General features: G+C 33.1%; 58 protein-coding genes (2 of these 58 cut by a window edge). 42 read left to right on the plus strand and 16 right to left on the minus strand.

The window, feature by feature from the left end; all coding sequences use genetic code 11:
* On the minus strand, positions 1-1,514 hold the 5' portion of the coding sequence (locus QLQ94_RS14365; protein ID WP_271337744.1) for a choice-of-anchor I family protein. The gene continues 10 nt to the left of window position 1, outside the view; only the first 1,514 of its 1,524 coding nucleotides appear in the window; it begins with the start codon at positions 1,512-1,514; the stop codon falls past the left edge of the window.
* Positions 1,515-1,700: 186 nt separating this feature from the next.
* Between QLQ94_RS14365 and QLQ94_RS14370 the strand changes: the two genes are divergently transcribed.
* Positions 1,701-2,741: an agmatine deiminase family protein gene (locus tag QLQ94_RS14370; RefSeq protein WP_427402286.1), complete on the plus strand. Its 1,041-nt coding sequence runs from the start codon at positions 1,701-1,703 to the stop codon at positions 2,739-2,741.
* 384 nt (positions 2,742-3,125) lie between these two features.
* Here QLQ94_RS14370 and fahA read toward each other — a convergent pair whose 3' ends face one another.
* The gene (gene fahA / locus QLQ94_RS14375) at positions 3,126-4,409 is read right to left on the minus strand and encodes a fumarylacetoacetase (protein WP_271337746.1); all 1,284 of its coding nucleotides are present in this window, start codon (positions 4,407-4,409) and stop codon (positions 3,126-3,128) included.
* 108 nt (positions 4,410-4,517) lie between these two features.
* Between fahA and glyA the strand changes: the two genes are divergently transcribed.
* The 4 genes from glyA to QLQ94_RS14395 all read left to right on the plus strand — a co-directional run bounded on the left by glyA (position 4,518) and on the right by QLQ94_RS14395 (position 8,402).
* Entirely contained in the window at positions 4,518-5,792 is a 1,275-nt protein-coding gene (gene glyA, locus QLQ94_RS14380; RefSeq protein ID WP_271337747.1) for a serine hydroxymethyltransferase, read from the plus strand.
* Between the two features lie 160 nt (positions 5,793-5,952).
* Entirely contained in the window at positions 5,953-6,546 is a 594-nt protein-coding gene (locus QLQ94_RS14385; RefSeq protein ID WP_271337748.1) for a MiaE family protein, read from the plus strand.
* A gap of 297 nt (positions 6,547-6,843) precedes the next feature.
* Positions 6,844-7,884 carry a GMP reductase gene (locus QLQ94_RS14390; protein ID WP_482497571.1) on the plus strand — a complete coding sequence of 347 codons (1,041 nt, stop codon included), beginning with the start codon at positions 6,844-6,846 and terminating at the stop codon, positions 7,882-7,884.
* Positions 7,885-7,904: 20 nt separating this feature from the next.
* Positions 7,905-8,402, plus strand: a complete 498-nt coding sequence (locus QLQ94_RS14395) for a GNAT family N-acetyltransferase (protein WP_271337750.1) — start codon at positions 7,905-7,907, stop codon at positions 8,400-8,402.
* A gap of 149 nt (positions 8,403-8,551) precedes the next feature.
* Here QLQ94_RS14395 and QLQ94_RS14400 read toward each other — a convergent pair whose 3' ends face one another.
* On the minus strand, positions 8,552-9,130 hold the full coding sequence (locus QLQ94_RS14400; RefSeq protein WP_271337751.1) for a pentapeptide repeat-containing protein: 579 nt from the start codon (positions 9,128-9,130) through the stop codon (positions 8,552-8,554).
* 331 nt (positions 9,131-9,461) lie between these two features.
* On the opposite strand from QLQ94_RS14400, the gene aspA reads away from it, so the two are divergent.
* The 6 genes from aspA to QLQ94_RS14430 all read left to right on the plus strand — a co-directional run bounded on the left by aspA (position 9,462) and on the right by QLQ94_RS14430 (position 16,335).
* Positions 9,462-10,871 (plus strand): aspartate ammonia-lyase, encoded by a 1,410-nt coding sequence (gene aspA / locus QLQ94_RS14405; protein WP_271337752.1) that lies wholly within the window; start codon positions 9,462-9,464, stop codon positions 10,869-10,871.
* Between the two features lie 156 nt (positions 10,872-11,027).
* Entirely contained in the window at positions 11,028-12,293 is a 1,266-nt protein-coding gene (locus QLQ94_RS14410; RefSeq protein WP_271337753.1) for a BamA/TamA family outer membrane protein, read from the plus strand.
* 164 nt (positions 12,294-12,457) lie between these two features.
* Positions 12,458-13,132: a response regulator transcription factor gene (locus tag QLQ94_RS14415; protein ID WP_271337755.1), complete on the plus strand. Its 675-nt coding sequence runs from the start codon at positions 12,458-12,460 to the stop codon at positions 13,130-13,132.
* A 1-nt stretch (position 13,133) separates the two neighbouring features.
* Positions 13,134-14,537: a sensor histidine kinase gene (locus QLQ94_RS14420; RefSeq protein ID WP_271337757.1), complete on the plus strand. Its 1,404-nt coding sequence runs from the start codon at positions 13,134-13,136 to the stop codon at positions 14,535-14,537.
* Between the two features lie 77 nt (positions 14,538-14,614).
* On the plus strand, positions 14,615-15,337 hold the full coding sequence (locus QLQ94_RS14425; protein WP_271337758.1) for a hypothetical protein: 723 nt from the start codon (positions 14,615-14,617) through the stop codon (positions 15,335-15,337).
* Between the two features lie 50 nt (positions 15,338-15,387).
* Positions 15,388-16,335, plus strand: a complete 948-nt coding sequence (locus QLQ94_RS14430; RefSeq protein ID WP_338083396.1) for a bestrophin family protein — start codon at positions 15,388-15,390, stop codon at positions 16,333-16,335.
* Positions 16,336-16,541: 206 nt separating this feature from the next.
* On the opposite strand, the gene QLQ94_RS14435 is transcribed toward QLQ94_RS14430, so the two are convergent.
* On the minus strand, positions 16,542-17,960 hold the full coding sequence (locus tag QLQ94_RS14435; RefSeq protein ID WP_427402290.1) for an aminotransferase-like domain-containing protein: 1,419 nt from the start codon (positions 17,958-17,960) through the stop codon (positions 16,542-16,544).
* Positions 17,961-18,136: 176 nt separating this feature from the next.
* On the opposite strand from QLQ94_RS14435, the gene QLQ94_RS14440 reads away from it, so the two are divergent.
* On the plus strand, positions 18,137-19,054 hold the full coding sequence (locus QLQ94_RS14440) for an EamA family transporter (protein WP_271337761.1): 918 nt from the start codon (positions 18,137-18,139) through the stop codon (positions 19,052-19,054).
* Between the two features lie 417 nt (positions 19,055-19,471).
* On the plus strand, positions 19,472-21,733 hold the full coding sequence (locus QLQ94_RS14445; RefSeq protein WP_427402291.1) for an acyl-CoA dehydrogenase family protein: 2,262 nt from the start codon (positions 19,472-19,474) through the stop codon (positions 21,731-21,733).
* Between the two features lie 389 nt (positions 21,734-22,122).
* On the opposite strand, the gene QLQ94_RS14450 is transcribed toward QLQ94_RS14445, so the two are convergent.
* Positions 22,123-22,467: a 5-carboxymethyl-2-hydroxymuconate Delta-isomerase gene (locus QLQ94_RS14450; RefSeq protein WP_271337763.1), complete on the minus strand. Its 345-nt coding sequence runs from the start codon at positions 22,465-22,467 to the stop codon at positions 22,123-22,125.
* Between the two features lie 203 nt (positions 22,468-22,670).
* Here QLQ94_RS14450 and QLQ94_RS14455 point away from each other — a divergent pair, with 203 nt between their 5' ends.
* The 6 genes from QLQ94_RS14455 to QLQ94_RS14480 all read left to right on the plus strand — a co-directional run bounded on the left by QLQ94_RS14455 (position 22,671) and on the right by QLQ94_RS14480 (position 29,776).
* Entirely contained in the window at positions 22,671-24,314 is a 1,644-nt protein-coding gene (locus QLQ94_RS14455) for a DUF6377 domain-containing protein (protein ID WP_482497575.1), read from the plus strand.
* A gap of 211 nt (positions 24,315-24,525) precedes the next feature.
* Complete coding sequence (locus tag QLQ94_RS14460; RefSeq protein ID WP_482497577.1) at positions 24,526-26,742, plus strand: glycoside hydrolase family 3 C-terminal domain-containing protein; 2,217 nt, start codon at positions 24,526-24,528, stop codon at positions 26,740-26,742.
* 277 nt (positions 26,743-27,019) lie between these two features.
* Positions 27,020-27,667, plus strand: a complete 648-nt coding sequence (locus tag QLQ94_RS14465; RefSeq protein WP_271337766.1) for a DUF1349 domain-containing protein — start codon at positions 27,020-27,022, stop codon at positions 27,665-27,667.
* A 180-nt stretch (positions 27,668-27,847) separates the two neighbouring features.
* Positions 27,848-28,981, plus strand: coding sequence for an acyltransferase family protein (locus QLQ94_RS14470; protein ID WP_271337768.1), 1,134 nt, complete (start codon positions 27,848-27,850; stop codon positions 28,979-28,981).
* Positions 28,982-29,380: 399 nt separating this feature from the next.
* The gene (locus tag QLQ94_RS14475; protein WP_482497579.1) at positions 29,381-29,575 is read left to right on the plus strand and encodes a hypothetical protein; all 195 of its coding nucleotides are present in this window, start codon (positions 29,381-29,383) and stop codon (positions 29,573-29,575) included.
* A gap of 9 nt (positions 29,576-29,584) precedes the next feature.
* Entirely contained in the window at positions 29,585-29,776 is a 192-nt protein-coding gene (locus QLQ94_RS14480) for a hypothetical protein (protein WP_482497580.1), read from the plus strand.
* 302 nt (positions 29,777-30,078) lie between these two features.
* On the opposite strand, the gene QLQ94_RS14485 is transcribed toward QLQ94_RS14480, so the two are convergent.
* Both QLQ94_RS14485 and QLQ94_RS14490 read right to left on the minus strand, forming a co-directional pair.
* Positions 30,079-31,185, minus strand: coding sequence for an NADH:flavin oxidoreductase (locus QLQ94_RS14485; RefSeq protein WP_271337772.1), 1,107 nt, complete (start codon positions 31,183-31,185; stop codon positions 30,079-30,081).
* Between the two features lie 6 nt (positions 31,186-31,191).
* On the minus strand, positions 31,192-31,494 hold the full coding sequence (locus QLQ94_RS14490; RefSeq protein WP_271337773.1) for an ArsR/SmtB family transcription factor: 303 nt from the start codon (positions 31,492-31,494) through the stop codon (positions 31,192-31,194).
* Between the two features lie 211 nt (positions 31,495-31,705).
* On the opposite strand from QLQ94_RS14490, the gene QLQ94_RS14495 reads away from it, so the two are divergent.
* The 4 genes from QLQ94_RS14495 (at position 31,706) to QLQ94_RS14510 (ending at position 34,330) form a co-directional block, all read left to right on the plus strand.
* A complete protein-coding gene (locus QLQ94_RS14495; RefSeq protein WP_271337774.1) occupies positions 31,706-32,200 on the plus strand; it encodes a TlpA family protein disulfide reductase in 495 nt (164 codons plus the stop codon).
* A gap of 63 nt (positions 32,201-32,263) precedes the next feature.
* Positions 32,264-33,358: a hypothetical protein gene (locus tag QLQ94_RS14500; protein WP_271337775.1), complete on the plus strand. Its 1,095-nt coding sequence runs from the start codon at positions 32,264-32,266 to the stop codon at positions 33,356-33,358.
* Positions 33,359-33,422: 64 nt separating this feature from the next.
* On the plus strand, positions 33,423-33,827 hold the full coding sequence (locus tag QLQ94_RS14505) for a lysozyme inhibitor LprI family protein (RefSeq protein ID WP_427402294.1): 405 nt from the start codon (positions 33,423-33,425) through the stop codon (positions 33,825-33,827).
* Positions 33,828-33,853: 26 nt separating this feature from the next.
* Positions 33,854-34,330, plus strand: coding sequence for a hypothetical protein (locus QLQ94_RS14510; RefSeq protein WP_271337780.1), 477 nt, complete (start codon positions 33,854-33,856; stop codon positions 34,328-34,330).
* Between the two features lie 76 nt (positions 34,331-34,406).
* Here QLQ94_RS14510 and QLQ94_RS14515 read toward each other — a convergent pair whose 3' ends face one another.
* Complete coding sequence (locus QLQ94_RS14515) at positions 34,407-34,790, minus strand: hypothetical protein (RefSeq protein WP_271337782.1); 384 nt, start codon at positions 34,788-34,790, stop codon at positions 34,407-34,409.
* A gap of 296 nt (positions 34,791-35,086) precedes the next feature.
* On the opposite strand from QLQ94_RS14515, the gene QLQ94_RS14520 reads away from it, so the two are divergent.
* Entirely contained in the window at positions 35,087-35,257 is a 171-nt protein-coding gene (locus QLQ94_RS14520; protein ID WP_427402295.1) for a hypothetical protein, read from the plus strand.
* 675 nt (positions 35,258-35,932) lie between these two features.
* On the opposite strand, the gene QLQ94_RS14525 is transcribed toward QLQ94_RS14520, so the two are convergent.
* The 4 genes from QLQ94_RS14525 to QLQ94_RS14540 form a co-directional block, all read right to left on the minus strand.
* Positions 35,933-36,160, minus strand: coding sequence for a hypothetical protein (locus tag QLQ94_RS14525; protein ID WP_271337785.1), 228 nt, complete (start codon positions 36,158-36,160; stop codon positions 35,933-35,935).
* Between the two features lie 130 nt (positions 36,161-36,290).
* Positions 36,291-37,841 carry a DHA2 family efflux MFS transporter permease subunit gene (locus QLQ94_RS14530; RefSeq protein ID WP_427402296.1) on the minus strand — a complete coding sequence of 517 codons (1,551 nt, stop codon included), beginning with the start codon at positions 37,839-37,841 and terminating at the stop codon, positions 36,291-36,293.
* A gap of 316 nt (positions 37,842-38,157) precedes the next feature.
* On the minus strand, positions 38,158-38,607 hold the full coding sequence (locus tag QLQ94_RS14535; RefSeq protein WP_271337787.1) for a PaaI family thioesterase: 450 nt from the start codon (positions 38,605-38,607) through the stop codon (positions 38,158-38,160).
* Positions 38,608-38,670: 63 nt separating this feature from the next.
* A complete protein-coding gene (locus QLQ94_RS14540) occupies positions 38,671-39,261 on the minus strand; it encodes a TetR/AcrR family transcriptional regulator (RefSeq protein ID WP_427402297.1) in 591 nt (196 codons plus the stop codon).
* A gap of 385 nt (positions 39,262-39,646) precedes the next feature.
* Between QLQ94_RS14540 and QLQ94_RS14545 the strand changes: the two genes are divergently transcribed.
* From QLQ94_RS14545 to QLQ94_RS14570, 6 genes are all read left to right on the plus strand, one after another.
* Positions 39,647-40,519, plus strand: a complete 873-nt coding sequence (locus QLQ94_RS14545; RefSeq protein WP_271337791.1) for a helix-turn-helix domain-containing protein — start codon at positions 39,647-39,649, stop codon at positions 40,517-40,519.
* 188 nt (positions 40,520-40,707) lie between these two features.
* Positions 40,708-41,124: a (R)-mandelonitrile lyase gene (locus QLQ94_RS14550; RefSeq protein ID WP_427402298.1), complete on the plus strand. Its 417-nt coding sequence runs from the start codon at positions 40,708-40,710 to the stop codon at positions 41,122-41,124.
* Between the two features lie 96 nt (positions 41,125-41,220).
* A complete protein-coding gene (locus tag QLQ94_RS14555; protein WP_271337793.1) occupies positions 41,221-41,625 on the plus strand; it encodes a cupin domain-containing protein in 405 nt (134 codons plus the stop codon).
* Positions 41,626-41,922: 297 nt separating this feature from the next.
* Positions 41,923-42,975: an NAD(P)-dependent alcohol dehydrogenase gene (locus QLQ94_RS14560; RefSeq protein WP_427402299.1), complete on the plus strand. Its 1,053-nt coding sequence runs from the start codon at positions 41,923-41,925 to the stop codon at positions 42,973-42,975.
* A 160-nt stretch (positions 42,976-43,135) separates the two neighbouring features.
* A complete protein-coding gene (locus QLQ94_RS14565) occupies positions 43,136-44,008 on the plus strand; it encodes a helix-turn-helix domain-containing protein (RefSeq protein WP_427402300.1) in 873 nt (290 codons plus the stop codon).
* 137 nt (positions 44,009-44,145) lie between these two features.
* Positions 44,146-45,504 (plus strand): amidohydrolase, encoded by a 1,359-nt coding sequence (locus QLQ94_RS14570; RefSeq protein WP_427402301.1) that lies wholly within the window; start codon positions 44,146-44,148, stop codon positions 45,502-45,504.
* Positions 45,505-45,772: 268 nt separating this feature from the next.
* Here the strand turns inward: QLQ94_RS14570 and QLQ94_RS14575 are convergent, their stop codons facing one another.
* A complete protein-coding gene (locus tag QLQ94_RS14575; protein WP_427402302.1) occupies positions 45,773-46,363 on the minus strand; it encodes a DUF4142 domain-containing protein in 591 nt (196 codons plus the stop codon).
* A gap of 177 nt (positions 46,364-46,540) precedes the next feature.
* Here QLQ94_RS14575 and QLQ94_RS14580 point away from each other — a divergent pair, with 177 nt between their 5' ends.
* The 4 genes from QLQ94_RS14580 (at position 46,541) to QLQ94_RS14595 (ending at position 49,429) form a co-directional block, all read left to right on the plus strand.
* Positions 46,541-47,434: an XAC2610-related protein gene (locus QLQ94_RS14580; RefSeq protein WP_427402303.1), complete on the plus strand. Its 894-nt coding sequence runs from the start codon at positions 46,541-46,543 to the stop codon at positions 47,432-47,434.
* A gap of 16 nt (positions 47,435-47,450) precedes the next feature.
* Positions 47,451-47,918 carry a hypothetical protein gene (locus QLQ94_RS14585; RefSeq protein ID WP_427402304.1) on the plus strand — a complete coding sequence of 156 codons (468 nt, stop codon included), beginning with the start codon at positions 47,451-47,453 and terminating at the stop codon, positions 47,916-47,918.
* A 77-nt stretch (positions 47,919-47,995) separates the two neighbouring features.
* Positions 47,996-48,655: a hypothetical protein gene (locus tag QLQ94_RS14590; protein WP_427402305.1), complete on the plus strand. Its 660-nt coding sequence runs from the start codon at positions 47,996-47,998 to the stop codon at positions 48,653-48,655.
* Between the two features lie 378 nt (positions 48,656-49,033).
* Entirely contained in the window at positions 49,034-49,429 is a 396-nt protein-coding gene (locus QLQ94_RS14595; protein WP_427402306.1) for a hypothetical protein, read from the plus strand.
* Positions 49,430-49,844: 415 nt separating this feature from the next.
* On the opposite strand, the gene istB is transcribed toward QLQ94_RS14595, so the two are convergent.
* Both istB and istA read right to left on the minus strand, forming a co-directional pair.
* Complete coding sequence (gene istB / locus QLQ94_RS14600; protein ID WP_056251131.1) at positions 49,845-50,582, minus strand: IS21-like element helper ATPase IstB; 738 nt, start codon at positions 50,580-50,582, stop codon at positions 49,845-49,847.
* Positions 50,583-50,597: 15 nt separating this feature from the next.
* On the minus strand, positions 50,598-52,145 hold the full coding sequence (istA, locus tag QLQ94_RS14605; protein ID WP_482497588.1) for an IS21 family transposase: 1,548 nt from the start codon (positions 52,143-52,145) through the stop codon (positions 50,598-50,600).
* Between the two features lie 221 nt (positions 52,146-52,366).
* On the opposite strand from istA, the gene QLQ94_RS14610 reads away from it, so the two are divergent.
* The 8 genes from QLQ94_RS14610 (at position 52,367) to QLQ94_RS14645 (ending at position 57,541) form a co-directional block, all read left to right on the plus strand.
* The gene (locus QLQ94_RS14610) at positions 52,367-52,681 is read left to right on the plus strand and encodes a hypothetical protein (RefSeq protein WP_482497590.1); all 315 of its coding nucleotides are present in this window, start codon (positions 52,367-52,369) and stop codon (positions 52,679-52,681) included.
* A gap of 109 nt (positions 52,682-52,790) precedes the next feature.
* Positions 52,791-53,243, plus strand: coding sequence for a hypothetical protein (locus QLQ94_RS14615; RefSeq protein ID WP_427402308.1), 453 nt, complete (start codon positions 52,791-52,793; stop codon positions 53,241-53,243).
* 36 nt (positions 53,244-53,279) lie between these two features.
* Positions 53,280-53,732 (plus strand): guanylate kinase, encoded by a 453-nt coding sequence (locus QLQ94_RS14620; protein WP_427402309.1) that lies wholly within the window; start codon positions 53,280-53,282, stop codon positions 53,730-53,732.
* Between the two features lie 464 nt (positions 53,733-54,196).
* Positions 54,197-54,514, plus strand: a complete 318-nt coding sequence (locus QLQ94_RS14625; RefSeq protein WP_427402310.1) for a hypothetical protein — start codon at positions 54,197-54,199, stop codon at positions 54,512-54,514.
* Between the two features lie 512 nt (positions 54,515-55,026).
* On the plus strand, positions 55,027-55,266 hold the full coding sequence (locus tag QLQ94_RS14630; RefSeq protein ID WP_271338107.1) for a DUF7218 family protein: 240 nt from the start codon (positions 55,027-55,029) through the stop codon (positions 55,264-55,266).
* A gap of 192 nt (positions 55,267-55,458) precedes the next feature.
* Entirely contained in the window at positions 55,459-56,544 is a 1,086-nt protein-coding gene (locus tag QLQ94_RS14635) for a DNA topoisomerase IB (RefSeq protein ID WP_482497592.1), read from the plus strand.
* A 110-nt stretch (positions 56,545-56,654) separates the two neighbouring features.
* Positions 56,655-56,816: a DUF1328 family protein gene (locus tag QLQ94_RS14640; RefSeq protein ID WP_271338103.1), complete on the plus strand. Its 162-nt coding sequence runs from the start codon at positions 56,655-56,657 to the stop codon at positions 56,814-56,816.
* Between the two features lie 77 nt (positions 56,817-56,893).
* Entirely contained in the window at positions 56,894-57,541 is a 648-nt protein-coding gene (locus QLQ94_RS14645; RefSeq protein ID WP_271338101.1) for a DUF5661 family protein, read from the plus strand.
* Positions 57,542-57,653: 112 nt separating this feature from the next.
* On the opposite strand, the gene QLQ94_RS14650 is transcribed toward QLQ94_RS14645, so the two are convergent.
* On the minus strand, positions 57,654-57,671 hold the end of the coding sequence (locus QLQ94_RS14650) for a hypothetical protein (RefSeq protein ID WP_427403110.1). The gene runs 483 nt beyond the window's last position; 18 of the gene's 501 nt are visible here — the last part of the coding sequence; the start codon falls outside the window, past its right edge; its stop codon occupies positions 57,654-57,656.

A 57,671-nucleotide genomic window follows, 5' to 3' on the forward strand; every position in this document is an offset into this window, starting at 1 on the left:
TCTGGTTGGTATATTTTTATTGTGCCATCTCCCTCACTACTAACAACTAACAAACTTCTTTTTGTTGGACTTTTAGAAGCTGGGATGAATAAAATCCCTTCAGGGGCATCTCCGGTTTTTACAGTTTGCAAATATTGTGGCGAATTTGGATTGGTTACATCATAAGTCATAAAAGCATCTGATCTTTCCAGGCCAACAAACAGAATATTCTGACTTCCCATCTTAACAGCTACCACAGCTTCCGGTTCTGAGCCTTTATCATCGCTGCGTTTGTCATCATAAGTACCAAGTTCATTCGTTTTTTTGTCAACATCATTTTTGCTGTCGTAAACAATTTTTCCGGTATTTCCGTTCCAGATTGAGAAAGAACGAGCTCCAAAAGCAACTAGTTCGTCAAGGTCTCCATCTCCATCAGTATCTCCCATATCCGCAATAAGATTTAATCTTCCCAGATTTGTTTCTAGTTTTAAAGTTGCGGCATCAGGAAAAGCAGTTGCATCAAGTTTCATGTCTTTCATTCTTTTAATATCAGAATAAGCGGTATATTCTCTTGCATCACCTTCGTTTGCCGTTACAAAATAAGGAACGTTATTAGCAGAAAAGTGGCTAATACCATCAGGCATATACATCCCTTTTACTTTCCAGGGATTAAAAGCTATTTTATCATCCTTGTCGCTAACATCAATAGCATTTTCTGCAGTATTGAAATTTTTAAATCCTAACGGGTAAATTGCGGTAATAGTTTTAGAAGTCAAATCTACTTTTGCAACACCATTATTTTCTTGTAATGTTACCCAGGCCGTTTTCGAATCATCAGAAATTGTAACATATTCTGGTTCGATATCCTGTGCGAAACTTTTTGCGAACTTCGAAATTCTGAAACCTTCTTTCTGCAAAGCAGCCGCCTGACTGCTGAAAGAACTAAAATCTAAAGTCGTAACGGCATAATTGTTAGCAACCTCAATGATAGAAATAGTACCGTTTGGATCTTGCGAATAATCAGTATTTGGTTCTCCTTCGTTAGCTGTCATAATATATTTTCCGTCAGGCGAGAAAGTAACCATATCCGGCAATGCGCCTACAGTAATTTGTTTGATTAGGCTATAATCAGTAGTATTAAAGATTACCACCTTTCCATTTCCTTGTTTGTTTACAGTTGATTCTAAGGCAACGGCTAATTTTCCGTCATAAACAGCAACACTATTAGATGCTCCTTCATATGGAGTCAGGTCTATTTTACCAATTTTGACTGGTTTTGTCGGATCAGTTAAATCAATTACATCAATTTGGTTTGTTCCGCTATTATTTACTGCAAAAAGTTTCTTTGTTTTTTCGTCGTAAGCCGTTATTTCTGCTGCGCCTTCGCCACCTATTGTGATAGAGCCTATTTCTTTAAAAGTTCCCGGGTTTTCATTGACAACAACTTCAGGTACTCCGTTGTTTGAATTTTCGTCATTATTACAGCTTATCATAATCGATAAAGCTGCTAATAAGGACATACTTAGTTTTTTCATTTTTTGTGTTTTTAGTTTTGCCAAATGTAATTAGGAGATCCTGAGTGTATATTAAGGCTGTATTATTTAATCTTTAACTTAATTTTTATCAGATAATTTATATAAATACGATATGATTTTAGTTGTACTATTTTATAATCCTTTTGAATGATTATCTTTGTACTCTTTCAAATTTAGAACCTCTTTATGTCAACAAATAATAGAAGATTTCCAGCAGAATGGGAAAAACAACAAGGAATCGTATTGTGTTTTCCGCATAATGGCAACGACTGGCCAGGTAAATACGAGGCTGTTCAATGGGCTTTTGTAGAATTTATTAAAAAAGTAGCCACTTTTGAAACTGTTTTTTTGGTCGTAGCCGATGAAAAACTAAAAGAAAAAGTAGCCGAAATGTTAGAAAGAGCCCATGTAAATGTTGCAAACGTCTCTTTTATCATTCATAAAACCAACAGAAGCTGGATGCGTGATTCAGGACCAATTATTGTAAAAAATGGTTCGAAAAGAGAAGCATTAAACTTCAATTTTAATGGTTGGGCAAAATATAAAAATTATCAGTTAGACAAATTTGTTCCGTCTAAAATTGCTGAATTTATTGATGTTCCCTTAACACAAGTGGTATATAAAGGAAAGCCGGTAATTGTAGAAGGTGGTGCGATTGATGTAAACGGACTAGGAACTTTATTGACTTCTGAAGAATGTTTGATGCATCCATCTATACAGGTTCGAAATAAGAATTTTACGAAGGAAGATTACGAAGCTGTTTTCAAGGAATACTTAGGGGTTACAAATGTAATTTGGTTAGGAGATGGAATAGAAGGGGATGATACGCACGGTCATATCGACGATTTATGCCGATTCGTAAACGAAGATACGATTGTAACAATTGTAGAAACAGATAAAAATGATGCCAATTACAAACCATTACAGGATAATTTGAAGCGTTTGCAAAATGCAAAATTAGAAGATGGAAAATTTCCAATTATTGTAGCATTGCCAATGCCAAAACGAGTAGATTTTGAAGATTTAAGATTACCGGCAAGTTATGCCAACTTCTTAATTTTGAATAATTGTGTTTTGGTTCCTACCTTTAATGATAGCAATGACAGAGTTGCGCTAAATATATTAGCAGAATGTTTCCCTGACAGAGAAGTAATCGGAATAAGTTGTGTTGATTTTATCTGGGGATTTGGGACATTGCATTGCTTGAGCCAACAGATTCCGGTTTAGGTTTAACCACGAAGGCACGAAGTTGCTACGTTTTTTTTTGTATGCTTGTGAAGCTGATCGATCCCAAAGTTTTTGGAGAAACCTCACAAAGTTTTGTATAATAATTTTAGTCTCACAAACCCGACAGGTTTTAAAAACCTCTGGGGTATAACGCCAGAATTTGTCAATTTCGACCAAAGGGAGAAATCACACAAGGAACTCCGCAAAGGAAGTTAATCTTTGTCGATTCATGAATGTGATTTCTCCCTTTGGTCGAAATGACATAAAATGAGAAAAAATCATTTTAATCCTTTAATCTGTGGTGAAAGAATAAACAAAAAGCCTCGGAAAATCACTTTCGAGGCTTTATATTTTTTATATCTCTTCAGATAATTTATCTGCTCTTCATGGCCTGATAAATGGAGGTAAAAGCTGGCTCGCAACTTCTCCAAAACCAAGACGTACTTCAGCATTTTCGCAGAAACCTCTAATAATTACTGTATCATTATCTTCGATAAATTTACGCTCGCTGCCATCTTTTAATTTGATCGGATTTTGTCCTCCCCAAGTCAATTCTAACATAGAACCAAAACTATCAGGAGTTGGGCCTGAAATAGTTCCTGAACCCATCATATCACCAGAATTTACACGACAACCGTTTGAGGTATGATGTGCTAATTGCTGACTCATTGACCAATATAAATATTTAAAATTTGATTTAGAAACGATAGTTTCTTCAGCTTCTTCAGGTTTGATTGAAACTTCTAAATGAATATCAAAAGCTTTTTTACCTTTAGTTTGTAAGTAAGGAAGCGGCGACGGATCTTGTTTAGGACCTTTAGTTCTAAAAGGTTCAAGAGCATCCATAGTCACAATCCATGGAGAAATTGATGTAGCAAAGTTTTTGGCTAAGAATGGTCCAAGAGGCACATATTCCCATTTCTGAATATCGCGCGCGCTCCAGTCATTCAGTAAAACCATTCCGAAAATGTAATCTTCGGCTTCATACGTTGGGATATTTTCTCCCATTATATTAACATCAGTCGTAATAAAAGCAGTTTCTAATTCGAAATCTACTAAACGAGACGGACCAAAAACAGGGTATTTTTCTCCAGCCGGTAAAGTTTGTCCCATTGGTCTGTGCACCGGAATTCCGGACGGAACAATTGTAGAGCTTCTTCCATGATACCCAACCGGAATATGCAGCCAGTTTGGTAATAAAGCATTTTCAGGATCACGAAACATTTTTCCAACGTTCGTAGCGTGCTCTTTACTGGAGTAAAAGTCAGTGTAATCGCCTATTAACACAGGCAATTGCATTTCGACATCATCAATTTTAAAAATAACAATATCTCGATCTTTTGTTGAATCTCTTAGTTGAGGATTAGTCTCGTCGAAAATATCAGCGATGCGATTTCGAACTAAACGCCATGTTTTTTTTCCATCAGAAATAAAATCATTAAGCGTATCCTGCATGAACATATCATCTGTTAAATCTATTCCTGAGAAATAGTTTAATTGTTGTAAAGCTCCTAAATCTATAGCGTAATCGCCAATTCGTGTTCCTACTGTAACGACATTTTCTTTGGTAAGAAATACACCGAAAGGAATATTTTGAATAGGGAAGTCGCTATTTTCTGGCACTTCTAACCATGATTTTCTTTTGGTATCGTTAGCGGTTATTGGCATGTGAATGTTAATTATTTGTTGAAAAATTCTATGTCAAATATATCATAATCTAGCAGTTTGACAAACGTTTTTTTGTATTTTTGCAGGAAATTAACGAAAAACGAAAAAATGCAACGCGACGAACAAATTTTTGACCTTATACTAGAGGAACAAGACAGACAAATTCACGGATTAGAACTTATCGCTTCAGAGAATTTTGTAAGTGATGAAGTAATGGAAGCAGCTGGTTCTGTTTTAACTAACAAATATGCTGAAGGATATCCTGGCAAAAGATACTACGGAGGTTGCGAAGTAGTTGACGTTATTGAGCAAATTGCAATAGACAGAGCTAAAGAATTATTTGGTGCTGAATATGCAAACGTGCAGCCACACTCAGGATCTCAGGCAAATGCTTCAGTATATCATGCTTGTTTACAGCCAGGGGATAAAATATTAGGTTTCGATTTATCTCACGGTGGCCACTTAACCCACGGATCTCCTGTAAATTTTTCAGGACGTGTTTATGTTCCTGTTTTTTACGGAGTAGATAAAGAAACTGGTCGTTTAGATTATGATAAAATTCAGGAAATAGCAACAAAAGAACAGCCAAAATTAATCATCGCAGGAGCTTCGGCTTATTCTCGTGATATGGATTTTGAGCGTTTCAGAGTAATTGCTGACAGTGTAGGAGCAATCTTGTTTGCTGATATTTCGCACCCTGCAGGTCTTATTGCAAAAGGATTATTGAACGACCCAATTCCACATTGTCATATTGTTTCTACAACAACACACAAAACATTACGTGGACCACGTGGAGGTTTGATCCTGATGGGGAAAGATTTTCCAAATCCAATGGGATTAACAAATCCAAAAGGAGAAATCAGAATGATGTCTGCTTTATTAGATCTTGCTGTTTTCCCTGGAAATCAAGGAGGACCTTTAATGCACATTATCGCTGCTAAAGCTGTAGCTTTTGGCGAAGCATTAAAAGATGAATTCTTTACTTATGCTTTGCAATTGCAAAAAAATGCAAATGCTATGGCAGATGCTTTCGTAAAAAGAGGATACAACATTATTTCTGGCGGAACTGATAACCACATGATGCTTATTGACTTAAGAAATAAAAACATTTCTGGTAAAGAAGCTGAAAACGCGTTAGTAAAAGCAGAAATTACAGTAAATAAAAATATGGTTCCATTTGATGATAAATCACCATTTGTAACTTCAGGAATTCGTGTTGGAACAGCTGCAATCACAACTCGTGGTTTAGTTGAAGAAGATATGGAAACTATCGTAGCTTTAATCGATAAAGTTCTTGCTGATCACACAAATGAAGCAGTTATCGAAGAAGTAGCAAACGAAGTAAATGAAATGATGAGCGAAAGACCAATTTTCGTATACTAAAAAATAAAATTTGAAACTTAATTGTTTCAAGTTTCAGGTTTCAAGTTTAAAGTTTTGTGACGCGTAAAACATGCGCATAACAAAACTTTAAACTTTTTTCGTTCTTAAAACAACTTGAAACAAAGAAAACTTGAAACAAAATAAAACAAAATAAGAGACCATGGGCGTACTAAGATTACAATTGCCAACAGATCCTAGATGGGTAAATATTGTAGAAAAAAATATTGAAGAAATCCTGACAGATCACGCTTGGTGCGAGCAAAAAGCAGCAACAAACGCGATCACGATTATTACTAATAACTCAGAACATCAGGATTTGGTAAAAGATTTATTGGCTTTAGCCAAAGAAGAAATCGACCATTTTGAGCAAGTTCATAATATCATCATCAAAAGAGGATTGAAACTAGGACGCGAACGCAAAGACGATTACGTAAACGAATTGTATTTGTACATGAAGAAAAGCGGAGACGGAAGCAGAGTTTCTGGTCTTGTTGAAAGATTACTTTTTTCGGCAATGATCGAAGCCAGAAGCTGCGAACGTTTCAAAGTTTTGTCTGAAAATATCAAAGACGAAGAATTATCTGTTTTCTACAGAGATTTGATGGAGAGTGAAGCCGGACATTATGTTACTTTTATTACCTATGCCAGAAAATACGGAGTAGGAATCGACGTTGAAAAACGATGGAGGGAATGGCTTGCTTACGAAGAATCAATTATTACCAACTACGGAAAAGGGGAAACGATTCACGGGTAGGGTTTTAGTTTTTAGTCTCAGTCTCGGTTTTCAGTTTTCACGTTTGTCACGTTGAGCGGAGTCGAAACGCGTTCCAATGAGAAAGTTTTCAGTCTCAGTCTTAGTTTTTGCGCTTGTCACGTTGAGCGAAGTCGAAACACGTTGCTATTGAAACCTTTTACGTAAAGTCTAAATAAAAAAATCCGTTTAAAATCCATGTTTTCGCGAAGCGAATCCGTGTCATCCGCGAGCCAACCAATCGCAAAGTTTTAATAATCTAAAATTTCTTATATTTGGGAGTAACGAAAATTTAAAACCATGAGAATAGAAACTGATTTGAAATTAGGGTTTAAAGACGTGATGATTAGGCCTAAAAGATCTACATTAAAAAGCAGGTCAGAAGTCTCGTTAGAGCAAAATTTTAAATTTTTGCACAGTACTGCAACCTGGACAGGAATTCCTATTATGGCCGCTAATATGGATACTGTGGGGACTTTTGAAATGGCTCAGGTTTTAGCCGGAGAAAAACTTTTTACCGCTATTCATAAGCATTACACACTTCAGCAATGGAATGATTTTCTACAAAATGTTACACCTGATTTCTACAATTATATAGCGATTAGTACAGGAACAGGACAAGAAGATTTTGCTAAAATTGGTCATGTTATCACAGCCAATCCGTTACTTAAATTTATTTGTATTGATGTTGCAAACGGGTATTCAGAACATTTTGTTCAGTTTTTAAAACAAACGAGACTACAATATCCAGACAAAGTCATTATTGCCGGAAATGTAGTTACCGGCGAAATGGTTGAGGAGTTATTACTGGCCGGAGCAGATATTGTAAAAGTTGGCATTGGTCCCGGTTCTGTTTGTACAACTCGTGTAAAAACAGGTGTTGGATATCCACAACTTTCAGCTATTATAGAATGTGCCGATGCGGCTCACGGTTTGGGCGGGCACATTATAAGCGATGGCGGATGTAAAACTCCGGGAGATGTTGCCAAAGCTTTTGGCGCAGGTTCAGATTTTGTAATGTTGGGAGGAATGCTTGCCGGACATGATGAAAGCGGAGGAGAATTGATCGAAGTAAATGGCGAAAAATTCAAACAATTTTACGGAATGAGTTCGACAACAGCAATGGATAAATATGTTGGAGGAGTGGCAGAATACAGGGCAAGTGAGGGTAAAACAGTTCAGGTTCCGTTTAAAGGGCAGGTTATCAATACAGTATTGGATATTTTGGGAGGTTTAAGAAGTACGTGTACTTATGTTGGAGCTTCCAGATTAAAAGAACTTACAAAGCGAACCACCTTTATAAGAGTAAGCGAACAGGAAAATCAAATTTTTACAAAATAATAAAACATTTTAGATACAACATGATCACGATTTCAGAAGCAACTATAAACGACATTAAACAAATTCAAAATATAGTAAACATTACATGGCCAATTACTTATGGTGAGATTCTGTCAAAAGAACAATTAGATTATATGTTGGGGCTTTTTTATTCTACGGAAGCTTTAACGGAACAGTACAATAAAAAAGTACAGTTGTTTTATATGATTGATGAGGATGAAGCTAATATTGGGTTTATCGGAATAGAACATAATTATAACGGACAAGCAGCAACTAAAATTCATAAAATATATCTTTTACCAGAAACGCAAGGAAAAGGAATTGGTAAAAAAGTGGTCGATGAGATTGAAAAATTAGCTAAAAATAACAATTCAAAAGCATTATTGTTAAACGTAAACCGATTTAATACCGCTTTAGGTTTCTATAAAAAAATAGGTTTTGAAGTTGCTCAAGAAGTAGATATTGAAATCGGAAATGGTTACCTGATGGAAGATTATGTTATGGAGAAGAAGTTGTAATAAAGTAAACACGAATTTCACGAATTATCACTAATTCTTAATGTCTGGTTTATTTTTTGAAATTAATTTTCACTAAATAATTCGTAACAATTCGTGACTCAAGACAGAAAGTTGAACAGACGAAGTAAATTCGTGTACGATTTTTGCTCTTAACTCACAACAACATCATGCTTAAACAATAAGCCTTTTACCTCTTTCAAAGAAAAAACAGCTTTCTTCAGTTTAGTTTTTGATGGATCAATAGTATAATTGTAACTTGTTTTAAAATCGGCTTTATTAGCGATCGCTTTATCAAATTCTGAGCGATACAAGTCACAATTATCAAAAAGAACGCTTGTAAGATCTGTTGCCATAAAATCTACGGCAATCAAACTACAATTAGTAAATGTAGTCCCTTTTATTTTTAAGGTATAAAACTTCGAAAAATCTAAAATACAATCATAAAAATTTACTTCGAAGATGAGTTTGTCGCACATGGCAAAATTCACTTCTTTGATTTCACATCTATTAAAAGTAGCTGTTCTAAAAGCCACGTAATTTATTTTGGCTTCGTTAAAAATGCAATCATTAAAAACGCAGTCAATAAAAGTTACTGCTAAGAAAGTACAGGCAGAGAAATTACAATTATTAAAGACGCAGCATTCAAAATCCTTGAAATTCGCATCATCTCTGTTATAAGTAATAGTATTGTATTCTTTATCAAGAAAATATTCGGACTCTTTTTTCAAGGTAATTTTTCATAATTATTTAAGAGCGAAAAGATAATAATTACGTTGCAAAAACAGAGCACTAAACTGCATTAATTTTTACACTTTCTAAAATTGGTTTTTCTTGATAAAATAAGCACATTGGTCATGTAATTTTATAAATCAAGACGTTTTTTTTATGCCTATTTTTTATGAATATGATATTTTTAAAGCCTTAAAATGATAAGTGTTTAATTTTTAAGCTTTATATTTATAAAAATTTATTAATATTTAATTTAAAATGTTTTATTATAATATTAATTTGCTGTAGCTTTACACTGATTTTTAAGTTAAAACGTAACACTTATATTATATGGGATCAACAAGAAAAGAACATGATTTTTTAGGGGAATTAGATATTCCTAATCATTTATATTATGGTATCCAAACTTTCAGAGCTGTAGAGAATTTCAATATTACCGGAATTCCAATTTCAAAAGAACCTTTATTTATTAAGGCTTTGGGATATGTAAAAAAAGCAGCAGCTTTAGCAAATAAAGATTGTGGAGCACTTGACCCAAAAATTGCCGAGGCAATCTGTTACGGAAGTGATCAGGTTATTGCAGGTAAATTTGACCAGGAATTTGTAAGCGATTTAATTCAGGGTGGAGCCGGAACATCGGTAAATATGAATGCAAATGAAGTTATTGCTAATATTGGTCTGGAATATCTGGGGCATAAAAAAGGTGAATATAACTTTTTGCATCCAAACAATCATGTAAACTGTTCTCAATCTACAAACGATGCTTATCCATCGGCTTTTAGAATAGCACTTTACATGAAAATGGAAAGTTTTATTAAAACATTAGAAGGTTTAGAAGTTGCTTTTGCAGCAAAAGGAGAAGAGTTCAAAAGTGTTTTAAAAATGGGAAGAACGCAATTGCAAGATGCGGTTCCTATGACTTTAGGACAAGAATTCAGATCTTATGCTACTACTATAGGAGAAGATGTTAAAAGGTTGAAAGAAGCTCAAAGCCTGGTTTTAGAAATTAACATGGGAGCTACTGCAATTGGAACAAGAGTAAACGCACCGGAAGGATATCCTGAAATTTGTGTGAACTATTTAGCCAAAGAAGTAGGTATTCCGTTAACGCTTTCACCAGATTTAATTGAAGCTACTGTTGATACCGGAGCTTATGTTCAGATTATGGGAACATTGAAAAGAACAGCGGTAAAAGTATCTAAAATCTGTAACGATTTAAGATTATTGAGTTCAGGGCCAAGAACTGGTTTCAATGAAATCAATTTGCCTGCACGCCAGCCGGGATCTTCGATCATGCCTGGAAAAGTTAATCCTGTAATCCCGGAAGTAGTAAACCAGACTTGTTTTTATGTAATTGGTCAGGATTTAACAGTTACAATGGCTGCTGAAGCAGGACAATTGCAATTGAATGTAATGGAACCTGTAATTGCTTTTGCAATGTTTACATCATTAGATTATCTTTCAAATGCAATTCAGACTTTAATAGATAAATGTATCGTTGGGATTACTGCAAATGTAGATCATTGCTACAATATGGTAATGAACAGTATTGGAATTGTAACACAATTGAACCCTATTTTGGGTTACGAAGTAAGTGCCAGTATTGCGGGAGAAGCTTTAAAAATGAATAAAAGCGTACATGAAATTGTAGTGGTAGAAAGAAAATTAATCACACAGGAAAAATGGGATGAAATTTATTCATTAGAAAACTTAATTAATCCTAAGTTTATCACGAAATAAAAGTATTATTTTAAAATATATTTCAAAAGCCGCCAGTTTTTTTATTGGCGGCTTTTTTATTGGGTAAAATCTAATGTTGTTTTTGTTAAAGTGTTGAAAATAAGGCATATATTTACATGTGGATTAAAGGTTTTTTCGGAAAATTAAAACTTTAAAATGGTAGAATTTTTAAAAAATATTTACTTTAATCAATATAAAATCTTAGGGTTGCTTTTCTTTATTTCTCTTAATTCAACAGGACAAACAGAAAGTACTACTTCAGAATTATGTTCGCCTAAAACTATTCTCGAAATTTTCAAAAAGAAAGATTCAGTATACGCTGTTAAACCTACAAAAAACAATTTTTTCCTTATTATTCCCGCAATTGGATCTCAGCCCGCAACCGGATTCTTTTTTGGCGGAGTCGCGCAATATACTTTCAAAGGGAAACAAGCATCAGATAAATATTCTATCGCCAATTTAGGCATAACATATACTACGAAAAAGCAATGGCTCGTAAACGTAAAAAATAATATTCTGCTCAACAACAACAAGATTTTCCTGAGCGGGGATTATCGATTGTATATTTTTTCGCAGCCTAATTACGGCTTGGGAACCGATATAATTCCGCATCACAGCAAGCAAAATCATTTTAACGTCGATTCTATTGCACAACCTATGGATTATGATTATTTCAAATTTCATCAGACAGTATCTTTTGAAGTCGCCAAAAACTTTTATGTTGGAGGAGGAATAAATCTAGATTGGTATTCGAGTATTAATGATAAGAATTTAGATGTCGAAAATGCAAAATATACGTATCATTATACCTACAGTCAGGAACATGGATTTAATAATTTAGAATATTTTTTAAGCGGAATGAGTCTTAATTTGGTATATGATTCAAGAGACAATCAGGTAAATTCGACCCACGGATGGTTTGCCAATATCAATTATCGTTTTAATCCTGTTTTGTTTAATAATCAGCAGTATAGTAATGTTTTGTATGCAGAATATCGACATTTTATTCCTGTCTCAGCTAAAAATGAAAGATATATTTTAGCAATTTGGGCTTACGGACAATTTGTAACGCGCGGAAAAGTACCATATTTAAACTTACCCGCAATTGGCTGGGATCAACGCAGCCGAAGCGGAGAAGGGTATACGCAAGGATTGTTTAGAGGAGATGGTTTAATATATCTTTCAACAGAATTCAGGTTTCCAATTACTTGCGATCAGATGTTTAGCGGCACTGTTTTTACCAATTTTGTAACAGCGAGTAATATAGATAACAAAGTTTCGCTTTTTAATTCTGTTCAGCCTTCTGCCGGAATTGGTTTGCGCATTTTAATTGATAAAAAAACAAGAACAAACTTAATTGTAGATTATGCGTGGGGTAATAATTCGAAAGGTTTTTATCTGAATGCAGGTGAAACGTTTTGAATTGTATAATGTTGTTTGCAACAAAGAAAGCATTCGCCGTCGACGAATGCTTTTTTTTTGATGTTACCAATGATAATTGTTCTTAATTAAATCATAATTTATGTCTATGTAATTTCTAATTTTAAACTCAATCCCTATTTTTGTTATTAATCCAATTAATAAATATGAAATTACTTATAGTTGAAGATGAACCAAATCTTTTATCGATTTTACGAAAAGGGTTTGCGGAAAACAATAATGAAGTTAGTGTAGCAATGGATGGTAAAACTGCTCTTGAAATGCTCCATAATTATAATTTTGACGTTGTCATCTTAGACGTAATGTTACCTGATATTAATGGAATCGAAATTTGCAGACGACTGCGTGCCAGTAAAAATTTTGTTCCTGTATTGCTTTTGACAGCGCTTGGAACTTCAGAAAATATTGTAACCGGACTTAATGCTGGTGCAGATGATTATCTGGTTAAACCTTTTAAATTTGGAGAACTGGATGCCAGGGTAAATGCTTTGCATCGAAGAGCGCATCAGGATACAGAAAGAATAGACAGTATAACGGTAGGAGATTTAGAGATAAATGCACGAGCCAAAACAGTAAAAAGAGATGGTGAATCTATTGTTTTGACCGCTAAAGAATTTAAATTACTGTATTACCTGGCTAAAAATAGTGGACGAATCGTTTCCCGCGATCAAATATTAGATAATGTCTGGGATATTAATTTTGACATGAACACCAATGTTGTCGATGTTTATATCACGTACTTAAGAAAAAAAATAGATAAACCTTTTGCAACCAAACTTATTCATACCATGAAAGGTTTAGGTTATGTCATAAAGCCATAAAATGGATATAAGAAAAAAAATTACTTTTACATATGTAGCACTTTCTACCTTTAGTACACTGTTATTGTGTATTGTGGTTTTTGTCTTATTTCAAGAAAATAATCGTTACCATTTTCTAAAACGATTAGAAGACAGAGCAAAAATTGTGGCTTCTATTCATTTTCAAAATGATCCTGAAAAGATTAAGTATTATAAAAACCTGAAAAAGGACGGTCTTGAAGAACTTATCGAAGAAGAAGAATTTGTTCTTAAAATAAACAGCGCCAATAGTTTTGATTATAATACAAAATTAGATTTGCCAAATGAGTTTTATACAAATGTTTTAAAAACAGGAGAAGACTATTTTGAAATAAATAATAAGTATTATTTAGGGCAGGTTTTTACTGAGAACGGTCAGAGATATATTGTAATTGTTGGTGCCAGAGATCAAAAAGGTCCCACAACGACTATTTATATCATAAAGATTATGTTTTTTGGAGGTATAGCTTTTATATTTCTGGCTTTCTTTTTGGGACGTTTCCTTGCAAAAAGAGTAATTAATCCGGTAGCACGAATAACCAGAGAAGTAAATAGAATAAGCGCTTCTAATCTTCATAATAGATTGCCGGAAGTAAAAAATTCAGATGAGATTTCAGATCTTACAGCAACTTTTAATGATATGCTGGATCGTCTGGAAACTTCTTTTGAAATCCAGGCTAATTTTATAAATAATGCTTCTCACGAATTAAAAACGCCAATAACAACGATTATTGCCGAGTCTGAAATTATGCTTCTCAAAGAAAGAGAAGTTCCGGAATATATTCAGTCATTAGAAAATATTTACAGTCAGGCATCTAAATTAGGAAACCTCACAGAAAGTTTATTAAAACTAACCCAAACTGGTTACGATGGTAAGAAACAGGTATTGGATATTGCCAGAATAGACGAATTGTTGATGGATGTAAAATCAGATCTGGATAAGATTTATCCTGACAATCGTGTGAGTATCAAACTTAATTTTGCTCCAAACGATTCTAATTTACTATTAATTCCGTGCAACAAACCCCTTTTAGAGCTTGCAATCAATAATATTATTACAAACGGTGTCAAGTATTCTGATAATAATGAAGTGTTCGTAACGCTTTCAGCCAATCAGGAAATGATAAAAATTGCCATTAATGATATAGGTATTGGTATTCCGCCAGAAGATATTCCGCATTTATATGAACCTTTTTTTAGAGGCAAAATTGCAACCAAATATATAGGTTATGGTTTAGGGCTTCCGTTAGCCTCAAAAATTATTCGTATGCATGATGGTGAAATACAAGTGCAATCAGAGCAAAATAAAGGAACTATTGTAACGATTATTTTCAAGAAGTCGAAGATAAAAAAGATTAATATTAAAAATTCTAATGTTGAATCTTAGAAAGTTCTAATTTTATATTAAGACCACTCTAATTTTGGTAGAGTTATTTTGTATGTATAAACTAAACGATTATACATATGAAAAATTTCCTTATACCAACGACTCTAAAAGATGATACTATTTGTGCTGTAAAATCAGCAGTGAAACAATCAAAATCATCAGGTTGCGAAATCATTTTAATGATGGTTTCAGATACTCCAGATACTTTTTCATCTTCAGGTTATTTACGCGAAATGCGCACCGGACTAACCGCCAGTCAGGAAATAGTACTTGAAACATGTCGATATATCATCGAACATACTCCAAATTGCAAAATAAAAATACACAATCAATACGGACTTTCATCTCCGGTTTTCAAACACATTATTGATGTGTTTTCGGTAAAATTAGTAATTCTGACCCATTCTTATAAACAAGAAACAAAAAGAATTCACCAATATCTTGTTCAATTGGCAGGAAATCAAAAATGTCCTATTTTACATTTAGGTTCAGAGCAGTTCAAAGACGATTTCAATAAAGCACTTTATATTGAAAACGCTCATGCTAATATGCATGTAAAAGATGTACAGCAATTTTTGAATGATAACTTTTCATTCGAAATTGTAAGCCAAACTTCTAATTTCGACGACAACTACGAAAAATTTGCTCCTTACTTAACAGAGGCAATTTCAAAATACGACATCGATTTGCTGGTAGAAACCCGTAAAGGAGAAAAAATCAAGTTCAAAAAAACGAAAAAAGAGAATGTAAACGACAAGCTGGGACTTCCGGTCTTATCGCTGTATGAAGAATTGGTTTAAAAACTAATTACTGCTAAAAAAATACAAGTTTAATTTTTAAACCGAAAAATATGTTATTAAAGAAAAGAATTCCCATGAGGTACGTTCTCGGAAAAATTAAAGTAGAATTAGGTTTGGTAATGACTTACACTATATTGTTTGAAATTTTTCATCACTATTTCATCAATGTTTCCGTTGATATTCCAATTGCAATACCTACAATGGTAGGTACAATTATATCTTTATTATTGGCTTTCAAATCTAATCAGGCTTACGACAGATGGTGGGAAGCAAGAATTATCTGGGGATCTATTGTGAACGAATCCAGAACTTTAGTAAGGCAAATGTTGACTTTTTATAAGGATCCTGAGTTTTCGGTAGAAGCAAATGAGTTCAAAGAAAACTTTACTAAAAGACAAATTGCATGGTGTTATAGTTTAGGGCAGGCTTTGCGTAACAAAGATGCTATAAAACCAATTAAAGAATTGATTAGCGAAGAAGAAGTGAATTTTGTAAAAAATCATCAGAATATTCCAAACGCAATATTATTGTTGCACGCCAGAGATCTTAGAATTGCGAGAAAAGACAAACGACTAAATGCTTATCAACAAGTAGAAATTGATAAGACATTGACAAGATTATGTGATGCAATGGGAAAATGTGAGCGTATTAAAAATACCATTTTTCCAACAACATATAGTATGTATATCAGAATGACATTGTGTTTGTTCATTTTACTATTGCCTTTTGGTTTAATTAGTTTATTGAGTTGGTTTGCAATTCCGTTGATTACAGTAATTGCAGGAATGTTTTTTCTAATCGAAAAAATGGCAATCCATTTACAGGATCCTTTCGAAAACAGGCCAACAGATACTCCTGTAACCACTATTTCGAATACAATCGAAAAGAATCTAATGCAAATGTTAAACGAGTATCAAAGTGAATTTGACATTATCAAAGAATTTGATCTTAAACCCGAAATTAAAAAAGCGGAAAACAACGCTTACTTTGTTTTATAATTAAAATTGATTTTGGTTTCAATTTGTTAGCCGGACAATACCTTTAGAAGTATTGTCTGGCTTTTTTTATGAATAAAGTATACCATATTTACAATGCAATTTTGTCACTAGGACCAAAGGGAGAAATCACACCAGAAATGCCACAAAGAAAATTATCAATTTGTGTTGAGGTTACGTTGTGTGTATTTTATTAAATGAATTTTAGATCATCGATGAAGTAATCTTCCTAAAATTTGAATGGATTCCCTTAATTCATTTGTCCACGGTAAACCAAAACTCAGCCGCATACAATTCGAAAACTGATCCTGAAAAGAAAAAATTCTTCCTGGTGCAATACTAATATTGTGCTGCATTGCCAAATGGTAAAAAGCAGCTGTATCAATACTTTTATCAAGTTCTATCCAAAGAAAAAAACCACCCTGAGGCTGACTCACTTTTGTTCCTTTTGGGAAAGATTCCAGAATCGTATTGATATAATTATTGCAATTGTGATTCAATATCTGTCGTATTTTCCTGAGATGATTTTCGTATCGTCCATTTTTAAGAAAATCACCCACAACCTGATGTGTAATAGTAGGAGAGGAGAGCGAATGATAAATCTTGTTCCGCAATATTTGTTTTTTGAATTTCCCCGGAGAAACCCAACCAACGCGATATCCCGGAGCCAATGTTTTAGAGACAGAGCTGCAGCAAAGAACAATTCCGCTTTCGTCATAAGTTTTGCAATTCGTTGGCCGGCTCGCGCCAAAATACAAATCACCGTGAATATCATCTTCAATCAGCGGAATATTATAAAATTCCATCAATCTCACTACTTCTATTTTATGTTCGGCCGGCATCATACTTCCGGACGGATTACTGAAATTACTCATCAATAAGCAAAGCTTCACCTTTTTAGACGAAAGTGCTTTTTTTAGCGCGTCCAATTCTATTCCCGTAGTCATATTTGTAGGCAACTCCATGATGTACAATCCTAATGATTTTGCCAATTGAAGAATTCCAAAATACGCAGGACTTTCTGTAATGATCGTATCTCCGGGTTTTGTCAAAGTCATCAGACAATGTGATATAGCACTTGTACAGCCCGGCATTGTAATAATGTCTTCTTCGGTTAATGATCCTCCCCAGGTAAACGACCATCGGGCAATTTCACGTCTTAAATTTGGATTGCCTTTTACTTGTTCATAACCCGTTCCGCTATTAGGGAGATTCCGCATTGCCTGAATCATTCCTTTGTTTAATTTGGCGATAGGAAGAAGCTCGTTTGACGGAAAACCCAAAGAAAGCATCGTAATATTAGAATCAGTCATATTACCATAAACCTGATCGATCAGATCCTCCCTGTCAATATTAAGGCATTTTAAAACAGGACTGCTTGGTGAAGGTTCAGGAATTGTCCTTGCCGAAATATTACTTACATAATAACCGGATTGTGGTCGGGATTCAATCAATGATCGGCTTTCGATTTCGTAATATGCTTTGCTGACCGTACTCATACTATATCCTGTTTCGGCACATACTTCACGTATCGAAGGGAGTTTGTCACCAACATTTAAAACGCCTGATTTTATTTGCTTTTCGATCCGGTCAGCAAACTGCAGATACAAGTAATTTGAGTTTTTCATCCAGAAATAATATTTGTTTTTTTAATAGAATGTGGTATCGTTTATTTCAGTTTATAATTTATAATCTTGAAGATTTCAAAAAAAAACTGTTATGGTGCAATTTACTAAAACTGTATCTGTATTGCTGTTTTATTTTTTAGAAATTTGCGTTGATAAGAAAATCAAAAACAATATTCGTGAAAACAACAAAATACTATATAGCTGCCATAACTTGTTTCGTAATCTGGGGATTTTTCAGTTTGGTTTTAAAGCCTATACATGAATATGCTTCGTTAGATATTTTATTCTATCGTGTTTTCAGCTGTAGTGCTCTAATGTTGCTTATAGCTTTTGCTTTTAAAAGAAAAAAAATAAAAGAAGCCATTCAAACTTTTAAGGAATTGCCAAAAGCAGAGAAACGCAAAACTATTTTGTTGAATATAGGAGGAAGCCTTTTTATAATGACAAATTGGTTTACATTTATTTACGTGATGAACCATGTTAGCGTAAAAGCCACATCTTTGGCTTATTTGGTTTGTCCTATTTTAACCACATTGTTAGCTTATTTCATTTTGCATGAAAAACTAAGTAAAACACAATGGATTGCCGTTGGTTTAAGCATTTCCGGATGTGTTCTTTTATCTTATGCTAATATTACAGACATGCTTTTTAGTGTAATTATAGGTTTTTCCTATGCTTGTTATTTAGTAAGTCAGAGAGTAAATAAAGGTTTCGATAAATTTTTAGTCCTTACATTTCATATAACTCTGATCGCTTTGTTTTTGCTGCCCTTTTTTCCATCATACAGCGGACCTGTTCCCACAGAATTTAAGTTTTATTTCTGTATCGAAACCATTGCAATTCTGTTTACAATTTTTCCATTGTTCCTTAATTTATATGCCCTTTCAGGAATTAATTCTTCAACGGTTGGAATGCTTTTAAATATTAACCCAATGATTGCTTTTCTTTTGGCTATGTTTCTCTATAAAGAACAATTTGGACTGATACAAATTATAGCATACGGAATTGTTTTTATGGCAGTTTTGGTTTTTAATTCACATCATATTTTTGCAATCAAGCAAAAGTTTGCCACAATATCCAAAGATTCTAAATAACATGAGTTTTTTATATTTTTTAGTGGTTTTTAAAATATAAATTGCGAGAATCGTGAGGATATGTTAAACAGGAATGAATTTTTTATTCCTGTTTTTTTTATGTAGAGGTTTTTGCCGCGAATTACAGTAATTTACACGAATTATTTTATCTGACTGATCTGCAAAATCTGTGTAAATTTTTTTGCCGCATCTAAGCGAAGCTTCATTATTTACGTTTAATTTCTAAAGTTAATTAAGAAAAAAATTCGCGTAAATTACTGTAATTCGTGGTAAACTTTTTTTTGTTTTTCAATAGCTGGAATTAAAATTACCACAATCTTAACAGGATATTTAAATAGGAATGACTATTTTCATTTCTTGCTTTTTTGCGCAATAAACGTTGGCAAGAAAAAATATAAACTGAACAACTATATTGATATGAAAAATACCAAACTTCAAGCCTTTATTCCTTTATTTTATTTAGTATGGTCAGATGATTTGCTGACCCAGAAAGAGTTTACAACCATTCAGAAATTTATTACTGATTTAAGTTGGCTTTCGCCCGAAGAAAAACAAGAATTGCTTTCAAGATTAGACATATCGAATCCGCCTTCGCGAAATGAACTCACACAATGGAAATTGGATATTGAAAAAAGCATTCAGAATAAAACAGATATAAAATCTATTTTTGATATTGCAGTAGCACTTTCAGAAAAAGATGTAGATATTTCGACCTTACAATCCAGTTTTATAAAATTAGAGAATGATCTTGGAATTTTAGGTGAAGAAGCACTTCAGAACTTCAAAACAAAAGCCAGTTCGTTTACGGCAAATTCCCAAGCCAATGCTGATTTTGATATTCAAAAAATAACAGCCATTTTAAACGGTAAAGAAGCTGCAATAATCAACAAAGTAAAGTCCGTTATTTCAAGACCCGAATTTGCTTACGAAACCTCCACAGATATTAATGTCTATCGCCAAACAGTTTATAATTGGTGTAAGATCTTAGCAGATGAAAATCTTGGAAATATGGCATATCCAAAGCAACATGGCGGAGGAGAAAACATAGCCGATTATTTTGCGATTATGGAAACCTTAAGCTATCATGATTTAAGTCTCGTGATAAAATTTGGTGTTCAGTTTGGATTATGGGGTATGAGCGTTCAGTCATTAGGAACTGAAAAACATTATGCTAAATATCTAAAAGATATTGGTTCCCTTAAAATTCCTGGTTGTTTTGCCATGACCGAGACTCATCACGGATCAAACGTAAAAGGGCTGGAAACGACGGCTACTTATAATCATAATGAGCAAACGTTTACAATTCATACACCAAATAAAAATGCCCAAAAGGAATATATTGGTAATGCCGCAGTTCACGGACAAATGGCAACTGTTTTTGCTAAATTGGTTATCGACGGACATGATTATGGAGTGAATGCATTTATAGTTCCGCTAAGAGATACAAAGGGAAACACCTTAAACGGAATCACTATTGGTGATTGCGGACATAAAATGGGATTAAACGGAGTGGATAACGGAACAATTAGTTTCGATAACGTATTGATTCCGAAAGAAAATATGCTGGATCGTTTCGCTTCTGTAAATGATAAAGGAGAATTCGAAAGCCCGATTCCAAGTGATAACAGACGTTTTTTTACTATGTTAGGAACTTTAGTCGGAGGACGAATCGGGATTCCGCGTTCTGCTTTGGCTGCAGCCAAATCCGGATTAACAATTGCCATTCGTTACAGCGATCAAAGAAGACAATTTGGTCCTGAAGGCGGATCAGAAGTTCCGATTTTAAATTACAGAATGCACCAACGCCGATTAATTCCGCCATTAGCGAAAACTTACGCCGTTCATTTTGCTTTGCAATACCTTACAAATCGTTTCCTGAATAAAACCGAAGACGAAATGCAGGAAATCGAAGCTCTCGCAGCCGGAATGAAATCTTATTCGACCTGGAGTACAAGGGATATTCTACAAGAATGTCGTGAAGCTTGTGGCGGAAAAGGATATTTATCTGAAAATAGAATTGATGCCCTAAAAAACGATACCGAAATATACACGACTTTTGAAGGTGATAATACCGTTTTGATGCAATTAGTAGCTAAAAACCGTTTATCAGAATTCAGAAAATCTTTTGGTGAAATGGGAGCTGCAGGAATTATTAATTATGTGTATGAAAATGCAAAAACGGCCATTACAGAAAAAAATCCAATTGCAACCCGCAAAACAGACGATGAACATTTATTAGACGAAGGGTTTCATTTGCAGGCTTTTATTCATAGAGAAAAAACAATTCTTGCATCTGCCGCAAGACGTATAAAAAAATTAGTTGACGGTGGTTTAGAACCTTACGACGCTTTTAATGTTGTACAGCACCAGATGATCGATGTAGCTCAGGCATATTTAGAAAGAGTCGTTCTCGAACAATTTCAGTTAGCAATAAAAGAAGTCGAAGACATTAAATCGAAAGAAATATTAACAAAACTGAATCATTTATATGCACTTTCGCAAATAGAAAAAAACAAAGCCTGGTATCTTGAAGATGGTTATATGGAAGCCGTAAAAACCAAAGCGATTCGCAAAATGGTCAATCAATTGTGTTGGGATATTCGACCAGATGCCGTTTCATTAGTCAATGCGTTTGATATTCCTGAGAGTTGTTTAGCGGCTCCAATTGCTGTTAGTTAGATTTTAGAATAAAGATTTTAGAATAAAGATTTTAGAATAAAGAGAATAGAATAAAGAGAATAGAATAAAGAGGATAGAATAATAGAACAGATCTTTATTGGGGCTTTGTCAAAGTTTTAAACCAAGGGTGTGAGGAACTTTATCGAAGCCTAAGCTCAAAGTTGATATAGGCATTTTTTGTCAATTTCGACCGAAGGGAGAAATCACATAAAATAGCTCGGCAACAGTGCGTTGTCCCCGCGTGTGATTTACTTCGTCTGTTCGCTATCTCTAGTTTCCCTTCGGTCGAAAAGACAATTGTTGTGCTTATTTTACGTGAAATCACTTTTAATCTTTAATCTGTGGCAATAAATTCGTTACTGCTTATGACAAACTCGAGTTGTCATTTTTTAGATCATAGTTTTATTAAAATAACTCGCTTTTTCAAAATCTTTTATATTAATCGAAATTACCGGAATTTCAGGAAGTACTTCATTCAGCTTAATAACAATTGCCTTAGAGAGTTTTGCTTTTTGATCTGTATTTCGGCCTTCCATAATGTACGCAAAAACGTGAATAAAATCGTTTAAGGAATTGCCGTTGTTATAATACGCAAAGGGATTAATACGTACTTTAATTTCAGACTCCGTAAAAAGATCAGTTGATAATGCAGCGTTAAAAACATCCTGCATGATGTCTTCTGCAGATTTTAGACGAATTACATTTTCTGAGCAATCAATGATAAAATGAGGCATTTGTAGATGTATTTTTAGATTATAGAAATTGAGTACAATCAAATTTACAAAAATCCAATTGGTGTAAGGAGGTTTCTTTGTGTTTGTTTTTTTAAAGTCTCTTTTACTTGTTACGAAATTTAAAATTTGCGACTTATAAAAAAATCATTTTTTGTATTCACACTTTCTTATATTTGTGAAATCTCATTATATCTCAAATTGGTTTGAAAAATTATCTGTTGCTTTGTTTTTTAGTTCTATTGGCAAATCCTGTTTATTCATCGGATAGTACAGATACTATTTTGGCAAAACTAAATGATGCATTGAGAAATAAAGACAATTATGTTCGTCTAAAAGAAGAACGTATTTTGAATTTTAAAAAAATAAAGTCAGAAAATCTAACCAAGGAGCAAGAGTATAATTACAACAAAACTCTTTATACAGAATATCAAAAATTCAATTCAGATTCGGCTATTTTTTATGTAAAAAAGAACCTTAAAATCGCCAATGAACTTCATGATCAGGAATTACTAAATTTAGCGAACCTGCAACTCGTAACACTTTATTCTTCTTCTGGAAAATACCGTGAATCTGAAGCATTGTTAAAAAGCATAGATAAAAAAACACTTTCAAAATCCCTGCTTCAAAATTATTACGTAGCATATCGGGAGTTTTTCGAACATTACGCTGCTAATAGTTATGATGTAAAGTACATTCAGCAAATACGAAAATACCGTGATTCATTATTGACAGTTTTAGAACCTAATACACTAAACTATCAGATCACAAAGATTCAACAAGTCATGTCTCAGAAAAAGCTTGCCATTGCTGAGAAGCAATTGTTGCAATTATTCAATACCATCAAAGAAGATAATCCGCAATATGCTATGGTTACCTATCTTTTGGGAAGCATCTATGAAGAAAGACATCAGCTCGAGCCAAGAAAAAAATATTATGCACTTTCAGCCACTTCAGATTTAAAAAATGCCAATAAAGACAATGCATCGCTTCAGGAATTAGCACAGGTTTTTTATGAAATTGGCGATGTTGATATGGCATATAAATTAACGCAATCAGCTGTCGAAGATGCACTGTACTGCAATGTTCAGTTTCGTACGCTTTTAATGTCACAGGTTTATTCGATTATCAATACCGTATATTTAGAAAGAGAAGCACAGCGAAAAACCGAACTTCAATTGTATCTTTTATGCATTAGTCTGCTTTCGGCATTTTTGATCGTAGCCGTTATCTACGTTTACAAACAAATGAAAAAAGTTTCTAAAATAAGAGGAGAACTTTATGAAACCAGTCAGAAATTAGCCGAATTAAATAAAGATATTACAGAAACAAATAATCAGCTGCAGGAACGTAATGCGCAATTATCAGAATCCAATCATATTAAGGAAGAGTATATAGCGCACTTTTTCAGCCTTTGTTCCACTTACATCAATAAGTTGGAAAATTATCGCATTATTTTAAATAAAAAGGCGAATGCAAAACAATTTGATGAGATTTATAAAATGCTAAAATCAACTACTTTGGTTGATAATGAACTCGAAGAATTGTATAAAAATTTTGATATTATCTTTCTGAATTTATATCCCACTTTCGTCAAAGATTTCAATGCACTTTTAATTAAGGAAGAACAGATCGTTTTAAAGCAGGGCGAATTACTCAACACTGAACTTCGGATTTTTGCTTTGATTAGATTAGGAATTAATGACAGCGTAAAGATCGCAGCCTTTCTTCGTTACTCTTTAAGCACAATTTATAATTATCGTACTAGAGCCCGAAATAAAGCTGCAGTTTCGAGAAATGATTTTGAAGAAATGGTCATTAAAATTGGTTTAATATCATTAAAAGTGTAGTTTTTTATTTTAAAATCACTACTTTTTTCGGGGCATATTTTTAATTAAATATCTGTAAATCAAATACTTGATTTTTTGTTTTACTACTTTTTTTCGTTTAAAAATTCAAAACGAACTATAACGTTTTAGCTTTACGGTATTATTAAAAGGGTTATACGTTTTTATAATCCCTTTTATATTGTATATTAAATGCTTTAATAAATTAATAGTTATGTTTAAAAACGTTAAAACAATTGTTGTTTTACTTTTGTTGAGCTCTATCGGTGTGAATGCACAGAATAAAGTTCCGGTTTATCTAGATGATAAAAAGCCAATTAATGAGCGTGTAGAAGATGCTCTTAAAAGAATGACAACCGACGAGAAAATTGCCATGATTCATGCGCAGTCAAAATTCAGTTCACCAGGTGTACCACGTTTAGGGATTCCTGAAAACTGGATGACTGACGGACCACACGGAATTCGTACTGAAGTAAAATGGGACGAATGGGATCAGGCTGGCTGGACAAATGATTCTTGTATTGCATTTCCGGCTCTTACAGCACTTTCTGCAACCTGGAACAAAGAGTTATCAGCTTTATATGGTAAATCGATTGGAGAAGAAGCTCGTTATCGTAACAAAAACGTATTGTTAGGGCCAGGAGTTAATATCTACAGAACGCCATTAAACGGACGTAACTTCGAATACATGGGCGAGGATCCTTTCTTAGCTGCAAAAATGGTTGTTCCTTATATTAAAGGTGTTCAGGCCAATGGAGTTGCTGCATGTGTAAAACATTTCGCTTTAAACAATCAGGAAACAAAACGTAACTCAGTAAATGTAATTGTTGATGATCGTGCGTTATACGAAATATATTTACCGGCTTTTAAAGCTGCCGTTCAGGAAGGTGATGCGTGGGCTATTATGGGTTCATACAACAAATACAAAGGACAGCAATGTTGCCACAACGAATTTTTATTGAATGATATTCTTCGCGGAGAATGGGGTTTCAAAGGAGTTGTAGTGTCAGATTGGGGAGGAGTTAATGATACAAAACAAGCAATTCATAACGGTTTGGACATGGAGTTTGGTTCATGGACAAACGGACTTACTGAAGGTGCGAGCAATGCTTACGACAGTTATTACCTGGCAAAACCATATTCTAATATGATCGCCAGAGGTCAGGTTGGAACTAAAGAATTAGACGAAAAAGTACGTCGTATTTTACGTTTGTCTTTCTTAACTACAATGGACAGAAACAGACCTTTTGGTTCTTTTGGAACACAAGAGCATGCAGATGCTGGCCGTAAAATAGCCGAAGAAGGAATTGTATTGCTACAAAACAACAATAATATTTTACCAATTAACCTTTCTAAAACAAAGAAAATCGCAGTTATTGGTGAAAATGCAATCAAAATGATGACTGTAGGTGGAGGAAGTTCTTCGCTTAAAGCAAGATATGAAATTACGCCACTTGAAGGATTAAAGAAAAGAATTGGAAACCAGGCTGAAATCGTTTACGCTCGTGGTTATGTTGGAGATCCAACAAGTGAGTATAATGGAGTAATAGCAAAAGTAAGTTTAGAAGAAAAACGTTCTCCTGCAGAATTATCTGCTGAGGCTTTAAAAATAGCTAAAGACGCTGATATTGTTCTTTTTATTGGAGGTTTGAATAAAAGTGATAATCAGGATGCAGAAGGACATGATCGTAAAGAACTGGGTTTACCATACGGTCAGGATAAATTAATTGCTGACTTGGTTAAAGTAAATAAAAATGTGGTTTTTGTAAATATTTCAGGAAATGCTGTGGCGATGCCGTGGGTAAAAGAAGTTCCGGGAATTGTACAAGGATGGTTTTTAGGTACAGAAGCAGGAAGTGCGTTGGCTAATGTTTTGGTTGGAGATGTAAATCCTTCAGGAAAATTATCTTTTACTTTTCCTGTAAAATTAGCAGATAACGGAGCTCATGCATTAGGAGAATTTCCTGGTGGAGACGAAGTAAAATACAATGAAAGCATTTTTGTTGGATACCGTTGGGCAGACAAACAAAAAGCTAAACCATTATTCTCTTTTGGTCATGGTTTAAGTTATACGACTTTTGAATATGGAAAAGTAACTGCAGACAAAAAACAAATGACTGTTGGAGATCAAATTACATTCTCTGTTAAAGTAAAAAATACAGGATCAAGAGAAGGTTCAGAAGTAGTACAGCTTTATATCAGTGATTTAAAATCTTCATTACCACGTCCGATAAAAGAATTAAAAGGATTTGAGAAAATTGCGCTTAAAGCAGGAGAAGAAAAAACAGTAACTTTTACAGTAGATAAAACAGCATTAAGCTTTTTTGATGATAAAAAACACGACTGGGTTGCTGAACCGGGAGCTTTTGAAGCAATCGTTGGGGCATCTTCTACAGATATAAAATCTAAAGTGGGGTTCTCACTTAAATAATTTCATTATTTCTAAATTGGTTGGTTGTAAAGCTGCAAGTGTAAAAATTTGCAGCTTTACTTTTAAAATGATTTTACCATTAAGAGATTAAGAAAATTAAGCTTTATGGTTACTGGACTAAAAAAGTATGTATCATTAAGATTTTAAGTTTCATTAAGCTTTGTGGTTACTAAGCTTAAAAAAAGCATTAAGACATTCTGAACGATTAAGCATTGTAACTTAATTTTCTTAATCTCTTAATGGTTCAAAAAAGATATTAATTGTTAAATTAATTTAAATGAGAAAAATTGTACTTAGCGTTATGACCTTGTTTTTGGCGCAAAATCTTTCGGCGCAGACTTTAAATAAAATGCAATGGTTTAATGAACCTGAAAAATGGGAAATTAAAAATAATGCTTTAATCATGAATGTCACAGCCAACAGTGACTATTGGCGTATTTCACATTACGGATTTACCGTAGATGATGCCCCATTTTATTTTGCGACTTATGGAGGGGAATTTGAAGCTAAAGTAAAATTAACCGGCAACTATATTGCCCGTTTTGACCAAATGGGATTAATGCTTCGTATCGATGAAAAAAACTACATTAAAACGGGAGTTGAATTTGTTGATGGAAAATTTAATATCAGTACAGTTGTGACGCATGATAAAAGCGATTGGAGTGTGACTACTTTAGAAAAAGCACCGCCATTTGTATGGATAAAAGTCGTGAGAAGATTAGATGCCGTTGAGGTTTTCTTTTCTTATGATGACAAAAATTATATTATGACCAGAAATGCGCCGTTGCAGGACAACACACCAGTTATGGTTGGTTTAATGGCCGCATCACCAGACGGAAAAGGTTTCGAAGCTAAATTCGAAAATTTTAAGGTAACACATTTACCGGATCAACGCAGATTAGAATGGCTTAAAAGTCATCAGTAATTGAGCAAATAGATGATGAGATTATTTTATACTTTGTTTAAAATTCTTCCTTACATTTTTTCGCAAAAAACGTTGTGAACTTTGCAGTTAATCTATCTTAACAAAACTGAGATTGTTTAGAAAATATATTATTTTAGCTAATACCAAAAAAACAACTAACCTTTAACCACAAAAAAAAACATGAGTTCAATTTCTGTTGATATTAAACCAAAAAAACATTATGAAATTTTAGACGGTTTGCGGGGAGTAGCTGCTATCTTAGTAGTTGTCTTTCATATTTTAGAAGCCTTTAATGAAGGAAGCCGATTTAAACAAATTATTAATCACGGTTACCTGGCTGTCGATTTCTTTTTTCTCTTATCCGGATTTGTTGTAGCATATGCTTATGATGATCGCTGGGGAAAGTTAACCCAATGGGAATTTTATAAAAGACGTTTAATTCGTTTGCAGCCAATGGTCATTATGGGAATGATTATTGGAGCCATTTTCTACTATTTTCAGGCATCAGATGTTTTTCCGCAAATTGCAGGAATGGCACCTTGGAAAGTGATTTTAACAATGATAATTGGGTTTACATTACTGCCAATTCCGCCATCGATGGAAATCAGAGGCTGGGGCGAAATGCATCCGCTCAACGGACCTGCATGGTCACTTTTTTTCGAATATATTGCTAATATTTTGTATGCCTTGTTCTTTCGTAAATTCTCGAATAAGGTTTTAGGAATCTTTGTTTTTATATTCGCAGCAATGCTGGTTAATTATACCGTTTTTGGACCAAAAGGAGATGTTATTGGCGGCTGGTCTTTAAACTTAGAGCAAATGAATGTTGGTTTTACCCGTTTATTATATCCATTTTTTGCAGGAGTTTTGCTTTCACGTTTAGGAAAGTTAATTCATATAAAAGGAGCTTTCTGGGTTTGCAGTATTTTAATTGTAGTTCTTTTTTCGATACCAAGAATTGGAGACGAAAACACTTTATGGATGAATGGTTTATATGAATCAATTGTGATTATTTTCTTTTTCCCATTAATTGTTGCCATTGGAGCAGGAGGCGAAATAAAAAATGCAGTTTCGGTTAAAATATGCAAAGCATTGGGAGATATTTCATATCCAATTTATATCATACATTACCCACTAATTTACTGGTATACAGCTTGGGTAATCGATAATAAAGTTCCTCTAAAAGACGGTTACCTGATTGGAATTGGAGTTTTAATTTCCAGTATCACAATAGCGTATTTATGTTTGAAATTCTACGATGAACCAGTGCGTAATTGGCTTCAGAATAAATTTCAAAAAAGAAAAATTTCTTAAAATAAAGTTCAGAGGTTCAATGGCTCAGAGGTTCAAAGGAAAAACTTCGTCTCTTTGAACTACAGAAAGATCTTGAATTTCTAAAATTTTGTTAGTTATAGATATTCAGAAAAGGGATGAACTTTCATGTTTTCATCCCTTTTGTATTTATAGTTTCATGTAGAAATAAACAATTTAAAAAAAGTAGACAATTGTAGATATGTATAATCGTAGAGATGCACAGCAGTGCATCTACGCAAGGTATATCGACAAACAAAAAATAAAACTAAGAGTTTAAGAGCATTTTTTGCCACAGATTACAAAGATTAGAAAGATTTTGGAAGCATTTGAAGAAATGAGGAAAAGAACTTCTTATTATTTGTATTTATTAATGTTTTAAATTTATTTGCAAAAAAAAAAATGTCAAATCCAGACAACACTGATAGAATACCAATTTATATAAAGGCAGAACAAATTTTTAAACTTACAGAAGGACTTGTCCAGATTATTCCACCGGATAATGAATTTTTACAAGAAACAACTGTCCAGTTTATGCGTGAAAATGCAATGATTATTCCTGTAAAAATTGCCGGTGCAGAAGCAGCAGATGTATAGGATCTAAGAATGGAAAATGCGGCTATTATTCGAAAGGCCGCAAGAGAATTATATGTTCAGGCAGGTAGTTTACGTTTTGAAGAAGGCATTACAGATAATGATTATATCGATTTGTTGAGAAGCACTATTGATGAATTTCGCTTACTGTTTATTGATTGGGTTGCCAGTTTTGATCAATGGAATTATATTAAAGACAGTTAGGGATTATTCAATCCGCCAGGTGTAAATGCGCACGACAAAGATCCCGATGATGATATTCCTTTTGATCCAAATGATTTTTTTGAATCAGACGATAAAGATGATTTTGAATAAGTGTTTCATCCGTACAACCCGTTTTATCTGTGGGCAATTTGCGTATACAGACAGAAGTAGGCCTGTAAGATATAGATACCGAAAAGTTTGTGTAAAATAAAAGGGATAAACAATTAAGCTTATCCCTTTTTATATTTTAGTTCAATCAGAAAAACTTTGTCCCTCTGTTCCTTTGAACCTTTTTTAAAAACTTATTCTAACACTAAAGCTCCCAAAGCCTCTTTGCTAAAACCTTTCAATTCATCTGTTTTACCGGCTTTAATTTTAGCCACCCAGTTAGGATCAGATAAAAGAGGTCTTCCAACGGCAACTAAATCAAAATCACCTCTGTCAAAACGTCTGTTTAATTCTTCAAGAGATGTTGGTTGAGAACTTTCTCCTGCAAATGCACCAAAGAAATCTCCCGAGAGACCAACAGAACCTACAGTAATAGTTGGTGCCCCTGTAACTTTTTTAGCCCAACCAGCAAAGTTCAAATCAGATTCTTCAAATTCAGGCTCCCAGAATCTACGTTGAGAACAGTGCAAAATGTCAACCCCGGCATCAACAAGCGGCGTAAGCCAGGCTTCTAATTCTTGTGGATTTTTAGCTAGTTTATAGTTGTAGTCAGAAGGTTTGAATTGAGAAAATCGCATAATTAAAGCGAAATCATTCCCAACCTGTTTTCTGATTTCTTTAATTACTTCAATAGCAAAACGATTACGTTCCGGCAGCGTTTTCCCACCATAAATATCATCACGTAAATTAGTTTCAGCTCTAAAGAACTGATCGATTAAATAACCATGTGCTCCGTGAATTTCGATCGTATCAAAACCTAGTCTTTTAGCATCAGCAGCAGCTTTTCCGAAAGCAATAATAGTGTCTTCAATATCTTTTTCAGACATAGTAACACCATTTCTAAAATCAGGTCGGTTTAATCCGGAAGGTCCTTCAAAAGGAACTGGTGGAACCCATCCTGAATGGTGATTGTCCATAATTCCCATATGCCAGATTTGTGGTCCCATTTGACCTCCGGCAGCATGAACTTCATAGATCACTTTTTTCCATCCATTTAAAGCAGCTTCGCCGTAAAAATGAGGAACATTAGCGTCGTTTGATGAAGAAGCTCTGTCAATAACAGTTCCTTCAGATAATATTAATCCAACTTCACCTTCAGCTCTTTTTTGGTAGTAAGAAGCTACATCATCAGTTGGAACTCCGTTTGGAGAAAATGAGCGCGTCATTGGCGCCATTACGATTCTATTTTTAAGATTTAACGTTTTTAAGTTAAATGGCGAAAACAGGTTGTTTGTACTCATAGTAATTTACAAATTAGATTGAATTAATTTACTGAGTGCTTCAAAGGCACCTTCGTTGCGTTTATAGTAAGTCCATTGACCAACGCGTTTAGATTCTATAAATCCTGCACGTTGTAGAATAGACAGGTATTCAGAAACTGTCGATTGCGTTAAGCCGGCTTTGGCTTGTATTTGTCCCACACAAACTCCGTGCTCAAATCCTGCATGCTGCAATTGATCCGGAAAGTTTATTTCAGGTTCCTTTAGCCATTCCAACATTTGCAATCTGGACTTATTAGAGAGTGCTTTAAAAATTTCTAGATGTTCCATGGTGTAAATATATCGACTTTTCCCGATATGTCAATTTAAAGAAAGATATTTAGCAAAAATTTAAGATCAAGGAGAAGGAAGTTGTATGAAACAGTGGAGGATTTTAATAAAGAAAATTTATATTTGCTTGTGAAGAATTAATCTCGCAATACTGATGTCCATCGGGATTACAAGACTAAAATGCCCCCAAATAAATAACTTTAACCCAACTATGAAAAAAACTTTACTTATTCTAGGATTTTTATTTTGTATAACAACAACTTCAACGGCCCAGGTCGTAGGAACTGATGTTGGTAATATTGCTCCTGAAATAGATTTGCCCGATACAAAAGGAAATAATGTGGCGCTTTCTTCTCTCAGAGGAGATTTAGTTTTAATTGACTTTTGGGCTTCATGGTGCGGACCTTGTATTAAGGAACAACCGGAATTGATAAAACTAAACAATACCTATACAGGTAAGTTCTCTGTCTACAGCGTTTCGATGGATACTAAAAAGTCACTTTGGTTAGCTACAATCGCAAAACAAAAATTGACGTGGACACATGTTAGTGACTTGAAATATTGGAATTCTCCTGTTGTAGGGGATTATAAACTTCAATCAGTACCATTAAACTTTTTGATCGACAAAAACGGAATTATCTTAGCTAAAAACATTCATGGTAATGCATTGAATGAAAAGATTAAAAGTTTGTTAGAGGCACAATAAAGTTGAAATAGAGTTATAATAAGTTGATACAATTGCAAGAGAGGATTTAGAATCTGAAAAACTATGGAAGAAAAATTAAAGAGTTACGAAAGGACAATTAAAAGAAAGCATAGCTTTAACTGGACGCCCAAGTATAGAGAAGAATTTCGTACCTCTTTGAGTAAAATTGTTTTTATTCCTATTGTAGAAAAGGCAGTTTTAAAATTGGGATGGGATGTGGTTTTTAAAGATGACAATTCAGTTGAAGCAAAAAGAAAAGAACTGGCATTAGGAATTGAAAAGTGGACTGAAGCAATTACAATTACTTTTAATCATGGAAATGTAGTGGTGCAAAGTCAATCCTTAGGAAATGAAATCTGGGATAATGGGAGGAATTCTAAAAGAGTAGGACTCTTTATTCATGTTTTTAAAGAGACGGAAAAAGAGTTTGATCGGGAAGCTTTAAATGAACTGGAGAGAGAAACTGAAAAGAAGAATAATTGGGATGATTATATCATTCCTGAAAAACTGGCAGAGCCAACTACGCCCAGAAATAAAAATTTCTCAATTTTGGTTATTGGAGGCCTTTTAATATCTTTAGGACTTGGTTTTGTTATTGCAGAAATTTCTGTGTACGGAATTTATTTGATTGGATTGTTTGAGGTATTAGTAGGATTGGCAATTGCTTTTTCATTAAAGTATCTGATTCAATGGTCAAATTTTACAGAGTTGGCTAAAATTCGCTTTTTATTGTATGGAATGGTTTTTTTAACCTATTTTTCGAATCAATATTTTCAATATGAAATTATTTTAAGGGAAAACAGCTTAGAAGGAATTAATTTTTTACAATTTATAGAAATTAGGCTTTTGCAAGGATTGACCATTAAAACCTTAAATACAGGTTGGATAGGATTGGTTTTAAGCTGGGGCTTACAGTTAGTATTAACTTATTTTGTAGCCTACTTAAAGCTAATTTCAATAATAGCATCTTATCAATTAAGGAAAATTCCGACTGAAGTTTTAGATTTTTGTAATTATCATTTTATAAAGGGGAAAACCGGAGAAGAAGTACGATCTGAACTTTCGAAAAAAGGCTGGACGCAAACCGAAAATCAAAATGAAGTTTTTGAAGCGATGGGAGCTGTTTATGGCTCAATGGAATTGCGTAGATCCAAATAAAAGAGAAAATCTAATAAATATGTTTTCGAACAAAATGTAATAAATTAAATATTAAAAATAAATCATGATTCAAAAATCGATACTATTATTCTTTATACTGTTTTCGTTCAATTGTAATGCGCAAACAATGGAAACAGTCAGTATATTGAAAACTTCTTATCAGAAATGTCTGGACAGCGGAAACGGAATGAAGAATTGTGCCATTGAGTATTACAATGATTCAGATAGTTTGCTGAATGTTTCCTATAAGAACCTAAAACTTAAATTAAGTTCTAAAGAGCAATCAAAATTAAAAAAAGAACAATTAGACTGGATAAAGAAACGTGATCTGTATTTCGAAAAGGTATATTCTGATACTAAAAAAGAAGGACATTTTGTAGAAGGAAGCGGCGATTTTGATATGGTTGTTTTTGACGAAAAAGCCAATTATATTCTTTCAAGAGTAAAAGAACTCATTAAAAAAATGTAACATTGCTTTCAAAATAAAATGGCTCAATGGAATCAAGGCTCAGTTTATCTGAATTTAGAACAAGATTAAAGGATAATACAGAAATAGGTTCTCTAAAAGCAGAATTAAATTTGCTTAGAATATTTCCCCGATTTGGCGGAACAAAGCCTTTTTATGGACTTTTTGATGATAAAAGTTTTCGTCTGACTTTAAATTCACCAACATCACCAACTTATTTTATAATAAGAGGAAAATACAAGAATGTCAATAATGTGCTTAAAATAAGCTATGTTATTGAACCTAACAGCAAGTTTCAGTTGCTTTGGGTAAGATTTTCTCCAGTAGTTTTTCTGATAGCACTAAATGTATTTTTCCTTTTTTTTGGAAGAGGACTTAGAAAGGCAACTACAATTGTAAGTTTGTTTATGCTTATAATTATTTTCTATTCGAGATGGAAAGAGGAAAGAAAGTGGAAGAAATTAGAGCAAAAATTTGTCAGGATTTTTGAAATTAAAATAGACTAGGATTAGGAATCTTTGTCAAAATTTTAAATTTTGACAAAGATGATCAACAAGAAAAACGAGATACAAACCAATAACCTCAGTTTAGTCTGTCTGAATGATCCCGAACACCGCCAAAAGTTGTTTTCAGCATTTCTCTAATCTGAAATTGCGTTTTATTTCGGGTAACATTTTTCCATTCATTAAAATCGAAAACATGAATTTCCTGTGCATTCGGATTTGTGACGAAAGAAAGTCTTGCAATCGAATATTTGTAATATTTTAATTCGTGCGATATATGGCGATCCGGAACGACAATAAGTATAGTCTCCCATTCGAGGAAATTTTTAGGAATATCCTCTCTTTCTGTTAAACCCAGAGCTTCAAAAAAGGCAATGATCTTTTGATCATTAAGTTTGTCGATTTTTTGATCGACACGTTTAATGGTGCTAATAAGTTTATTTTCATCTTTAATAACACTCATAATTGTAATATTTTTTTTGTTTAAGTTAATTTTCAATATAAAATTACATCAAAACAAAATAATTTAATAAAAGAGAGGCATTAGAATGATTCTAAATTTTAACAAAGCAATTTATTTGCTTGTAATTCAATTAGTAAAAGAGAAAAATTAGAAGAATATTTAAGGTGAAAATAATACGTTCTATTTTCAAAAAAGACTTGGTAATGATACAACTGACGATCAGATTTTGATAAAAGTCTATTAATTTATTTCGTTTAAAAGACATATTTTTATCGCACTATCTAATTGCATTACTTATGAAAACTATTTCTCACAAAGAAACTTTTTTGTATTTTATTCTATTAGTCACTTTTAGTTCATTGGCTCAAAATAAATCAGATAGAGAATTGATTTTAATCGACAAAGATTGGCATTTTTCATTAGGACATTTATACGATACACAAAAAAAGGAAAGTGAAATGAAGTAGCTTTATCGGCTTCCGCGAAAGGATTAAAGTCTGGTATTTTGAATGTTAATCAGAAGAAATAGTTTGTAAAATTTATGTCGCTCCGCTGGAGCTTTAACGAAATGCTGTATCTGTTTCTATAAATATATCGCTCCTCTGGAGCTTTAATAAGAATATTTGCTGATTTCTATAAATATGTTGTTCCGCTGGAGCTTTAACGAAATGCTGTATCTGTTTTCTGTAAATATATCGCTCCTCTGGAGCTTTGATAAGCATATTTGCTGATTTCTATAAATATGTTGCTCCGCTGAAGCTTTAACGAAATGCTGCATCTGTTTTCTATAAATATATCGCTCCTCTGGAGCTTTGATAAGAATATTTGCTGTTTTCTATAAATATGTTGCTCCGCTGGAGCTTTAACGAAATGCTGTATCTGTTTTCTATAAATATATCGCTCCTCTGGAATTTTAATATAGATTATGATATTTTTCTATTAATATGATACTCCTGGAAGTTCTGCCAATACTAACGATTAATTTATTGTCAATATAATGCTTCGTTACCATTAATATAAAGGGCAAGTAAATCCCAGCGGGATGTCATATTTATAGAAAATTAGTAGTTAGGTTCCATAAAACCCCAGCGGGGTGACATCTGTTACAATCTTTAATTTATATTTTTATGTGTTTAAATAATTTAATGATCTGAAATAATCATATTCGTTTTTGGTTTTTTCGATTTGTTCATTACAAATAAAAGGAGCGGTAATGGCACCACAAAAAACAATCCAATAAAAAAGAAAGCATCCCTGTAATTCAATAAAGAAGATTGTTTTAGAACGACATTTTCCATTAATATGATAATCCTAGAAGTTCTGCCAATACTAACGATTAATTTATTGTCAATATAATGCTTCGTTATCATTAATAGACAGGGCAAATAAATCCCAGCGGGATGTCATATTTATAGAAAAATATTAATTAGGTTCCATAAAACCCCAGCGGGGTGACATCTATTACAATCTTTAATTTATATTTTTATGTGTTTAAATAATTTAATGATCTGAAATAATCATATTCGTTTTTGGTTTTTTCGATTTGCTCATTACAAATAAAAGGAGCGGTAATGTCACCACAAAAAACAACCCAACAAGAAAAAAGGCATCTCTGTAACTCAATAAAGAAGATTGTTTCAGTACGACATTTTCCATTAATTTAAGTGCTTTTAGTTTTGCTTCATTATAAGCAAAACCTTTGTTTTGAAAGTATTTTGTATAGGCATTTATTCTATCCACGGCGGTTATATTATAGGACGTAATATTTGAAACAAGTTCATTTCGATGTGCATAAAATCGGTGCGCAACATAGGTATTAATGATCGAAACGCCAAAAGAACCGCCCAATTGTCGCATCATATTGTTAAGTGCTGCACCCTGACCGACATCTTTGTCATCAAGAGACGAAACAGCCAGCATTGTAAGCGGAACAGTTAGTAACGCCATACCTAAGGCACGAAAAATAAGAGAAGTTGCCACCTCAGAAGCACTTGTGTTTAAAGTCATTCCGGACATTCTCCAATTAAAATAAATAAACAATAGAAATCCCGTAGCAATAATTAAAACAGGAGAAACTCCTTTTTGTAATAATGTACCACATAATTTTAAAGCCAGTAAAGCCATTAAAGCTCCCGGAAGTAAAAGCAATCCGGTTTGATAAGGAGAAAAACTCAAAAGGCGTTGTGCCACAACCGGAGTGATATATATCGAAATAAACATACCAAATCCCGTTACAAAGGTTAGAATTGCTGCTATACTTAAGGACTTGCTTTTTAGCACCCTAAGATTCACAACCGGCTTTTCGATTGTCAGTTCCCAATAAATGAACGTTAATAATGTAGAAATTGCGATAATAGTCAGTGCAATAATGTATCTGGTTTCGAACCAATCTTCGACTTCGCCTCTTTCTAAAACAGTTTGTAATGCGCCAACTCCAATTGCTAATAAAGCAATTCCAGTCCAGTCGACTTTGGTTATTTCAGGTTTAACAGCAGGTTCTCTTAATAGAAAATAACAAGAAATCATTACAAGAATCCCAATTGGCACATTGATCAAAAAGATCCACGGCCAATCATAGTTTTCGGTAATATAACCACCAAGAGTAGGTCCTATTGTGGGGCCTATGAAAATTCCTGCTCCAAATAATGCTCCTGCTGTCGATTGTTTCTCTTTTGGAAAAAGCTCGAAAACTACAACCTGAGATATTGACAATAAGGCACCACCGCCAATTCCCTGAAAAAACCTGAAAAATACCAGCATCCAGATATTCGAAGAATGTCCGCACATAAAAGAACAGAAAGTAAAGAGAATAACAGATCCAATATAATAATTTCGTCGACCAAGGTTGGCACTCAAAAAGCTTGTAATAGGTATAATAATTACGTTTGCAATAGCATAAGCAGTAATTACCCAAGAAGTATCTTCCAGCGTTGCGCCTAGGTTTCCGCTCATGTGAGACAACGCTACGTTTACGATCGATATATCAATCAATTCCATAATCGCAGCCAGAATGACTGTGAAAATAAGTAGTTTTCGGTGTAATGGTGTCATAATAATTTTTTTATACCGATTGGTATATTTTTAATAAAAAAAAAATATTTAAATATTAGGCAGTAATGCGTAAAATTTTAAACACATAGAAACATAGGTTATATAGAAATAAAGAGGTGTCAAAAAGAAATACGTTTCTTTCACATAGCTATGTGAATTGATGTAAAGTGAAACGCCTTTTTTTAAGTTTACAAAATCTATGTTTGTATGTGTTTAAAAATCACAGCTACTGATTTTAAAAATCTGCTTAATCTGCGTAAAAAATTATTCACTCATAGATTTATATGAAAACCGACAGAATTTGTGTTATAAATATTTACAATTCTTTTTTGATAATATTGGTTTTAAGAAGATTAGAAGTTGCTCTTGCAATTAATCTGGTTTGATCTTTGTTCCAGATTTCACATTGTGCATTTACGATTTGTTTTCCTTTTCTAATGATCGCTGTTTTGGCAATAATCGTATCACCAACAAAAGCAGGAGCAAAATAATCAACAACAAGATTAATTGTAGTATAAAAAGTTTCTTCATGAAGAGAAAACATCGTAGCTCCAATGCAATCATCAGCAATTGCAGCCGTTACGCCGCCATGCAAACTCTTGACAGGATTAGACATTTCTTCGCGAACCAAATATTTAAAAGTAACTGTACCTTCTTCGGCAGCAACTACTATAGGTTTCATCCAGAGCATAAAGGGCGACGGTGACGCAGTAAATTCTCCGTCAATGTGATCTTGTAATACTTGTAATCTTGTTTTTGTTTCCATTTTGTTTTGATCTATATTAGATTATTTATTATACCAATTGGTATATTTTATTGTGAAAAAATGTTATTCCAGATCATCAATAATCCTATTAAGCGAAAGCATAATAGTAGATAAATTAGATAAGTTGCCGGTTATTTTAGAAATCATTACAGCTCCTTCGATAATAGCAATTATAGTCAATGCCGTTTTTTCAGGATCGATCTCTTTGGCTTTAAATTCTCCTGCAATAATTCCCTGTTCAATAAAGTAGACTAATTTATTTTTCCAGGCCAGAATAGTGTTTTCGACTTTTTTTCTAAGAACAGGATGAGTATCATCAGCTTCTGTGGCTGTATTAATAATTGGGCAGCCTCCCTGTGTTAATCTTAAATCAGAATAATCAGAATAGAGTCGGGGATAAACCAGTAATTTATCTTTAAAAGTAGTTTGCTTTTCAATTTCTCTTGCAAAAGTATCCTGAAGTTTTTTTACATTAAACTTAAAGGCGGCGATAGCAACTTCATCTTTATTTTCGAAATTACCATAAATACTCCCTTTTGTAAGCCCTGTAGCGGTGGTAATGTCGCTCATCGAAGTTCCGCTGTATCCTTTCATATTAAAAAGAGGGGCAGTTTTTTCGATAATAAATTGCTTTGTTTTTTCAGCTTTACTCATGATTGGTAAATTTAAATGCAAATATATACCGATTGGTATAATTAAACAATTTTTTACGGGTTTATTTTGTTTCAGGTTTTCTATACATTGCCGTGAAACTTAAAGCATATTATTTTTACCACAGAAGTTACACAAAGTCTTTTTTAATCGCGCAAAGACTCAAAGTCTTATACTATTTTTACAATTTTAAAATAGAAAGTTAGCTAAGTTAATTGACAAAGCTTTGCGTTCTTTGTGTTTGTCAAGACAATCTACTATAGAAAACTTTGTGTAACTCTATGGTTAATTTTTTATTCTCATTTCAAACCTGAAACCTGAAACCTGAAACTAAAAAAACTTGAAACCTGAAACGATATTGTTTGTTTGATTTTCATAACTTTGCAATATGAAAGATCAATTAGAATCTCAGGCTGCGGAACTTGGTATTAACGATTTAAAACTGAAAGGCTTTAAAGTGTACGAAGTAAATGAAGATATAAGTAAAATTCCGACCTATAATCGTAGGGATTTCTACAAGATTTGCATTAACACGAGTAAAAGTTTGATTCATTATGCAGATCGTGGTATAGAAACTGATGGCACAATATTATTCTTTGGAAATCCACATATTCCATATTCCTGGGAAATTATTTCATCGGTTTTTCACGGATATGCATGCGTTTTTACCGAAGAGTTTTTAAAAGCTAATGATCGTTCTGAAAGTCTACATGAATCTCCTTTGTTTAAAATTGGCGGAACACCAATTTTTGCCTTATCAACTGATCAGAAAGTGTTTATAGATTCATTGTTCAGGAAAATGATAGAAGAACAAGAAACCGATTATGTTTTTAAGGATGACTTAATCCGTAATTATATCAATTTGATTTTGCATGAATCGATGAAAATGCAACCTACAGAAAATTTCTTTAAACATAAAAATGCTTCTTCCAGAATTACCTCTTTATTTCTTGAATTATTGGAAAGACAATTTCCAATAGAAACAAAAAATGAGCCTTTAGTATTAAAAACGCCTCAGGATTATGCACAAAGTCTTGCTGTACATGTAAATCATTTAAACCGTTCAGTAAAAGAAATTACAGGAAAATCTACCACGGCACATATTACCGAAAGAATCATTGGCGAAGCCAAAGCATTGCTGCAACATACTGATTGGAGTATTGCAGATATAGGATATTCACTGGGTTTTGAATATCCAAGCTATTTTAATAATTATTTCAAAAGACTTACCGGAACAATTCCCAAATCGTTAAGAATGTAAAATTGTTTCATATTCTTAATTTTTTGTTTGATTATCGTTATTTCTGATTGTCATTGCTAAAGTAATTTTGCCGTGAAATAATTAGTATTAACTACTTATCGGTTTTTCGCTAACTAAATACAACTTCTATAAAGCGCATTCTAGCTTTCTAATTTAGTTTCTGGCACTGATATTAAAAACAAATAATTATGAAAGCAACAAAAAATCAATTAAACGAAACCATTTTCCCAAAAGGAGATTTAGCATCGGCAGATTACTTTACAGGAAAAGCGTGGGTAAAAATGCTCGTTCCCAATGATCCCGTTTTAAATACTGCTGTTGGTAATGTAGTTTTCGAAGCCGGAGCAAGAAATAATTGGCATACACATCCCGGCGGACAAATCCTGATCGTAACACAAGGAACAGGATATTATCAGGAAGATGGAAAACCAATTCAATTACTGCAAGAGGGCGATGTAGTCAATATTCAGCCTGAAGTAAAACATTGGCATGGAGCTTCTCCAGAAAGTGAATTTACTCATATTGCTATAAGTACCAATACCGAAAAAGGTATTGTAGACTGGCTTGAACCAGTAACAGACGAACAATACAATAACTTTAAATAATTACAGTAGTAGTGTTGTCTGGCGAGATCTAAGTATTAATTAACGGTTTTATTAGATCTTATTTAAATAAAAATCCAATCTCAAAAAATCTATTTTATGTCAACACTTTATACTTCTGCTATTGAAGAGGGAAAAATCCCGAATACCTTCATGACTGGTGATGTTTCTTATAAAAAACAAACCAGCAATATTCATCCGGACAATACGGTTATTAAAGAAATTTCTTTTGAGCCCGGTTCGAGATGCAAGTGGCATATTAATGCAAGTTTACAATTATTTATCGCTACTGACGGAATAGGTTATTTTCAGGAAAAAGGCGCTACAATTCGTCTGCTTCATAAAGATGAGGTAATTACAATTTTACCTGGCATAGAACATTGGTATGGTGCAACACCTTTTAGCCGATTCTCGCACATTAGCATAATTACAGAAATCGACAAAGGAAAAGGAATCTGGTTAGAGAGTGTAACAGATGAAGAGTATTTTAGTTTTGGAAAATAGATTTTTTAAGTTTCTAAGTTACTAAGTTAAAAACTCAAAACTTAAAAGTGTATTATTAAAAGAAAACTTTGCGCCTTTGCGAGAATTATTTTTTTTCACGCAGATTTAAACAGATTTGAGCAGATATTATTTAATTAAAATCTACCTAAATCATATTAAATCTGCGTGAAATTAACCCAAAGAAAGCAAAAAAACGTCATTTTAAATATAACAAAAACCTTCGTGTCTTAGCGCCTTCGTGGCATTTTTCAAATCTAAAAACAAAGAAAACCTGAAACTTTAAACAAATATTTTTAAATGGAAACAAAAAACATAAAAGCCTTTGGCACAGAAGCTGCCGAAGCACCGTTACAAACATTAGACATACAACGCAGAACGGTATTATCACACGATGTCGAAATTGAGATTTTATATTGCGGAATTTGCCATTCAGATTTGCATTCTGCCAGAAACGAATGGCACGGAACGGTTTATCCAATAGTTCCGGGACATGAAATTGTAGGTAGAGTAACAAAAATTGGCGATCACGTAAAGCATTTTAAAGTTGGCGATTTGGCCGGAGTAGGCTGTATGGTTGATTCTTGTAGAGAATGTGAGCATTGCAAAAATGATTTAGAGCAATTCTGCGATGAAGGAAGTACTTTAACATTCAATTCTCCTGACGTTCATTTAGGCGGTCAGACTTTTGGTGGATATTCTCAAAGTATTGTAGTCGATGAAAATTATGTATTGCATATTTCAGACAAACTTGATCTTGCCGGAGTTGCACCTTTATTATGTGCAGGAATCACAACTTATTCTCCTTTAAAGCACTGGAATGTTGGTCCCGGACAAAAAGTAGGAATCGTTGGTATTGGCGGTTTAGGACATATGGGAATCAAATTGGCGAAAGCAATGGGCGCTCATGTGGTAGTTTTTACAACTTCATTATCTAAAACCGAAGATGCAAAACGTTTGGGTGCAGACGAAGTAGTTTTGTCTACAGATCCTGAACAAATGGCAAAATATGCAAAATCGTTAAACTTTATCTTAGATTGTGTATCTGCAGAACATAATATCGATTCTTATCTAAACTTACTTAAAGTAGACGGAACTCTTACTTTAGTTGGTGCGCCTATGGAACCGCTTCCTGTAACTTCGTTCAGTCTAATATTAGGAAGAAGAAGTTTTGCAGGTTCTGCAATTGGCGGAATTGCTGAAACTCAGGAAATGCTGGACTTTTGTGCAGAACACAACATTACCGCAGATATCGAATTAATTGGCGTTGATGAGGTAAACCATGCTTACGAAAGATTATTAAAAGGAGATATTAAATACCGTTTTGTAATTGATATGGCTTCTTTGAAGTAACAAAGGTTCAAAGGTTTTTTACTTTGCTCCCGATAGATTTCAGGATTGCGCGAGCTAAAAAAACAAGCATAAACAATAAAAAAAAGGTTTGACTTGAAAATAGTCAGACCTTTTTTTATTGTTTTAAAAAACGGAGACGATTTAATTATTAATTTTGAAAGTGAACAATCAACCACTTTTTTCTTTGCAAAAATATTCGATTCCTATTTTATCCGTTGGCAATATACTTGGAGAAGAAACTTTAGGTATTACCTTATTTCGCCATAGTGTCAAGGGACGAAACGAATTCGAACAGCCTCATAAACACGACTTTTATCTTGTGTTTTTTGTAGAGAAAGGCTCAGGTGTTCATAATGTCGATTTTACACAATATAAAGTAGACGATTATCAGGTTTATTTTATAAGGCCCGGTCAGGTACATAACTGGTCGCTCGATGTTGATACTTCAGGGTTTCAATTAATGGTTTCGGCAGATGTAATTACTATTTTTTCGAATTTAGGAGCATTTCCATTTTTTGAGCAAAGTGTTCCGTCTTGTATTTCTTTAACTCAAAAAGAATTTGAGGAATTTAAAGATCATTTACATGAAATAGAAGTAGTACTTTCTAATAATGATTTGCTAAACAGAGAAATAGTTTTGCTGCGTTTGCATTTACTGCTGAAATTATTGCAAAAAGAATATTTGGTTCAATATCCGGAACACGATTCTTCGACCAAACCGGAGAAAATAATAAAAGGATTTCATGCTTTAATTGATGATCATTATAATGTGGAATCATCAGTGAATTTTTATGCTGACAAATTAAATATTACACCTAATTACCTTAATATTCTTTCGCAGAAATATTTAAAGATACCAGCAAGCGATGTGATAAAACAAAGAACCATTCTCGAAGCCAAACGGTTACTAACCAGTACCCATTTATCTATTAAAGAAATTGGCTATCAGCTTGGTTTTAATGACAATACCTATTTTACTAAAGTATTTAAAAAATATACAGGAAAAACTCCCGGTGATTTCAAAAAGTTATAATTTTTACCATCCTTATCCGCAATATTACCGTTCCTGTTTTAAGTTTATAACGATTTTTGCAATGTAATATATTCTAATTTTATTAGAATGGTATTGCAAAAACACATAACAAACTCAAAGAAGGTAAAATATAATTTATGGAAGAGCATAAAATTAGCAGAAAAAAATTCTTAGGATTAGGAGCCGCAGCAACCGGTGCAGCTTTGTTTTCAGGAATTGGCGGCAATGCAGTTGCGCAAGTATTGCCACAAGAAAATAAAACAGCTTTAAACGAATATCTTTTGATTAATGTGCGATTAGAAGATGGTTTTGAATACAACGAAAAAAATGAAGTAATTGCTACTAAAACAGCACTTTATACAATTCATGTTGCCAATGGAAAAATTAAAAGTATCACGACAGGAAAGTCTGCTTTGAAGTTGAAAACAGTTGACGCCAAAGGACTTTTGATGCTTCCAGGATTGCGTGATATGCACATTCATATTGATAAAACCTATTATGGAAACGGGACCTGGAATGCAGCGCCAAGAAAAGGATATACGGTAAAAGATATGATTACGCTGGAGCAAAAGTTGATTCCGCAATTATTACCCGATTCTCAGCATAAAGCAGAAGAAGCTATTAAACTCATGCAAAGTCAGGGAAGTTATTTTGCACGTTGCCAATGTAATATCGATCCTGTAAGCGGATTGAAGAGTTTAGAACATTTACTTGCCGCATTAGATAAAAACAAAGATAGTTTTGGGTGGGAAATTGTTGCTTTCCCGCAACACGGAATCTTATACTCGCAATCTGAATCTCTATTAAGGGAATCAGCCAGTATGGGAATTGATTTTATTGGCGGACTTGATCCAACCAATGTCGATGGTAATATGGAGAAATCATTAGATACTATGTTTCAAATTGCAATCGATACGAATAAAGGAATAGATATTCATTTGCATGAATCTCCACCATCAGGGAAATCTGCGATTGAATATATCATTAAAAAAACAGAAGAAAATAAACAACTTCAAGGAAAGACCTATATAAGTCACGGTTTTGCTCTTGCCAAAATGGATCCGAAAGATCTGGAAAAAATAGCAGAGCAAATGGCAAATCTGGGAATAGGAGTAGTCTCCGGAATTCCGATTGGGAAAACCATAATGCCAATTCCAACCTTGAAAAAGTACGGTGTAAAACTCATGACAGGAACAGATAGTATTGTCGATCACTGGCAGCCTTTTGGGACGTGCGATATGCTCGAAAAAGCAAAATTATGCGCACAATTATATGGCTGGACAGACGAATACAATTTAAGCAGAGCTTTGCACATTGCAACAAAAGATGAAATTTTGCCACTTAATGATTCAGGAGTACGAGTTTGGCCAGCAGTTGACAACGAAGCTAACTTTATTCTGGTAAAAGCAAGCTGTTCTGCCGAAGCCGTTGCGCGTTTGCCTAAAAGAGAAGGCGTTTTTTATAAAGGAAAAATTATTGCGGGCGATATTTCTTAAGCTACTAAGTTACTAAGGTTCTGAGTTGCTAAGTTTTAACCTTTAATGTTTTAACAGATTAACATTTTATACGATTTGATTAAGAATTAAACTTAAAAAAGATGCACTGTAACGCATCTCCTACGGTAAATTGATCGTCTTTTTTAAGTCTAAGAAAAAAGACTTAGAACCTTAGCAACTTAGCACCTCAGAACCTAAAAAAGAAAAACCCCTTAAGCAATTCAACTCTTAAGGGGTTTTTTTGAAAATAAATAATAACCAATTAAATTTATTTCTTTTTATCTAAGTCTTGTTTTAGCAATTTCGCATGCTCCAAATGAGCTGTTAGCGGTGCTATACTATTTGATGCCCAAAGCTTAACATCTTGATCTTTTGCATCTTTAGCTGCTTTTTGCAATTTGTCAATTGCTTTTTCGTGTCCGTCGATCATCATATCAGCGAACTTTTTATCAAAGTCAAGACCAGATTTTTCGTTTAGTTTGTTGTATTCCTCTTTTCCATCTTCGGTAATCGAAGTAGGTAAAGTGAAGTTTTTAGTTTTTGCCAAAGCACTTACTTCAGAAGCTGATTTGGTATGCTCATCAACAAGCATTTTTCCAAATTTCTTAACCTCAGGATTTGTACTTTTTGTTTGCGCCAGTTTTCCAATTTCGATTTCAGCAAGATTTACTTCCGCTTGATCTACTAAAAATTGAGAGTCATCTTCTTTATTATTAATAGTGTCGAATTTTTCTTCGTTTGCATCTTCTGCAACTTCTTTTGGATCTTCTTGTTTTGTTTCATTTTTACAAGAATTCAGGGATACTAATAATAATCCTGCTCCTAAAATTACTTTTCCGGCTAATAGTAGTTTTTTCATGATTTAATAGTTTAAATGTTATAATGTAAAATTATTCAGATTGTGTGAAGAATGCCTTACAGGATTTTTGAATAATGTTATATGATTTGGATTTATCAAAAATTAATATGTAATACAAATAGTATTATATTCGCAATGCTAAATAATCAAGCCAATATAAAACGAACCTGACATTATATGAATGTAATAACCCCCAAGGTCACACAGAAAATTTTGACAGCATTACTTTTTTTAGTTTCCCTTGACTTAGCTGCTCAAATATCTTATACAGGATTTATAGATAAGTATCCAATAGAATTTATAACAGATCTTAACTCCGAGGGATCAGGAAATGCCATTTATGCCTATTCTAATTATGATACTCCTATCGAAATAAAGGGAATTTTAAAGCAGAAAATATTAACGTTCTATGAAAAAGATAAAACAGGCAAGAACACTGCTAAAATGACTTTTGAAAATTTTAATCCCAAAAGCAAGAAGTTAGAAGGAGTATGGACGGATCTGAATACAAAAAAAGAGCTTGAGATTACCTTATCAAAAACATTCGAAGTTGAATATGGAGATGCAGCAGAATGGAAAAACATAGAAATTTTGCAACCGGTTTCTTTAAAAGGTAAATACTTTAAGCTCATTATTTCGAAAATTAAAGGTGGATATGCGAAAGTAACCGGAGTTAAAATTCTGGAGAAAAAGACCGACAAGCTAATTCAGCAAATTGCTTTAGAATGCGAGCTTTGGGGACTAAACAATATAAATACCGGAGATTATAACTTCGATGGTATCGAAGATTTCTCTGTCTTCGAATCAAGTTATGCGGGGCCTAATACTTCAAGATTGTATTTTTTATATAACCCAAAGACCGGCAAATATTTCGAAAGCAGTTTTAGTGGTACTTCATTACAGTTTGACAGTAAAACCAAAAGAATTGAAGAGCGTAATCAGTGTTGTGCAGGTCGAAGTGTTACTACTGCAAAGTATAAAGTGGTAAATGATAAGATGGTTTTAATAAAACAAACCTGCCTTGAATACGATGACAAAACGGGAGATTATAAAAAGGTAAAATGCGATTAAGTTTATTTTAATATTCATGAGAAGAAATGTATTGATGTATTTCGCTTTTATTTTCTTTTTTTCATGTAACCAGATAAAGGAAAACCAAAGTAATGCTAAAGAGAATCTGATCAAAACAGAGTCAGTAACAGAAAAGAAAAGTTCAAAATCTTCAACTAAAATTGTTTTAGGAGTTGACAAAGACGAAATAAATGCTTTAGTAAAAAATATTTACGAAATAAATGGTGAGGTGTTTATTGATCTTGATTTTGTTCAGATAAAATTTAAAAATGTTGATGAAAGAGTCGTTATTAATGAAAACCCAAAAATAAGAACTTATAAAATTGACTCAGAATCACTTATTTATTCAAAGGATTGTAAAACTTTAAACCTAAAAGAATTAATTAGAAGTAAAAGCAAAATTTTGCAAGACAAGACTATTATTTTAGTTGGAGAAGCAAAAGGTGGAAGAATGCAAAGCTTAAATTTTGGTTGTTATGGTTGATTTATAGCGGTAGATAGTTTTTATATTAGATACGGAAACATTGTTTAGATAATAAAAAAGAAAAAAATGCAACACTTATGATAAAACCATTACAAATACTCTTATCATTGACTGTAGTAATCTTTTTAGGTTGCGAGAAGAAAGTAAGTGATTTAGAATATGAGAAAGATGTAATGACGGCTCTTTTTCCTGATTTAATAGATGAGATTTGTATTGATTCAAGAATGTTTGGCCCGCCGCCTCTTTTTGATTCAATAAAAAGTATTGAAGAAAATAAGCGAAAGAAAATAGAGTGGGAGAATACCCAGAAAGCAATTGAAAAAGATACTTGTAAACTAATTGTAGCATTTAATCCGCAAATAGAAAATAGCTCGAAAGATTTAAAAGAATACCTGGAAAAACATTTCAAGGGTACCAAAATTTTTTATCCAAAAATAGAAGCTGACACAGTTTATACTATAGATTTTAAAAATATACCGCTTAAAGGTAAATTCCAGCTTAGAAATATTTCTGAATTTCCAAAAGACAGATATGAGTTTTGGCGTACCAAATATGATTTTGTTTTTTCAGGAGTAGTTTATTTTTCACGAATACAATTTGACAAAACTAAAAAGTTTGGAGTGTTAAATGCAGGATTTACCTGCGAAAGACATTGTGGTAATGGTTTTAGGATTTATATCAAAAACATAAAAGACAAATGGGTTATCGATGAGATTGAGGGCACTTGGGTTTCATAAAGAGAAATCGGATTTGATGTAACGGTAATTATTAAAAACAACCTTAAAGATTCATGAAAATAGTAAAAAAATATCCGGTATTTGTTTATTTATAGCCACATTAGTATTGTCATTTGCCACATTAGTTACTTTCCTGAGAGCTATTTTAGACACTATAAAAGAAATTAAGAGTGATGTATGGGAAGGAATAGGTTACGCTTTTGGATGTTTACTTGTAATAGTATTATTGATCGTAATAATAAGGTTTATGTTTAAATGGAGTTTAAAATTAATTAGAACAAAAGAACAGCCAGAGGATTCTATAGATGAAATTGGATTGTAGAATAAGTAATGACATAAATTTATAAATGAAACTTTTATATATCAATAAAAACAATAATGATAAAGGACAAAATGATTTATTTCTTGGTATTCGTGATCATTTTATTAGGTTATTTGAACTATTTTTCAACCTATGTTATGCCTTGGCAAAAAGAAGAAGCAATTAAGTCTGCTTTACTTTGGGGTGGATTAAAAGAAATTCCTAAAAATGCTAAAATTATTAATCTTGAAAAGCACGGAAGTTCTTTTACAAAACAGTTCATAATTGAATTTACAAGTTCAAAATCTGAATTAGAACAATGGATACGTAAAAGCAAACGATTAAAAAACAATATTCCAAAAATTCAATTAAACATTAGGACTTATGAAATTCATCCTGGAGAAATTAATTCTTATGGAGGAAGAGTAAAAATTAAACAAGATACAGTTTCGATTAATATGAGTTGGAGTTAAAGATGATCTCAATATTAGAGTCTTTATGCGCATGAGGAAATACATAATTGATCAAAACATAAAGCTGTAAAACGTTATTATATTTTAAAGAAAATAATTAATCAATTATTAAGAACAAAAAACATTACAATAAAAAAATAACATGCAAATTAACTCAGAATTTAGAAAAGCATTAGGAAGAAGAATAATATTTGGTTGTCTGCTTTTCATTATAACCTTAATCTATATTTTATATGCTTTTTTGGGGAATAAAGTGCAAATTCCGGTTATATTGATCACCCCATTCCGTTTTAAAGTGAGCACCTGATTCCAGTTCAAAATGACCACCTAATTCCGGAGCAAAATGACCACCTCCGTTTTTGATTAAAAACTATATTTTTTCATCTGTTAATTAGTATTCAAATATAATAAAATATCATTCTTTGTTTATTCCTCTTTTCTTTCTCATCGATTCTCCATGTAATTCAAGCCTATGAGATTGGTGTATAAGTCTGTCTAATATTGCATCGGCTATCGTTTTTTCTCCGATTATGTCATACCAGCCTTGAACTGGGATTTGTGATGTCACGATTATAGAGCCGTTATTATGCCTGTCCTCTATGATCTCCAAAAGAGTAATTCGGTTATGGCTGTCAAGTGCCTGGAGTCCAAAATCATCAAGTATTATAACATCCTGTCTTTGTATTTTTGTAAGTTCCCGCAGATAAGTGCCATCTGCTTTAGCCATTTTTAGTCTAGCAAACAATTTTGAAGTATTAAAATAACTTACCTTAAAACCCTGTATACAGGCTTGATAGCCTAATGCTGTACCTAAATAACTTTTACCGACCCCGGTACTTCCAGTGATTAAAATGTTTTCATTTTTCTCTATAAATTCGCATTCTGCCAGACGCAGTACCATGTTTCTGTCCAGATTACGTGATACATCAAAATTGATACTTTCAATATTTGATTTGTAATGGAATTTGGCATTAGTGATACTTCGTTCAATACGACGATTGTACCTTTCATCCCATTCTGCATCAATAATCATCGATACAAACTGGTCAAGGGTATAATGATCTGTTTTTCCGCTTTCAATGGCTGTTTTAAAAGCATTAAACATGCCATAAAGCTTCATTTGTTTCATTTTGGTTACTGTGGATTCATTCATTTTTCAAGATTTAATTTAGTTATAATAGTGTTTTCCTCTTATGTTACTATGATCAGGAAGTTCCTGCTCAGGTTCTTGATCAAAATCAATATGATCCAAGTTGTTTTCTAAAATATTTTGTATGGTCTTAAAATTGTAAATTTTAAAATCAAGTGCCCGCCTGCAGGCATTTATTAATCGCTGTCTGCCTACCTTTTTTTCAAAATTCAGTATTCCTAAACAGCTTTTATAAGCCTGTTCCGGATGATTTCTGCTTTCGATTATCTGCATTATATATTCTCCTACTGACTCATCAATATTATTAGCCCATTCAATGAAGCGGGCAGCACTCCATTGGGCTACAAATTGATGTGTACTGGCTAAATGCTCAGGAGTTGTTGTATAGACATAAGGTTTGTAGTTTCTTGGATGTACAGCTATTCGATTGTATTTATAATAAATCTCTACTGTTGATTTGGTATATAACAGCTTGGCTTTCTTCTTTACATATTGATACGGAACGCTGTAATAGTTTTTGTCCTGGCTTAATTGAACATGACCGTTTTGCATTACTGTTGCAAAAGACTGGTATTTAATTTCAAAACGATCTTGTGGGAGTGGACGCAGTTTTTCTTTCTCGTCTTCTAAAAATAATTCAAAGCGGGAATAAGGGCGTCCTGTCAGTTTTCTGTTATTGTGAGAGTCAAGTAAATCCCAGATCTGCTGGTTTAATTCTTCCAGAGAAAAGAACTTAATTTCTTTTATGGTTACATAAATCCTTCGATATAATATCTTAACAGCTCCTTCAACTAATGATTTGTCCCTGGGCCTGTAAGCTCTGGCAGGTAAAATTGTAGTTTCGTAATGTTCTGCTAAATCAGCCAGGGTTTCATTGATTGTCGGTTCAAAACGACTGCTTTTTATTACTGCAGATTTTAAATTATCCGGAACAATGGCGGCAGGAGTGCCTTCAAAAAAGCGCATGGCATTTTCTACCGAGTCAACAAAGTTTTCCTTTTGCTGGCTCATGGAAGCTTCAGCATACGTGTATTGGCTAGCGCCCAATATTGCTACAAAAAATTGTACTTCTTTGACTTCTCCAGTATCTATATCAATAATTGAGAGTGTCTTTCCAGCATAATCGACATACATTTTATCACCAGCCTTATGGTTCATGTGCATGACCGGATTAACTCGTTTGCCCCATATATTGTAATGATAATGAAATTGTGAAGTTCGATAACCATCCGGATTTACAGTAATATATTGTTCCCACATATGCTGTACGGTAACGCCAACTTTTTTTAGTTCACGTTCCATTTTAGGAAAAAAATCATAAAGTGTCTGTAATCTCGGGCTAATGGCCTCTACACTAGTCTGGGAGAATAAAAGTTCCAGCTCTGCATCGGTTTTTTGGTCGATTAATTCAAAGCTTAATCCGAGAACTTCGAATAAAGAAATATATTTCTTTACCGTATTTCTTGAAAGGGATAAGTAGCTACTTATAAATAACTTACTCTTTCCATTACAATAGAATTTAATTACTTTTCTAATTTTACTCATGTCTGTTATTTTGTTTGCCATAATCCGTATATTTTTAACGAATGTATGGTTCTAACAACATGAAAAAATCAATAGTTTTTAATCATTAATTAACCACAAAACTTGGTGGTCAATTTGCTCCGGAATTAGGTGGTCAGTTTGCTCCGGAACGGGTGGTCAATTTACTCCGGAATTAGGTGGTCAAATTGACCGGTTTTTCCAATAAAGAGTCACCAATAAATCCTCTTACGGTTATAGTTTTTATGGTATTTGCATTTTTAATTTATGCATCACCAGACCTTTTTAAAATTTGTAAATTAACGATTACCGAAACCGGAATCGAAAAAACAATGGCAATTACAGGTCAAAAGAAATTTATTCCTTTTGAAACTATTTATATGATCAAGAAAGGAAAAATTAAACTTCAAAACAGGGGAGGAGCTGCTATATCTGATGGTTTTTATTTTAGTACACTTATCCTCGATAATAAGGAGAACATAATCATTTCGCCAGATCATTATGAAAATTATAAGGAGATCATAATGACTATTAAAAATAGAGCAGGTTTTGAAGATTAAAATTTAATAATTGTTCTCTTTTTTAAAGCGTTTCGAAGATTTATGGAGTTTCGCTCGTGAGCACAATCAAATTAATTTAAATCTAAATTTAAAAAAAAGATAGATAATAATGCAGATTAAATCAAAATTCAGGAAATTATTCTGGGTAAGAATAGCAATCGCTTTTCTGGTTTTTATTGCTACATTGTACTTATTCCTAAACAGTATTTCGCAATATTCACAACTTCGTAAAAATCCTGTATTTATTGTATCGTCTGTGTTTTTATTACTATTTCTTTGTGCAGCGTGGGATTTGTTTAAGGTTTTTAAATTAATTGTTACAGATCAGGGAATTGAAAAAGTCTTATTAATTTCTGGTCGAAAACAGTATATTCCTTTTACAAGTATAATTGGTCTAAAGAAAAGGAAAATTACAAAACAAGGTAAAGCCGGACAATTAACGGATGGTTATACTATAAGTATTCTGGAATTAGAAAATAATAAGACTTTAGTTATTTCGCCTGATGTTTTTGAAAACTACAATGAGATTATATTAGTTGTTAAAAATAATGTATGGCCTTAAAGTATATCAGAAAAAAATGAAAAGTAGTAAAGAGCGATGGAAAAACAATATAGACGAGGAAAATATGCCACATATATAGATCAACAGTATGAACTTTATGAAACAGACGAAGACAATATCTGTGAATTAGTTGACAGAAATTCTAGATTTGAAGAATTAAGGAAGTTTGGTTTTGTGAAATCAAATGAAGTAAAAAGCTATCTAAAAATCGAAAAAAAATTAATACAAGATGCTTTTCTTGTAGAAACATACGTAAGGTATAGTGGTTTTAAATTCTTTTTGGAAAATGTTTTTGAAAAGAAATATATTTTGCGTCCGTTAGATGATGCAATGAATCATTTTAAAGACTTTCCTAAACATGGTTACGATCCAATATATGAAATAGAAGAATATCAAATAGAGGAAATTTGGGAAGAAAGAAAAGCATTAGATGAATTTGTTTTTGATACAGAACCAATTGTTTATAGTAAAACAAAAATTGATTTGTAGAATTGATCTTGCTCTTTTCGAAATCTGCTCTAAAAAACCCTTAGGACTAGCATGGTGAAAAGCACTATGAATTAGAAACGATTGCTGTATTAGCTATGTAAGGACAAAAGCCTAATCGTAAAAACCTTCATTAGATTATATTGTTATTTTCTGACAAAGTTATTTTTTCTTATAATCGATGTTGTTTATTTGCTTTTGTCCTTTCAGGGCAATGATCTCACTTAATTTAGTTTCGTACTGCATTGAATTACGCTAATTTTTTTTAGGCTTTCAGCCCGTTTTTTAAGGCTTCGTACGCTTTTGTGATTACTCTTGAATACAAGTTTTTGGCAATATAAAACAATCAAAAGCAGGAGATTGACAGTTCTTCAGTAAAAAGATATTTTCAAAAATTATATCAAACGTTTTGTTCAATATTATATATTTATAAAAAACTAAACATGTAATAACCAAAATAGTGAGGAATGATTAATATAGATTTTAAAAAAGAGAAAGGAAAAATTGATGGAATTATAAATAAAGCGTTAACAGATTATCAAAACGAAATAGATCTGATTAATATTGATGACTGGACATTAAAATCTAAGGAACTATTTATTGATAAATCCTATAATGGTTATAGTTCTCAAAGTACGCAATTCATTAATAACAGTTTTCCGGATATTAGTCGTTCTGTAGACAGTAATGCCAGATTGATATTATATTTATACACATCAGAAAGAGATTCTGAATTTGATTTGATCAAAGAAAAATTAGTTGCAAAAATTGGCAGATCTATATAGTAATAATAGAGAATAAAAAAAGCCTTGATTTTTTAAGGAGGGCACTGAAAAACATCCCTTATTTTTGATCAGGTTTATTTTTTAGACAATAAAAAACGCTTATAACAGGATTTAAAAATATCCGTTATAAGCGTTTTTCGTTTTATAACTGTTTTTTATTTGCGGTTACATAAGTCTGTTTTTGACTTATAGAGAGGTGTTTTGAGTAATCATGTTTGGGTTGTAATTTCTTTATATCAATTTCAGTATTCTTTTTAAATTGACCGTAAAAATAGCCATTGCACCTTGCATACTATCCCATAAGATGTTGCTCTGTCTTTAGCAAGAAAAAGATTGGAAGGACAGCGGGAAATAGCTTCAAAAAAATCTAATAAAACTTTATCTCTGCAAATCTTCTCGTATAGAGTTAATTATGAAAATATATCGCAGAATTGTATAACGACTAATTTATGGTTTTTGAGGAATTTTGATATAACAAATTTCTAAGTTATTAACCTCAAAATTTTTCAGTCATGCCAGATGCAAGAATTAAAAACGAAAAACAATATCAAGCACTTTTAGAAATTGGGTATAGTAAAGAAAAAGCAGCCCGAATTGCCAATACGCCAGATTCTGGCGAAAAGGGCGGAAGAGCAAAACCATATGACGAATGGACAAAAGCTGAATTATACGAACAAGCCAAAAAAGTTGGAATCGCAGGACGCTCGTATATGAGCAAAAAGAATCTGATTCATTCGTTGCAAAATAACTAAAGAAGGTTTACAAAAAAAAAAACATTTTTTTTACATCAAGCACTATGCGTTTTTTAGATAAGTGAAACGACTTTTTTTTAAGCAAACAAAAGATATGGTTTTATGTATTTAAAGATGTTTGAATAATCGAAACCAACATTAGTAAAATAGAGTTTAAAAATATAAATGCCACAATAAACAAACAAAACGATCATGAATGCAGCTGCAAAAACCGAAAAACTAATGAATCAATTGATCAAAACACCGCATTTGGTAATTGATAAATTAGATTTAGTTTATGTAAACAATCAAAAGTTGCCTATAGAACGATGCAAATGCGATGATGGATTTGTTTATAAAAAGAATGGACGGTGTATTAAACAAAAAAGCGAACTGAAACGCTTTAGCAGTTTGGTGCTTCCGCCGGCTTGGGTAAATGTTCAGATTTCGGATTTGCCAAACGGACATTTGCAAGCAGTGGGTTTAGATGTGAAAAATCGAAAACAATACAGATATCATCCTAAATGGAATTTGATCCGCAATCAGACCAAATTTTATAAAATAGCCGAATTTGGAACTAAGTTGCCTTTGATTCGAAAACAAGTCGATGAAGATCTTGAAAAGAAAGAATGGTCTAAAGAGAAAGTGGTTGCTCTTGTGATTCGATTGATGGAGGAAACACACATTAGAATTGGAAACGAGAAATATGCCAAAGACAATAAATCATACGGATTGTCGACTTTGCGAAAACGCCATATCAATATCAATAAAAATACGCTTCGGTTTGAATTTACAGGAAAAAAAGGGGTACAGCATACAATTACGACCCGAAATAAAAAATTAGTAAAATTAGTTAGTCGCTGCGAGGAAATTCCGGGTTGGGAAGTTTTTAAGTATTATGATAAAAACGGCGAAAGAAAAGTGCTCGACAGCCGTATGGTCAACGAATATTTGCATGAAATCTCAGGAGAATATTTCAGCGCCAAAGATTTTAGAACCTGGGCAGCATCGATTGTGTTTTTTGAAACTTTGATGGAGATAGGAACTACAACAGACGAAAAAGAAATTAAAAAAAATATTTTATCTGCCTTTGATACAACGGCCAAAGCCTTGGGAAATACCAGAAATGTATGCAAGAATTACTATGTTCATCCGTTATTGGTTTCGACCTACGAAGATGGTTCGATCCAGCAATATTTTGATCGGGCAAAAAAATGCCGAAGCACGAAGGAACATTTTTCGCATAGCGAAATTGCGTTTTCAGAACTTATTCAGAACTATCAGATCAATTTATTGTAAATCAGGTTTGATAGCACTAAAAAAATAATGTTTAGAGTTAATACATCTCTTTAAAAAGTATGAAATTTGAGTAACAAACAAAATCATTATCAACTAAAAAACACAAGCTTATGTTACGTTATACAGTCATTTTTATTATTCTTGCGATCATCGCCGGAATATTTGGTTTTGGAGGAATTGCTGCAGGAGCCGCAAGTATTGCCAAAGTTTTATTCTTCATATTTTTAGTCTTATTTATTATATCACTAATTAGCGGAAGAAAAAGAATTTAGTCAGCAAATAAATAACAATTAAAAAACGACACATATATCTCGGTAAATGTGTCGTTTGCATTTAAAAAATAAATATTATGGGAACTAAAAGTGGTGCTTATCAGGATGTCTACATAAAAAGAGACAGTGAAATGGTGAGTTTAAAAAACGATGTAACAGATTTTTGCGAGAAATATATAAAACCTGTACATCCTGAAAATTGGGATTGGTCGACACGTGATTTCGAAAATCCTGACAATGATCCTACAATTGCCGAAGCAAGGGCGATAGGAAATGTCGTTTTTAACGATTTAAGCGATCAAAAAGAAACAGATGTTGATTTGTCTACCATGAACAATGTTGAGTCGATTAAGGCTTATTTAAATCCAAAAAGCAAATACCACGCTTTTAATATGGAAGAATTTGCTTTTGCGTTGAAAGTAGAACTCGAACACGGAAAAATTAAGGATGTTAATGTAACCAATAATCATCCGTTTTTAACAGCAATGATAGCATTGGCGCATATGACCGAAAGTCTGACGTACTACAAAAGACTGAAAGTAATGGAGGCAGAAGGTGAAATTTATGAAATCATGCGTAAAATCGATAAAGTCACAACAGGAAAAGATAAACTACTGGAAGAACTAATTAAAGCCGAAGAAGAACTAAAAGAGGCAAGGGCAGGACTGGCAGAACGCCTGGAAAAAATGGACGATATCCCGGTTCTTGAAATTATTGGGGATTAGTTTTTTTTAGGTTCAAAATCACAAAGGTTCAAAGCAGCAAAAGACAAAGTATAGAAACTTTGAACCTTTGCGACTTTGAACCTTTGTTCCTTTTTAATTTTTTGAAAAAAAATTAAAACTTCCTCGGATA

It is taken from the genome of Flavobacterium sp. B114r, from assembly GCF_056824125.1.

What these genes read in the sequence shown, in the direction of transcription:
- aspA (WP_271337752.1), top strand. Translation starts at nt 9,462, where the DNA reads ATGGGATCAACAAGAAAAGAACATGATTTTTTAGGGGAATTAGATATT.
- QLQ94_RS14555 (WP_271337793.1), top strand. Translation starts at nt 41,221, where the DNA reads ATGTCAACACTTTATACTTCTGCTATTGAAGAGGGAAAAATCCCGAAT.
- QLQ94_RS14410 (WP_271337753.1), top strand. Translation starts at nt 11,028, where the DNA reads ATGGTAGAATTTTTAAAAAATATTTACTTTAATCAATATAAAATCTTA.
- QLQ94_RS14415 (WP_271337755.1), top strand. Translation starts at nt 12,458, where the DNA reads ATGAAATTACTTATAGTTGAAGATGAACCAAATCTTTTATCGATTTTA.
- QLQ94_RS14450 (WP_271337763.1), bottom strand. Translation starts at nt 22,467, where the DNA reads ATGCCTCATTTTATCATTGATTGCTCAGAAAATGTAATTCGTCTAAAA.
- glyA (WP_271337747.1), top strand. Translation starts at nt 4,518, where the DNA reads ATGCAACGCGACGAACAAATTTTTGACCTTATACTAGAGGAACAAGAC.
- QLQ94_RS14435 (WP_427402290.1), bottom strand. Translation starts at nt 17,960, where the DNA reads ATGAAAAACTCAAATTACTTGTATCTGCAGTTTGCTGACCGGATCGAA.
- QLQ94_RS14615 (WP_427402308.1), top strand. Translation starts at nt 52,791, where the DNA reads ATGCAGATTAAATCAAAATTCAGGAAATTATTCTGGGTAAGAATAGCA.
- QLQ94_RS14630 (WP_271338107.1), top strand. Translation starts at nt 55,027, where the DNA reads ATGCCAGATGCAAGAATTAAAAACGAAAAACAATATCAAGCACTTTTA.
- QLQ94_RS14475 (WP_482497579.1), top strand. Translation starts at nt 29,381, where the DNA reads ATGTCAAATCCAGACAACACTGATAGAATACCAATTTATATAAAGGCA.
- QLQ94_RS14505 (WP_427402294.1), top strand. Translation starts at nt 33,423, where the DNA reads ATGATTCAAAAATCGATACTATTATTCTTTATACTGTTTTCGTTCAAT.
- QLQ94_RS14430 (WP_338083396.1), top strand. Translation starts at nt 15,388, where the DNA reads ATGTTATTAAAGAAAAGAATTCCCATGAGGTACGTTCTCGGAAAAATT.
- QLQ94_RS14520 (WP_427402295.1), top strand. Translation starts at nt 35,087, where the DNA reads ATGAAAACTATTTCTCACAAAGAAACTTTTTTGTATTTTATTCTATTA.
- QLQ94_RS14610 (WP_482497590.1), top strand. Translation starts at nt 52,367, where the DNA reads ATGGTATTTGCATTTTTAATTTATGCATCACCAGACCTTTTTAAAATT.
- QLQ94_RS14420 (WP_271337757.1), top strand. Translation starts at nt 13,134, where the DNA reads ATGGATATAAGAAAAAAAATTACTTTTACATATGTAGCACTTTCTACC.
- QLQ94_RS14480 (WP_482497580.1), top strand. Translation starts at nt 29,585, where the DNA reads ATGGAAAATGCGGCTATTATTCGAAAGGCCGCAAGAGAATTATATGTT.
- QLQ94_RS14620 (WP_427402309.1), top strand. Translation starts at nt 53,280, where the DNA reads ATGGAAAAACAATATAGACGAGGAAAATATGCCACATATATAGATCAA.
- QLQ94_RS14465 (WP_271337766.1), top strand. Translation starts at nt 27,020, where the DNA reads ATGAGAAAAATTGTACTTAGCGTTATGACCTTGTTTTTGGCGCAAAAT.
- QLQ94_RS14525 (WP_271337785.1), bottom strand. Translation starts at nt 36,160, where the DNA reads ATGATAACGAAGCATTATATTGACAATAAATTAATCGTTAGTATTGGC.
- QLQ94_RS14510 (WP_271337780.1), top strand. Translation starts at nt 33,854, where the DNA reads ATGGAATCAAGGCTCAGTTTATCTGAATTTAGAACAAGATTAAAGGAT.
- QLQ94_RS14575 (WP_427402302.1), bottom strand. Translation starts at nt 46,363, where the DNA reads ATGAAAAAACTACTATTAGCCGGAAAAGTAATTTTAGGAGCAGGATTA.
- QLQ94_RS14585 (WP_427402304.1), top strand. Translation starts at nt 47,451, where the DNA reads ATGAGAAGAAATGTATTGATGTATTTCGCTTTTATTTTCTTTTTTTCA.
- QLQ94_RS14570 (WP_427402301.1), top strand. Translation starts at nt 44,146, where the DNA reads ATGGAAGAGCATAAAATTAGCAGAAAAAAATTCTTAGGATTAGGAGCC.
- QLQ94_RS14560 (WP_427402299.1), top strand. Translation starts at nt 41,923, where the DNA reads ATGGAAACAAAAAACATAAAAGCCTTTGGCACAGAAGCTGCCGAAGCA.
- fahA (WP_271337746.1), bottom strand. Translation starts at nt 4,409, where the DNA reads ATGCCAATAACCGCTAACGATACCAAAAGAAAATCATGGTTAGAAGTG.
- QLQ94_RS14460 (WP_482497577.1), top strand. Translation starts at nt 24,526, where the DNA reads ATGTTTAAAAACGTTAAAACAATTGTTGTTTTACTTTTGTTGAGCTCT.
- QLQ94_RS14550 (WP_427402298.1), top strand. Translation starts at nt 40,708, where the DNA reads ATGAAAGCAACAAAAAATCAATTAAACGAAACCATTTTCCCAAAAGGA.
- QLQ94_RS14385 (WP_271337748.1), top strand. Translation starts at nt 5,953, where the DNA reads ATGGGCGTACTAAGATTACAATTGCCAACAGATCCTAGATGGGTAAAT.
- QLQ94_RS14370 (WP_427402286.1), top strand. Translation starts at nt 1,701, where the DNA reads ATGTCAACAAATAATAGAAGATTTCCAGCAGAATGGGAAAAACAACAA.
- QLQ94_RS14645 (WP_271338101.1), top strand. Translation starts at nt 56,894, where the DNA reads ATGGGAACTAAAAGTGGTGCTTATCAGGATGTCTACATAAAAAGAGAC.
- QLQ94_RS14590 (WP_427402305.1), top strand. Translation starts at nt 47,996, where the DNA reads ATGATAAAACCATTACAAATACTCTTATCATTGACTGTAGTAATCTTT.
- QLQ94_RS14635 (WP_482497592.1), top strand. Translation starts at nt 55,459, where the DNA reads ATGAATGCAGCTGCAAAAACCGAAAAACTAATGAATCAATTGATCAAA.
- QLQ94_RS14640 (WP_271338103.1), top strand. Translation starts at nt 56,655, where the DNA reads ATGTTACGTTATACAGTCATTTTTATTATTCTTGCGATCATCGCCGGA.
- QLQ94_RS14545 (WP_271337791.1), top strand. Translation starts at nt 39,647, where the DNA reads ATGAAAGATCAATTAGAATCTCAGGCTGCGGAACTTGGTATTAACGAT.
- QLQ94_RS14395 (WP_271337750.1), top strand. Translation starts at nt 7,905, where the DNA reads ATGATCACGATTTCAGAAGCAACTATAAACGACATTAAACAAATTCAA.
- istB (WP_056251131.1), bottom strand. Translation starts at nt 50,582, where the DNA reads ATGAATGAATCCACAGTAACCAAAATGAAACAAATGAAGCTTTATGGC.
- QLQ94_RS14500 (WP_271337775.1), top strand. Translation starts at nt 32,264, where the DNA reads ATGGAAGAAAAATTAAAGAGTTACGAAAGGACAATTAAAAGAAAGCAT.
- QLQ94_RS14580 (WP_427402303.1), top strand. Translation starts at nt 46,541, where the DNA reads ATGAATGTAATAACCCCCAAGGTCACACAGAAAATTTTGACAGCATTA.
- QLQ94_RS14515 (WP_271337782.1), bottom strand. Translation starts at nt 34,790, where the DNA reads ATGAGTGTTATTAAAGATGAAAATAAACTTATTAGCACCATTAAACGT.
- QLQ94_RS14445 (WP_427402291.1), top strand. Translation starts at nt 19,472, where the DNA reads ATGAAAAATACCAAACTTCAAGCCTTTATTCCTTTATTTTATTTAGTA.
- QLQ94_RS14625 (WP_427402310.1), top strand. Translation starts at nt 54,197, where the DNA reads ATGATTAATATAGATTTTAAAAAAGAGAAAGGAAAAATTGATGGAATT.
- QLQ94_RS14495 (WP_271337774.1), top strand. Translation starts at nt 31,706, where the DNA reads ATGAAAAAAACTTTACTTATTCTAGGATTTTTATTTTGTATAACAACA.
- QLQ94_RS14535 (WP_271337787.1), bottom strand. Translation starts at nt 38,607, where the DNA reads ATGGAAACAAAAACAAGATTACAAGTATTACAAGATCACATTGACGGA.
- istA (WP_482497588.1), bottom strand. Translation starts at nt 52,145, where the DNA reads ATGGCAAACAAAATAACAGACATGAGTAAAATTAGAAAAGTAATTAAA.
- QLQ94_RS14390 (WP_482497571.1), top strand. Translation starts at nt 6,844, where the DNA reads ATGAGAATAGAAACTGATTTGAAATTAGGGTTTAAAGACGTGATGATT.
- QLQ94_RS14530 (WP_427402296.1), bottom strand. Translation starts at nt 37,841, where the DNA reads ATGACACCATTACACCGAAAACTACTTATTTTCACAGTCATTCTGGCT.
- QLQ94_RS14490 (WP_271337773.1), bottom strand. Translation starts at nt 31,494, where the DNA reads ATGGAACATCTAGAAATTTTTAAAGCACTCTCTAATAAGTCCAGATTG.
- QLQ94_RS14595 (WP_427402306.1), top strand. Translation starts at nt 49,034, where the DNA reads ATGATAAAGGACAAAATGATTTATTTCTTGGTATTCGTGATCATTTTA.
- QLQ94_RS14470 (WP_271337768.1), top strand. Translation starts at nt 27,848, where the DNA reads ATGAGTTCAATTTCTGTTGATATTAAACCAAAAAAACATTATGAAATT.
- QLQ94_RS14540 (WP_427402297.1), bottom strand. Translation starts at nt 39,261, where the DNA reads ATGAGTAAAGCTGAAAAAACAAAGCAATTTATTATCGAAAAAACTGCC.
- QLQ94_RS14425 (WP_271337758.1), top strand. Translation starts at nt 14,615, where the DNA reads ATGAAAAATTTCCTTATACCAACGACTCTAAAAGATGATACTATTTGT.
- QLQ94_RS14485 (WP_271337772.1), bottom strand. Translation starts at nt 31,185, where the DNA reads ATGAGTACAAACAACCTGTTTTCGCCATTTAACTTAAAAACGTTAAAT.